Consider the following 57,671-nt stretch of genomic DNA (forward strand, 5'->3'; position numbering starts at 1 on the left):
GGGGGCGTGGTCGTGGTCGGGGCGCCGGGATCGGTGGATGTCATGCTCGTGCCTTCCGGGACGGGGGTGTGGTGGTCACGGGCGCTTCCTCGCCTCGTGCACGAGGAGCCAGATCAGGTACCCGCCGCCGATGACCACCGTGACCGTGCCCACCGGCAGCATCACCGGAAGGACGTGGAGGGCGACGTGGTCGGAGGCCGCGAGCAGCGCAGCCCCCATGAGGGCGGAGGTGGGCACCGGGACGCCCGGCGCGCGGGTGAGGCGGCGGGCGATCTGCGGCGCGGCGAGCGCCACGAAGGAGATCGGTCCGGCCGCGGCCGTGACGACCGCGACGAGTCCGACCGAGAGCAGCATCAGGGTGAGGCGGGCGGACTCGACGCGGACCCCCAGCGCCCGCGCGGCGTCGTCGCCGAGTTCGAGCTGCCGCAGCGGGCGGCACAGCACCAGCGTCACGGCGAGGAGGAGCACGACGAGGAGAGCGCCGGCCCCGGTCTGCTGCCAGGTGATGCCGTTCAGCGATCCGGCCCCCCAGACCGCGGCCACCAGCGCGGCGTCCAGGTCGGCGGTGAGCGTCAGCCAGGTGTTCAGCGAGCCCAGCGTCGCCGAGACCGCGATCCCCACGATGATGAGCCGGAACCCCCGCACCCCGCGGGTGAAGGCGAGGAGGTAGACGGCCGCCGCCGTCGCGACGCCTCCGATCAGCGCCCCGGCCGCGACGTCGAGGTAGGTGCCCCCGAGGACGATGATCACGACGAGCGCGCCCGTGTACGCGCCCGCAGAGAAGCCGAGGATGTCCGGACTGGCCAGTGGATTGCGGGTCAGGGACTGGAACACGGCGCCGCTGGCCCCGAGGGCGGCGCCGAAGGTGATCGCGGCGAGCGCGCGCGGCATCCGCCATTCGACGACGACGGTACGGGTGAAGTCGTCCGCACCGGAGAAGAGCGCGTGTCCGACCTGCGCCAGGCTGAGCGGGTACTCCCCGCTCACGAGCCCCAGCACCCCCAGGACCAGGCAGACGCCCACGAGGACGAGGCACACCACGCCGACGCGGACATCGAGGCGGAGCCGGACGCCCCGGACGTTCCGGTGCAGCATCCGGCGGCCGGGGTCCACCCTGGCAAAGGACGCCGCGGACGGGTCGGGGGACGAGGCGGTCACAGGCCGCTCACCTTCCTCCGGCGGACCAGCACGATCAGCACCGGAGCGCCCACCAGCGCGGTGACGATCCCGACGGGGATCTCCGCCGGGCGCATCACCATCCGGCCGGCGATGTCCGCCACGAGCAGCAGGATCGGGGCCAGGGCGAGCGTGTAGGCGAGGATCCAGCGCTGGTCGGGGCCGGCCATCCAGCGTGCGACGTGCGGCACCATCAGGCCGACGAAGCCGATCGGACCGGCGAGCGCGGTGGCGCCGCCGGCCAGCAGGGTCACGGCGACGACCACGAGCACGCGGGTGCGCAGGACGTTCGCGCCGAGCGCGGCGGCCATGTCCTCACCCAGCGCGATGGCGTTCAGGGGCCGCGCCGTGAGGAGGGCGATCACGAATCCCGCGGCCAGGAAGGGCAGTACCGGCCACACCAGGTCCAGGCTCCGCCCGACGACGGAGCCGGCCCCCCAGTTGCGCATGCTGTCGAAGGCCCGGGGATCGAGGAGTGTCAGGGCACTCGTGAGACCGCTGAGCACCGCCCCGAGGGCGACTCCCGCCAGGACGAGGCGCAGTGGATCCGCGCCGCCCCGGCCGGCGGCGCCGATGACGTAGACCGCGAGCGTCACGACCAGGGCGCCGGCGAACGCGAACCACACGTATCCGGAGATCGACGCGACCCCGAACACCCCGATGCCGACGGCGACGGCGAACGCGGCACCCGAGGCAACGCCCAGGATGCCCGGATCGGCCAGCGGGTTGCGCGTGAGCGCCTGGATCAGCCCGCCCGCGACACCGAGTGAGGAGCCCACCGCGATCGCGATCACGGTGCGGGGCACACGCAGATCGCGGACCACGAAGTGGTCCTCCGCACCGGTGGGGGAGAACACCGCCTGCCGGACCACGGAGAGGGGGATGTCGCGCGATCCGACGGCGACGCTGAGGACGGTCACCACCGCCAGTACGGCGAGGATGACGAGGAGCAGGAGGGTGCGGGAGGCGTTGCTCCCGGCGACCCCGTGCGGGGGCCGCGCGCCGGTCACCTCGACGGAGCGCGGCGGGACGGACATCATCGGTTGGACACTCCAGATCGGGCCGCGTCCGCGGGTGAGGGTGGTCGGCGGCGGCGTGCCCCGACGCTATGGCGGTCACGTCGAGGCGTGGGGACAGGACGTGTCTCGTTCAGGACAGCCCGGCGGCGGTTCCCGGCACGCCGCTCACGGCCGGCCCACCAGATCGCCGGGTGTGCAGCCGACCGTCTTGCGGAAGGCCGCGACGAACGCGCTCGTGGAGCTGTAACCGACGCGCCGCGCGACGACCTTGACGCTCGAACCGTCGGCGAGCTGGCCGAGGGCGGCCCGCATGCGGACGAGCCGTCGCCAGTGGGCGAAGCCCATCGCCACCTCGGCGGCGAAGGCCCGGGTCAGGGTGCGGGAGGTGATGTTCAGGACCACGGCCCACTGCTCCAGGGAACGGTCGTCGGCGGGATCCCGCAGCACCCTCTCGACGAGGGGCGCCAGCCGCGAGTCCCGGGGGAGCGGCACGTCCAGCCGGGCCGACTCGGTGACCTCCAGCATGTCCACGCACACCTGCTGCGCGCGGATGCGCTGCTCGGCGGTCATCCGCGCGTACTTGAGGTGCATGAGCAACTGCCGGACCGCGGGGATGACGCTGACGACGACGGGGCGGTCCCACGCCCTCCGCCAGGAGTCCGGCGCGAAGTACGTCGCGCGCACCTCGGTGTGATCGCGCGTCGAACCCTCGTGCTCCACGCCGGCGGGCACCCACAGACCGAACCCGGGCGTCACCGTCCACTGCCTGCCGTCGGCGTACATCGTCACGACGCCCCTGTCGGACCAGAGCAGTTCGTGCTCCGCGTGCCGGTGCGGCGGCCAGCTGACCGCCCGCTCCGGCTCGTACACGCTCGTCGTGAGGAGGAAGGGGCGGGGGACCCGCCGATCGGTCGCGGAATCGTTTCTTTCCGGAGCGGGCGGAAGTGAGAGCAGCGTCATGGGAACCTCGGCGGGCAAGGAGTTAGGTAAGGGTAACCTAACCTAATCCATTCGGTCCCACGATGCCCGGGTCCTCCCGGTCCGATATCGACGGGCCCCGCGCGGCCCCGGCCCCGGCGGGCACCGGACCGCGCCGGTCCCGGCGCGGCACTTCGCTCCCCTCGGGCCGTGCCTCCGGCACGGCGCTTCGCTTCCGGCGCGAGGCTGTGCTTCCGGAGTCCCGGCGGACGCGACCTCCGAGCCTCCGGGCGGTGGCACGCGGGCGGGACCGGCGCTCCACGCCGTTCCCGGTACGCACGCCGGCGGGACCGGTCCGCGTACCGGGAACGGTGGAGAAGACCGGAGGGGGAGGCGAGATCCTGTTCGCCGACCGGGTCGGCCCCCGCTGCGACCGGGTCACCGGCCGCACATGGGGAGGGGCGGGCAGGACATCCGAGGTGCGGCGCGGCGGGGCCCCGACGAGCTGGTCAACGCCTCAGGCGCAGCCCGCCCCCGGCAGCACCGGACCCGGGACCGGGCCGAACCCGCCGCCGGGATGGGGGCTTCACCCCGGAAGCACCTCCGGCGGGGCTGGAAAAAGGGCCTCGACGATCCTCACTCCTGCTCAGCAGTGCTTCTGCCAAGGCGCCCGGTATGAGCTGTCCAGTTCATACCTCCCTGGCCCCGGTACCTTGAGGCGCACCCACTCGCCGTCCCGTTCGATGCATCCCGCGCTGGAGCGCAGCCAAGGGGAGTAGGCGATACGCAGTCGCACGGTGCCTTGCTCCCGGGTGCGGACGGTCACACTGGCGTTGTCGCTGCCGACCACGGACGCACCGGCGCCGTCGGCCATGGGGCGGGCATCGGTGACCGCGTAGATCCGCCAGTGGGCGTCATGCCACACCGGCTTCAGCCAGTCGGGCTCGCTCCTCACGAGCTCGGCCTCGTCCTTCGCCGCGAAGTCGGGCTCGCCGCTCGGCAGAACGACATATCCCACCGCCCAGTCGTCGAGCCAGGAGCGGTACTTCGCGGGGGAGAAGCGCCCCTCGTAGAAGAGTGCGCCGCGTTCCAGGTCGACCTGACGGTTCCACCCCCGCGCGAGATTCACGTGAGGGCCCAGCACGGTGGTCTCCCGATGGTTGACCGCCGGCACGACCTCCACGCGGGTCCGGTCCGCACCCAGCCGGTTCAACGCCGCCAGCACACCGCGTGTTTCGGTCGCCCAGGTCGGCACCGGGGTCGACATGCTCGTCACACGCACGGTGTGGGACGTGACCCACTGCACGGAGAGCGCGAGTGCGACAGCGAGGGCCGCCTTCTGCAGCTTGCGCCCCTTGTCGGCGAGCAGCGCGGCGAGTAGTACCGGGCCGCCGAACAGTTCGGCGAGTCGGACGACATTGGCTCCCACGGGCGTGGGGATCAGCGCCGACAGGATGACGCCGAGTAAGTAGGTCGCGGCGCTGTAACGGAGCACTCGCCACTCACGGGGAGCGAACGCGGCGAGCAGCGCGCTGAAGAGGATCGGCTTCCACAGATCGCTCGTCGACATGGGCATTACGCCGTTGAAGGGGAAGAGCAGTGTCGTCAGACCCACCACGGCGGTGGGTGGAGCGCACAGGACCAGGGCTTTGCCGAAGTCCCGGTCCAGTAGCCGGCCCGCGCCGCACACGAGAAGGAACAGTCCTGCCACCGGACTTGCCATCGTTGCCAGGAGGCTGAACACACCAGCCGCGACGAGGCGTTTTTCCCCGCCCATCAGCATCAGGCACGAAACCAATGCGAGCGCGACGCCGAGCGCGAAAGTGGACCGGCCCGAGGCGACATTGCCCCAGAGGAACAGCACGGCCAGAAGCGTGGGCCACAGCGGATGGCGAACGCCGCTGCGCACGAAAATACGGCCCACCAGCCAGGAGGCGGCAATACCCGAGGCGACGGTGACGGTTCGTACGCCGACCAGTGCCATCAGTTGCGGGGCCAGAACGCTGTAGTTGCCCACATGGACGCCTCCGTACCAGCCGATGCTGTACGGCGATCCCGGATGTTCGGCGACGAATCGGGTCCAGGAGACCTGTGCGGCGAGATCCCCGCCCCCGGTGGCAAGAAAGGTGGCCCATAAAATGTACGCGGGGAGGGCGAGGACGGTGGCCGAGATGGGAACGCGATGCCGTACCCAAAGGGTGCGTAACCGATCCGGCCCGTCGGGAGGAGAGCTGATCTCGTGTGCCGACGACTTGGTCGTCGGCGAGACAGTGGATGTCACTGGTGATTCCGTTCGGTAATCTCCGAGAGATCGACGCCGCCTCACAGAATCGATCTCGGTTCACGATCTACCCCATGACCCGTTGGGTGAGAACGGGCCGTACAAGGGAAGTCGTCGTTCCCGGAGAACGCGCGGGACTTGTCCTTGTGGCCGGTGGCCTGCCGGAGCGTGACGCGTACGGCGGCCCGCGCACCACCCTGGGCAGCGGTCGCCGCAGGAGCGGCAGTGGAGAGGCCGGCCGGCGCACACGGCTGCGAGGCCGAGTGAAAGAGTGGGCTTGCGTGCTTCCTCTCGGGTTTTCGGTCAGAAGCGAGAACCGTGCCGCGGGAGAGGGCTTCATCCCTCCGCTTTCGGGCGGCTCGCCGGTCGATCTCCTGAATGCAAACATTTCATCCGCGTGAAGGTCAACTGTTCATTGCCGCGATGGTGACATATGGCTAGAATCGCCCGCAATTCCCATTGGTGTCCACCAGGGTCGGTGACCGATTTCATGCGGTTTGTGCACCCTGTTTGTGTAGCCATCTACATATTTTGCACGACTTATGGGCCGGGGCCGAAAGGCACGCGTGCCGGGGATGATTGTGGAGCGACTCTTCATATGGCGTGAATTGTATGGCTGAATGAAAAGATCCTATGCGCCTGTTGGTCCCGATCGTTCATGAGTCCTTGCCGGTTTGCCGGCGTGGCCTCTGCGTTTGTGTGGTGCGGTCCTTTCGGGGCTGCGGCGGGCCGAAAGTCCGGTTCTCGTGTCCGATGGGCGCCGGCTTCCACGACACCGGTGTGGTCGTACGGGTTGTCGGGACGGCCGGTGCGGCTTACGCGCTGGTGCGCGGTAGGCGGTGAGGCGCCGAGTCCCTGGCACTTCGGGACGGCACCGCATGCTTGCCGCAGGCGCGGAGCAGTCGGCAGCCGTGCTGATGGGGGGAGGGGCGCTCGACGGGGCCGGGTGAGAGCGCGGTCGGCGGGCCGTGCCGTGTCCGGGGCGCGCGTGCGCGCCGGAGGGCCGGGAGCCGGTCGACACGGCCGTCGGCGGTTCCCGACGAGTCGGGTCGCGGATGCGTCAGGCCGCCGGCTTCCCGGGCTGTGTGAGATTTCGTGAGACGTGAGAGGGTCTGGGGCGTGAGTGAGACACCGCCGAACCTGCAATACCGCTTCGACGGGCCGGAAGACGCCCCGGTCCTCATCCTCGGTCCCTCACTGGGTACCACATGGCACATGTGGGACCGGCAGGTCCCCGAACTGGCGCTCCAGTGGCGGGTCTTCCGGTACGACCTGCCCGGCCACGGCGGGGCCCCCGCCCACCCGGCGGGTTCCGTCGCCGACCTCGCCACGCGGCTGCTGGCCACCCTCGACGGGCTCGGCGTCCAGCGCTTCGGGTACGCCGGGTGCGCCCTCGGCGGCGCCGTCGGCATCGAACTGGCCCTGCGCCGCCCCGAGCGCGTGGCCTCCCTCGCGCTGATCGCGTCCTCCCCGCGCTTCGGCACCGCCGACGAGTTCCGGCAGCGCGGGGTCGTCGTCCGCACCAACGGACTCGACCCCATCGCCCGCAGCGCGCCCGAGCGGTGGTTCACCGGCGGATTCGCCGCCGCCCAGCCCGCGATCACCGAGTGGGCGGTGCAGATGGTGCGGACCACCGACCCCGGCTGCTACATCTCCGCCTGCGAGGCCCTCGCCGCCTTCGACGTGCGCGGCGAACTCGGCCGCGTCGGCGTCCCGGCCCTCGTCCTGGTCGGCTCCGACGACCAGGTCACCGGCCCCGCCGAGGCCCGCACCCTGGTGGCCGGCATCCCCGACGCCCGTCTCGCGGTCGTGCCCGGCGCCTCCCACCTGGTCCCCGTCGAGCAGCCCGCGGCCGTCACCGACCTCCTGGTGCGCCACTTCACCACCGCCTGGCAGGCCGTCCACGACACCGGGCAGACCGCCGTCCCCGTCCTCCAGGCCGCCGAGCCCACCGCCTCCACCGCTCCGGCCCAGCCCGCCCTGGAGGGCGTCTCGGCGCCCGCCCACCCCCGGGCCCCGGTGGCTGTTCCCGTCCCCGTCCCCTCACCGGCCGTCCACGCCCCGCCGCGCAACGCGCCCATCGCCGAGATCGCCCCGGCGGCCGTTCCCCCGCAGAGCGCGCCGGGGGCGCACGCCCGGCCCGATCCGTACGACGCCGGGCTGAAGGTGCGCCGCGAGGTGCTCGGAGACGCGCACGTCGACCAGGAGCTGTCGCGGACGGACGACTTCTCCGGGGACTTCCAGGAGTTCCTCACCCGCTGCGAATGGGGCGAGATCTGGGACCGCCCCGGACTCGACCGCCGCACCCGGAGCTGCGTCACCCTCACCGCCCTGGTCGCCGGCGGGCACCTGGAGGAGCTGGCCGCGCACACCCGGGCCGCCCTGCGCAACGGACTGACGCCCGCCGAGATCAAGGAGGTGCTGCTCCAGGCGGCCGTCTACTGCGGCCTGCCCGCGGCGAACAGCGCCTTCCGGGTGGCCCAGCGGGTCGTCCAGGAGGAGACCACCCCCGCCGAGTAGGGACCCGGACCCGAGGGGACCCCGATCTGAGCGGACCTCGACCCTGAGCGGACCCCGACCTGCGCGGGACCCGGACGCCCCGAGCGGGACCCGGACCCGGGGAGGACCCGGACACCGAGAGGGCCTCGGACCCGCGGGGGACCGGGGATCCCGAGCGGGCCCTCCCCGAGGCGGAATCAGGCCCCGTCAGGCGGCGTCCCGGGGCGCGCGTCACCGGCGGTCGCGCCCCCGCGCGGCACCCGCGTCCGCGGCGCATCCGTCCTCCGCCGGTCGCCCGGCGCGTGCCCAGCCCGGTCGTACGCGGTCGTGCGCGGGCGCGGCGGCAGGATGGACCCATGAAGCTCATCAAGAAGTCGCACGCCTGCGTCCGCCTGGAGAAGGACGGCCGGACCCTCGTCCTCGACCCGGGCGGGTTCAGCGAGCCGGACGCCGCCGTCGGCGCCGACGCCGTCCTCGTCACCCACGAGCACCCCGACCACTTCGACGAGCCCCGGCTGCGCGCCGCGCTGGAGCACAACCCGGCCGCCGGGATCTGGGCGCCGCGCCCCGTCGCGGAGCGGATCTCGGCGGCGTTCCCGGGCCGGGTCCGCACCGTCGGCCACGGTGACACCTTCACCGCCGCCGGCTTCGACATCGAGGTCCACGGCGAACTGCACGCCGTGATCCACCCCGACATCCCCCGCGTCGCCAACGTCGGCTTCCTCGTCGACGGCGGCACCGTCTTCCACCCCGGCGACGCCCTCACCGTCCCCGGCCGCCCCGTGGAGACCCTGATGCTCCCGGTCATGGCCCCCTGGAACAAGATCTCCGAGGTCATCGACTACGTGCGCGAGGTCCGCCCGCGCCGCGCCTACGACGTCCACGACGCCCTGCTCACCGATCTGGCCCGGCCGATCTACGACCGCCAGATCGGGCAGCTCGGCGGCACCGAGCACCTGCGGCTCGCCCCCGGCGGCTCGGTCCGGCTCTGAGGCGCCGCGCCCGGGACTGGCCGCGCCCGGGACCCGCCGGCGGCGGCCCCGGCGGCGGCCCCGGCGGCGGCCCCGGCGGCGGCGCCCCGGGCGGGACCGCGTTGTCGGTGCCGCCGGGTAGGTTGGGGGACATGCGCATCGCGACCTGGAACGTGAACTCGATCACCGCCCGCCTGCCGAGGCTCCTCGCCTGGCTGGAGAGCAGCGGCACCGATGTGCTGTGCCTCCAGGAGGCCAAGGTCGCCGAGGCGCAGTTCCCCGTCGACGCGCTGCGCGAGCTGGGGTACGAGGCCGCCGTGCACGCCACGGGCCGGTGGAACGGGGTGGCGGTCCTCTCCCGGGTCGGCCTCGCCGACGTGGTCAAGGGCCTGCCAGGCGACCCCGGGTACGAGGGCGTCCAGGAGCCCCGCGCGATCTCCGCGACCTGCGGCCCGGTCCGCGTCTGGTCGGTCTACGTGCCCAACGGCCGCGAGGTCGGCCACGCGCACTACGCCTACAAGCTCCAGTGGTTCGAGGCGCTGCGCGCCGCCGTCGCCGACGACGCGGCGGGCGACCGCCCGTTCGCGGTCCTGGGGGACTACAACGTGGCTCCGACCGACGACGACGTGTACGACCGCGCCGCCTTCGAGGGCTCCACCCATGTCACCCCCGCCGAGCGCGAGGCCCTCGCCTCCCTGCGCGGGACGGGACTCTCCGACGTCGTCCCGCGCCCGCTGAAGTACGACCACCCGTACACGTACTGGGACTACCGCCAGCTCTGCTTCCCCAAGAACCGCGGCATGCGCATCGACCTGGTGTACGGCAACGCGCCGTTCGCGAAGGCGGTCGGCGACTCCTACGTCGACCGCGAGGAGCGCAAGGGCAAGGGCGCCTCCGACCACGCGCCCGTCGTGGTCGACCTGGACGTCTCCGAGTCGTGATGTGCCGTCCGCGCGCCCGGTGGTGCGCGCGGCGGTACGAATGACAGTCTGGAGGTATGAACTTCCCATTCCTGGGCAAGCGGCGCGGGGCCCCTCGGGTCCATGACGCCGAGGGCATCGCCGGACTGCTCGCGGAGTGCGATCTGCTCCGCTCCCAGGCGTCCCGGGAGGGTGTGCGACTCGACGACTCCGTGGGCTCGTTGGAGCGGCTCGACCAGATACTCCCGCGCTGGCGCGGCGACCAGGAGGTCCTGACCTGGCTCGGCAACGACGCGGGCCTCTACGTGGGCACCGTGATCGTGCGCTCCGTGCCGGGCGCCCGCTGGCAGCTGAGGGCCGACGGCCAGCCGGTCGTCCGGCTCGCCTCCGGGCGGGAGTTCGACGTGGTCGCCTCGGGGCACGCCTGGGCGGAAGAGGGCGCTCCCGAACTCTCGCAGCTCTACGCGGAGGTCGCGGAGGCGTGAACCTCTGGCCCAACGAGCGCCTTAAATAGGGCTAATGCCCGAAAAGTGCGTGTCGCCCCCGGTCCCTGTCCCCTCCCGGATAGCGTGCAACCGTTCCCGGGCACCGGCGCACTGATGCTCCGACGCATCGCGCGACGGAGCGGGGCGCGGCCGCAGATCACTGCTCGCGGCGGAGCCGACCCGCACCACGGGCCGCCCGCCGCCGGGGAGAAGGTCAGCCGCGCACGGAACGGGTGGGAGGGGAGGAGCGACGGAACGCGACCGGCCCGGTGGGAGCCGCGGGGAGCCTGCGCGGAGGCCGGACCGGACGGTCGCGGCCCGGGTCACGTCCCCCGGTCCGACCGGGCCGGCCGCGTCCGGCCGCACGCCGGGGGAGCGGCCCCCTCGGCGGCGGAACGGGGAGGCGATGCCGTGCCCGCCCGGACGGATCGGCTCCCTACGGGACGAGGGGCGCGCGGCGGCCCGATGGATGACCGCGCGCGGGCCGCCGCACGGGAACACGGCCCGCGGGCCGCGCCGCTCACCCGCGGTGGGACGGGGAGGTCCGCCGCGTGATCTCCGGTCCCCTTCGAGGGTGTGCGCCGTTCGTCCGGAAGGCGCCCCCCGTCGGGGCCGCGTTCCGGAGCGCCGTCCGCATCCGGCAGCATCGCCGTCCCGTGCCCGACCCGGGGCCCGTCGCGCTCCGTCCGCCGGCGCTGTCCGTCTCGTCCGTGCGCGTCGGCGGTTCCGGTCCGCCCGCACCATCCGTCCGGGCGGCCCCGTCCGCCCCGTCCCGTCCCCCGCGCGGCGGTCGTCGCGCGCCGCGATCCCGTGTGTACCTGACGCGGTCATGTCGATGAATTAAGCTGCCCAGCGCTCTTCCCGCACGTCCCGGCCGGACGGTCCCGGTTCGACGGTGCCGACCCGCCGGTCATCGACTCCGGAGGTATGGATGCGTCGCCCTGTTTTACGGAACGTCACACTCCTGGCGGCCGCGGCCGTCGTGGCCTCGGTGGGCGCGGCGGCGCCGCCCACGGCAGCGCGTACCGGGCCCGCCCCGATCCCCGCCCCCGCTCCGGCGCCCGCCCCCGCCAGGGCGGCCACCCCCGCGAAGACCCCCGTCGCCGTAGGCCACGGCGGGGCCGTGGCCAGCGTGGACGCGGACGCCTCGGCGGCCGGGATCGAGGTGCTCAGGAACGGCGGCAACGCCGTCGACGCCGCCGTCGCCACGGCCGCCGCGCTCGGCGTGACCGAGCCCTACTCCTCCGGCATCGGCGGGGGCGGCTACTTCGTCCACTACGACGCCCGGACCCGCACCGTGCGGACCATCGACGGCCGCGAGACCGCCCCGCTCAGCGCCGATGCCTCCCTGTTCACCGAGAACGGCGCCCCGCTGCCCTTCGACACCGCCGTCACCAGCGGCCTCGCGGTCGGCACCCCCGGGACGCCCGCCACCTGGCAGGCCGCCCTCGACCGGTGGGGCACCCGCTCCCTCGCCTCCGTGCTGAAGCCCGCCGAGCGCCTCGCCCAGCGGGGCTTCACCGTCGACGAGACCTTCCGCTCCCAGACCGCCGCCAACGAGGAGCGGTTCCGCCACTTCCCCGACACCGCGCGGCTGTTCCTGCCGAAGGGCGCACCGCCGGCCGTCGGTTCCACCTTCCGCAACCCCGACCTCGCCCGCACCTACCGGCAACTGGGCCGCGAGGGCGTCGACGCCGTCTACCGGGGCGCCATCGGCAAGGACATCGTCGCCACCGTCAACAAGCCCCCCACCGACCCGCGTTCGGGCTGGACGGCCCGCCCCGGGGATCTGTCCGCCAAGGACCTGAAGGCGTACCGGGCCAAGGTCCAGGCACCCACCCGCACTTCGTACCGGGGCCTGGGCATCTACTCCATCGCCCCTTCCTCCTCCGGCGGCACGACCGTCGGCGAGGCCCTCAACATCCTGGAGCGCACCGACCTCGCCCGGGCCGGTGAGACCCGCTACCTGCACCGCTTCATCGAGGCCAGTCGCGTCGCCTTCGCCGACCGGGGCCGCTGGGTCGGCGACCCGGGCTTCGAGGACGTACCGGTGCGGGAACTGCTGTCGCAGCGCTACGCCGACTCCCGGGGCTGCCTGATCAAGGACGACGCGGTGCTCACCAGCCCGCTCGCCCCGGGCGACCCCCGGCACCCCGCCCCCTGCGCGCGCGGCGGCGCGGCGGCCCCGACGACGTACGAGGGGGAGAACACCACCCACCTCACCGTCGCCGACAGGTGGGGCAACGTCGTCTCCTACACGCTCACCATCGAGCAGACGGGCGGCAGCGGCATCACCGTGCCCGGCCGGGGCTTCCTGCTCAACAACGAGCTGACGGACTTCTCCTTCGCCCCCGCCAGCCCCGCCGTCCACGACCCGAACCTTCCCGGCCCCGGCAAGCGCCCGCGCTCCTCCCTGGCGCCGACCATCGTGCTCAACGCCGACGACAGGCCCGTCCTGGCCGTGGGTTCACCCGGCGGCGCCACCATCATCACCACCGTGCTGCAGACGCTCACCGGTGTCCTCGACCGGGGGCTGCCGCTCGTCGACGCCATCGCCGCGCCCCGGGCCAGCCAGCGCAACGCCGCCCGGACCGAACTTGAACCCGGCCTCTACGACAGCGCGGTGAGGGGACGCCTGGAGGCCATCGGCCACTCCTTCAAGCTCAACCCGGAGATCGGCGCGGCGACCGGCGTGCAGCGCCTCCCCGACGGCCGGTGGCTCGCCGCGGCCGAGAAGGTGCGGCGCGGAGGCGGCTCGGCCATGGTGGTCCGGCCCCAGCGCTGAGGCCCGCGTCCTCCGTCTCCCGTCGCGGGGCGCCCCGTCACGGCACGCGCGTCCGCGCCCGCGCCGTGACGGGGCCGGTCCGAGGCCGGTCGGGACCCCCGGGTCGGATGTCGGACCCCCGTGTCGGTCCTCCGGCTCGGGCCCGCGCGTCGGGACGCGCCGTGGCTCGGCCCAGAGGTCCTGGTTGACGAAACGACTGTTCCCGCCACGAGTCCGGCAGGAGCAGGAGCAGGAGCAGGAGCAGGAGCAGGAGCAGGAGCAGGAGCAGGAGCAGGAGCAGGAGCAGGCCGCTCCACGGGAGGCGGCATGCGGCGAGAACCCCGGCCCGCGGCCCGTGGCGACGGCCGCCGTCCCGCGCGGAGCCCCCACGTCCCCGGCGCCGTGCCCCCCTTCCCCTGCGGCTCCGCTCCGGCGGAACACGCCGGGCCGGAACACCCCGAGGCGCCCGGGATGCCGTGCTCAGCTGTCCTCGGTCCCGGCGGCGCCGGAGGACGACGTGTCCGCGGGCGCGCGCGGCGGCGTGCGGAACGCCAGGCGTCCGTCCTCGACCTCGACCGTGACCCGGCCGCCCTCCCGGACCCGGCCGTCCAGCAGCAGCCGGGAGAGCTGGTTGTCCACCTCGCGCTGGATGGTGCGGCGCAGCGGCCGGGCCCCGTACTCGGGCTGGTAGCCGCGCTCGGCCAGCCAGTCCACGGCGGCGTCGGTGAAGTCCACGGTGACGTCCTGGGCACGGGCCATCCGCCGGGTCTGGTCCAGCAGCAGGCTGGTGATCCGGCGCAGTTGCTCACCGCTGAGCTGGCGGAAGACGACGATCTCGTCGATGCGGTTGAGGAACTCCGGCCGGAAGTGGTCGCGCAGCGGGCGCAGCACCTGCTCCCGGCGCGCCTCCTCGTCGGCGTCGGAGCCACCGGCGCCGAAGCCGATGCCGGCGCCCCGCCGGGTGATCGCCTCGGAGCCGAGGTTGCTGGTCATCACCACGACGGTGTTGGTGAAGTCGACCGTCCGGCCCTGGGAGTCGGTCAGCCGCCCGTCGTCCAGGACCTGGAGCAGGATGTTGAAGACGTCCGGGTGCGCCTTCTCCACCTCGTCGAGCAGCAGCAGCGAGTACGGGTGGCGGCGCACCACCTCGGTGAGCTGCCCGGCCTCCTCGTGCCCGACGTACCCGGGCGGCGCGCCGACCAGCCGGCTGACCGTGTGGCGTTCCTGGTACTCGCTCATGTCGAGGCGGACCATCCGGTCCTCGCTGCCGAACAGGGCCTCGGCCAGCGCGCGGGCCAGCTCGGTCTTGCCGACGCCGGTCGGGCCGAGGAACAGGAAGCTGCCGATGGGCCGTTCGGGGCTGGAGAGCCCGGCCCGGGAGCGCAGCACCGCGTCGGAGACGACGCGTACCGCCTCCTCCTGGCCGACCACCCGTTCGTGCAGATGGGACTCCAGGCCGAGCAGCCGGTCCTTCTCCTCCTGGGTGAGGCTGCTGACGGGGATGCCGGTCTGCCGGGACACCACCTCCGCGATGGCCTCCGTGCCCACCACGAGGCCGAGCCCCTCGTCGGCCTCCCCGTGGCCGCCCGCCTCGGCGATGCGCTGTTTCAGCTCGCCGATCCGGTCGCGCAGCCGGGTGGCCTCCTCGTACTTCTCGTCGGCCACCGCCTGGTCCTTGTCCCGGGCGAGCTGGTCCGCCTCGCGCTCCATGGCGCGCACATCGGTGCCCTTGGTGCGGGACCGGAGCCGTACCCGGGCGCCCGCCTGGTCGATCAGGTCGATGGCCTTGTCGGGGAGCCGCCGGTCGGTGAGGTAGCGGTCGGACATCTCCACGGCCGCGACCAGCGCCTCGTCGGTGTAGCGGACCTGGTGGTGGGCCTCGTAGCGGTCGCGCAGCCCGCGCAGGATCTCGATGGCGTCGGCCGTGCCGGGTTCCGGCACGAGGATCGGCTGGAAGCGCCGGGCGAGCGCGGCGTCCTTCTCGATCCTGCGGTACTCCTCCAGCGTGGTCGCGCCCACGATGTGCAGCTCACCCCGGGCGAGAGCGGGCTTGAGGATGTTCCCGGCGTCCATGGAGCCACCCTCGCCGCCGCCCCCGGCGCCGACGACGGTGTGCAACTCGTCGATGAAGATGATCAGTTGGTCCGAGTGGGCGCGGATCTCACCCACGATGGTGGTGAGCCGCTCCTCGAAGTCGCCCCGGTAGCGGGTGCCGGCCACGACCGAGGCCAGGTCGAGCGCGACCACCCGCCGCCCGGTCAGCACGTCGGGCACGTCGCCGTCGGTGATGCGCTGGGCGAGCCCCTCCACGACGGCGGTCTTGCCGACACCGGCGTCACCGATCAGGACGGGGTTGTTCTTGCCGCGCCGGGAGAGCACCTCGACGGTCTGCTCGATCTCGTCCTCGCGGCCGATCACCGGGTCGATGCGCCCCTGGGTCGCGAGGTCGGTGAGGTCGCGGCCGTACTTGTCGAGCGTCGGCGTGTTCGTCGTCCGGGTCCCCTCCGCCGTCCGCGGGCCCGCGGTGTCCGGTGTCTCCGGGGGCAGCCCGATGGGCGCGAACCGGGCGGCGTTCAGGATGTGCCCGGCGGCCGAGTCGGGGTTGGCGGCCAGGGCGCTCAGCACGTGCTCGGGGCCGATGTGGCCGGTGCCGGAGGCGCGGGCCAGCTCGTGCGCGTCCAGCAGGGCGCGCTTGACGGCCGGGGTCAGCGAGAGGGAGGTCGGCGGCGGCACCTCGCCCGGCGGGTGCGTCACCGGGCCGGTGCGCTCGTCGATCTGCGAGGCCAGCGAGTCGGGGTCGGCCCCGGCACGGCTGAGCAGGCCCCGGGTCGGCTCCGTGGAGAGCGCGGCCCGCAGCAGGTGCTCGGTGTCCAGGTCGCGGCTGCCGTGCTCGGCGGCGTACTGGGCGGCGCCGCGCACCAGCTCCCGGGCCGGCTGGCTGAGCAGCCGGCCGATGTCGATCTGCCGCGGGCGCGGACCGCCGAAGAAACGTGCCAGGAACTCCGCGAACGGGTCGCCCTCCGGTCCCATGTAGCCGCTGGTCATCGTGTACGGACCTCCGCTGCATCGCTGATCGACGTGCCGGGACCGGGTAACCCGGCCGGGGGGCGGTCATGCCCAACATGACACGTTCCGCTCCGCCGGGCATGTCCGGCCGGGGCCGGGGCGGCGACGACGCGGTGCCGGTGCGGAACGGGTGGGCGGACGCCCGGCGATGGCGGGCGGGGGCGCGGCGCCGCGGGGCGGGGGCGCGGGCCGGGCCGGTGGCGGCGGCGCGGGCCGGGCGGCCGGTGGCGGTGACGGCGGCGGTGGGGGAGGGGCGGGGCGCGGACCGGGTCAGAGGCCGTCCCGCGCCGTGAGCACGCGCGGTCCGCGGTCCGTGATGGCCACCGTGTGCTCCGCGTGGGCGGCCCGGGAGCCGTCGTTGGTGCGCAGCGTCCAGCCGTCGGGGGCGGCGTGGTAGTCGTCCCGGCCGCCGCCGGTCACCATGGGCTCGATGGCGAGGACCATCCCGTGCCGCAGCCGCATCCCGCGCCCCGCCCGTCCCTCGTTGGGCACCCCGGGGTCCTCGTGCATCCGCCGTCCGATGCCGTGGCCGCCGAAGCCGTCCGGGATGCCGTACCCCGCCGCGCGGCACACCGCGCCGATGGCGTGCGCGATGTCGCCGATGCGGTTGCCGACGACGGCCGCGCCGATACCGGCGTCCAGGGCCCGCCCGGCGGCGGCGATCAGCGCCGTGTCGGCGGGGCGCGGCGTGCCCACGGTGAAGCTCACCGCCGAGTCCCCGGCCCAGCCGTCCAGGGTCGCCCCGCAGTCGACGGAGACGAGGTCGCCGTCGCGCAGCCGGTAGCCGTCCGGGATGCCGTGCACGATCGCGTCGTTGACCGAGGCGCAGATCACCGCGGGAAAGGGGGCCGGCGCGAAGGAGGGCCGGTAGCCGAGGAACGGCGAGCCGGCGCCCGCCTCCCGCAGCACCTCCCGGGCCACGGCGTCCAGCTCCAGCAGGCTCACGCCCACGTCCGCGGCCCGCCGTACGGCGGTCAGGGCGCGCGCGACGACCTGTCCGGCGGCGTGCATGGCATCGATCGATGTGTCCGTCTTCAGTTCCACCATGCCAATTACTATACCGGTATTCTAATTGGGTCCAGCCGTCCGGAGCCCGCCCCGCCGAAACCGCCCCCGTCGGCCCGCCCCTGCCGGGCCCGTCGCACCGGACCCGTCGCGCGGTCCTGCCCCTGGGCCCGCCGTCCGGCCCGGAGGTCGCGCCGTCCGCTGTCCGCCCCCGTCCCCGCGCCGTCCGCCGGGCGCCCCTCCCCGTCCACGCCCGCGGGGCCCCACTCCCGCCGTGACCCGCGTCATGGCCCGTTCCGGGCGACCGGTATTAGAATGGGGCGCATGGTGCGCACCCCCCTGACCCCCGAAGAGCGCGAGCGCGGCGAGCGCCTGGGGCGGCTGCTGCGCGCGGCACGCGGTGACCGCAGCATGGCGGAGGTCGCGGCGCGGGCCGGCGTCTCCGCCGAGACCCTGCGCAAGATCGAGACCGGGCGCGCCCCCACCCCGGCCTTCTTCACGGTGGTCGCCCTGGCCGCCGCCCTCGGCCTGTCCCTGGACGAGCTGTCCGGGCAGTGCGTGCCCGCCGCCGCCTGACCCGTTCCCGCTCCCCGCGCCCCCCTTCACCCGCCCCCTCCGCGCCCCGTGGTGCGCTCCGGCGGTCGCGCTCGCCCACCGGAGTGCCAAAGGCGTCCGACACTCCGGCCGGACCGCGATGGCCTTGGCAAGTCCGCCCGGGAGGCTTACGTTCGTCCCCCTACGGCCCCATTCGCGGGGTGGAGGCTCTCTGACGTCGTGTCGCACGCCGGGTCGAAGGAGCAGCTCATGGCCAATGTCGTACGTGCCGCCCTGGTCCAGGCGACCTGGACCGGCGACACCGGCTCCATGGTGGCCAAGCACGAGGAGCACGCGCGCGAGGCGGCCCGCCGGGGCGCCCGGGTCATCGGCTTCCAGGAGGTCTTCAACGCCCCCTACTTCTGCCAGGTCCAGGACCCCGCGCACTACCGCTGGGCCGAACCGGTGCCCGGCGGACCCACCATCGGCCGGATGCGCGACCTCGCCCGGGAGACCGGCATGGTGGTCGTCGCCCCGGTCTTCGAGGCCGAGGCGCCCGGCTTCTTCTACAACACCGCGGCCGTCATCGACGCCGACGGCACCGTCCTGGGCACCTACCGCAAGCACCACATCCCCCAGCTGGAGGGCTTCTGGGAGAAGTACTACTTCCGCCCCGGCAACCTCGGCTGGCCCGTCTTCGACACCGCCGCCGGCCGGATCGGCGTCTACATCTGCTACGACCGCCACTTCCCCGAGGGCTGGCGGGCCCTCGGTCTCGCCGGGGCCCAGCTCGTCTACAACCCCTCGGCCACCCACCGGGGCCTCTCCGCGCACCTCTGGCGCCTGGAGCAGCCCGCCGCGGCCGTCGCCAACGAGTACTTCGTCGCGGCCATCAACCGCGTCGGCCGCGAGGAGTACGGCGACAACGACTTCTACGGCTCCTCGTACTTCGTCGACCCGCGCGGCCGCCTCGTCGGCGCCGCCGCGAGCGACGTGGAGGAGGAACTCCTCGTCCGCGACCTGGACTTCGGCCTGATCGACGAGGTCCGCCGGGAGTGGGCCTTCTACCGCGACCGCCGCCCCGACGCCTACGAAGGACTGGTGCGCCCATGACCGGTGACCTGTTCGCCCGGCACCGCGCCGTGCTGCCGGAATGGCTCGCCCTCTACTACGGCGAGCCCCTGGAGATCACCCACGGCGAGGGACGGCACGTCTGGGACTCCGCGGGCAACAAGTACCTCGACTTCTTCGGCGGCATCCTCACCACCATGACCGCCCACGCCCTGCCCGAGGTCACCAAGGCGGTCAGCGAGCAGGCCGGGCGCATCGTGCACTCCTCCACGCTCTACCTGAACCGGCCGATGGTCGAACTCGCCGAGCGCATCGCCCAGTTGTCGGCCATCCCCGACGCCCGGGTCTTCTTCACCACCTCCGGCACCGAGGCCAACGACACGGCCCTGCTGCTCGCCACCGCCCACCGGCGCGGCAACACCGTCCTGGCCATGCGCAACAGCTACCACGGCCGCTCCTTCGCCTCCGTCGGCGTCACCGGCAACCGCGGCTGGTCCCCGACCTCCCTCTCCCCGCTCCAGACCCTCTACGTGCACGGCGGCGTCCGCACCCGCGGCCCCTACGCCCACCTGGACGACCGGGAGTTCATCGACGCCTGCGTCGCGGACCTCACCGACCTGCTCGGCCACACCCGCGACCCCGTCGCGCTGATCGCGGAACCCGTCCAGGGCGTCGGCGGCTTCACCTCCCCGCCCGACGGCCTGTACGCCGCCTTCCGCGCGGTGCTGCGCGAGCGGGGCGTCCTGTGGATCGCGGACGAGGTGCAGACCGGCTGGGGCCGCACCGGCGACCACTTCTGGGGCTGGCAGGCGCACGCCCGCAACGGCCCGCCGGACATCGTGACCTTCGCCAAGGGACTCGGCAACGGCATGTCCGTCGGCGGGGTCATCGCCCGCGCCGAGATCATGAACTGCCTGGACGCCAACAGCATCTCCACCTTCGGCGGCACCCAGATCACCATGGCCGCCGGACTCGCCAACCTGACCCATCTCCTGGAGAACGACCTCCAGGGCAACGCCCGGCGGGTCGGCGGGCTCCTCGTCGAGCGGCTCCGCTCCGCGGCCGCCGGGGTGCCGCACGTGCGGGAGGTGCGCGGACGGGGGCTGATGATCGGCGTCGAGCTGACCCGGCCGGGCACCGACGAGGCCGACCCCGAAGCCGCCTCCGCCGTCCAGGAGGAGGCCCGCATGGGCGGGCTGCTCATCGGCAGGGGCGGCGGCCACGACACCAGCGTCCTGCGCATCGCCCCGCCCCTGTCGCTCACCGTCGCGGAGGCCGAGGAGGGCGCCGCCGTCCTCGAACGCGCCCTGCGCGGCCTGTGACACCCCGCGGCCCGGCCCGCCCCGCCCGTCGGCCGGCCGGCGCCCCACCGTCCGCCGGCCGGCCGGGCGCGGCGCCCCGCCGTCCGCCCCTTTCCGCCGGCTCCCCGGCGGGGGAGGACCGCTGCCGCCGACCGGACCCGGTCCCCGGCGGCGGCCGTCCGCCGCCCGCGCTGCTCCGGCACCCACCGCCCGCACACCGCCCGCCCGACGGCCGCCCCGGCGTGACGCCACCGCCAAGTGCCATGCCCCGGAGGCACGTTCACACCCCGGCGGGACGCCCGCCACAGAAGGGAAGCGCATGAGCGGCCGTACCGTCGTCCGCGGCGGACTCGTCGTCACCGCGGCCGAGGAGACGCACGCCGACGTGCTCGTCGAGGACGGCCGGATCGCCGCCCTCGCCGCCTCCGGCACCGCCGCCGCCGAGGCGTTCACCGCCGAGCGGACCATCGACGCCACCGGCAGATACGTCCTCCCCGGCGGCGTCGACGGCCACACCCACATGGAGATGCCCTTCGGCGGCACCCGCTCCGCCGACACCTTCGAAACCGGCACCCGGGCCGCCGCCTGGGGCGGCACCACCACCGTCGTCGACTTCGCCGTCCAGAGCGTCGGCCGGAGCCTGCGCGAGGGGCTGGACGCCTGGCACGCCAAGGCCGAGGGCAAGTGCGCGATCGACTACGGCTTCCACATGATCGTCTCCGACGTCCGCCCGGGCACGCTCCGGGAGATGGACCGGCTCGTGGAGGAGGGCGTCACCTCCTTCAAGCAGTTCATGGCGTATCCGGGTGTCCTCTACTCGGACGACGGGCAGATCCTGCGCGCCATGCAGCGGGCCGCCGGCAACGGCGGGCTGATCATGATGCACGCCGAGAACGGCATCGCCATCGACGTCCTCGCCGAACAGGCCCTGGCCCGGGGCGAGACCGCGCCCCGGCACCACGGGGAGGTCCGCAAGGCCCTGCTGGAGGCGGAGGCCACCCACCGGGCGATCCAGCTGGCGCGGGTCGCGGGCGCGCCGCTGTACGTCGTCCACGTGTCGGCGCGGGAGGCGGTGGCCGAGCTGGTGGCGGCGCGGGACCTGGGGCTGCCGGTCTTCGGCGAGACCTGCCCGCAGTACCTGTTCCTGTCCACGGACGACCTGGCGCGGCCGGACTTCGAGGGCGCCAAGTACGTGTGCAGCACGCCGCTGCGGCCGAGGGAGCACCAGGCGGCGCTCTGGCGCGGGCTGCGGACGAACGACCTCCAGGTGGTGTCGACGGACCACTGCCCGTTCTGCTTCGCCGGGCAGAAGGAGCTGGGCCGCGGCGACTTCACGAGGATCCCCAACGGCCTTCCGGGGGTGGAGAACCGCATGGACCTCCTGCACCAGGCCGTCGTCGAGGGGCACCTCTCGCGCCGCCGCTGGATCGAGATCGCCTGCGCGACCCCGGCCCGCATGTTCGGCCTCTACCCGAGGAAGGGCACCATCGCCCCGGGTTCCGACGCCGACCTCGTCGTCTACGACCCGCACACCACCCAGGTGCTGTCCGCCGCGACCCACCACATGGACGTGGACTACTCGGCGTACGAGGGCAGGACGGTCACCGGGCAGGTCGAGACGGTCCTCTCGCGGGGCGAGCCGGTCGTCGAACGGCGCGAGTACGTCGGCCGCGCCGGACACGGAGTCTTCCTCCCCCGGTCCACCTGCCAGTATCTGAACTAGGAGCCCACGCCTTGGACTTCGGACTCGTTCTCCAGACCGACCCGCCCGCCTCCCGTGTCGTCGAGCTGATGCGGCGGGCCGAGCGCAACGGGTTCCGCCACGGCTGGACCTTCGACTCCGCCGTGCTCTGGCAGGAGCCGTTCGTCATCCACAGCCGGATCCTCGCCGAAACGGACGGGCTGACGGTCGGCCCCATGGTCACCAACCCGGGGACGAGGACGTGGGAGGTGACGGCCTCCACCTTCGCCACCCTCAACGACATGTTCGGCAACCGGACCGTCTGCGGGATCGGCCGGGGGGACTCCGCGATGCGCGTGGTCGGCCGCAGGCCCATCACCCTGGCCCGGCTGGGCGAGGCCATCGATGTCATCCGCGACCTCGCCGAGGGCCGGGAGGCCGTGGTCGACGGCAGCCCGGTCCGCCTCCCGTGGGTGCGGGACGGGAAGCTGCCGGTGTGGATGGCGGCGTACGGCCCGAAGGCGCTCGCCCTGGCCGGGCGGAAGGCCGACGGCCTCATCCTCCAGCTCGCCGACCCGTTCCTGACGGAGTGGATGGTGAGCGCGGTGCGGCGGGCGGCCCGGGACGCCGGGCGCGACCCCGACACCCTCACGGTCTGCGTCGCCGCCCCCGCGTACGTGACGGACGACGACTCCCCGGAGTCCCTCGCGCACGCCCGCGAGCAGTGCCGCTGGTTCGGCGGCATGGTCGGCAACCACGTGGCCGATCTCGTCGCCCGGTACGGCGAGCACTCCGGCGTGGTCCCCGAGGAGCTGACGGAGTACATCGAGGACCGGCGCGGCTACGACTACTCCCACCACGGCCGTGCCGGCAACCCCGACACCGCCTTCGTCCCCGACGGGATCGTCGACCGCTTCTGCCTCCTCGGCCCGGCCGGGGCCCACGTCGACAAGCTCCGGCACCTGGCGGCCCTGGGCGTCGACCAGTTCGCCGTCTACGCCATGCACGACGCGCGGGAGCGGGTCATCGACGCCTACGGCACGACCGTGATCCCGGCCCTCGGCGGGTGAGCCGCGGCCGGGCGGTCACCGCGAGCGGGTGCGCTCCAGCGTCGCGACGGCCTCCTTGGCGGCCTTGATCGCGCCCCGGTTGATCTCGTCGGTGCCGGGAGCCTTGTGCGACTCGAAGTCGCTCCCGTTGTAGGTGATGACCACCAGCGCGTTGGCGGCCCGGACCACCACGGTGCCCTCCCGGGTCTCCTGGCCGTCCTCGCTGGTGAGGTTCACCACCGAGTAGGCGGAGTCGCCGAGGCCGGGGACGTCGCCGCCGCCGCTGCGGCTGGTGATCCGCTCCTTGTAGGACTTCGCCGCCGACTCGTCCGAGCCCATCACCTCGTAGGAGACGTCGAGCCAGCGGTAGTCGTAGTCCTTGAGGGCGTTCCACGAACAGGTGCGGCGCACCTTGGTGTCGGTGGACGCGATCTCCTTGCCCGCCTTCGGCGCGCCGGGGACCAGCGCGAGGACGCTCTTCTCCGCCAGAGCGGTGCAGGGCGCCGGGGCCGCGGCGTACGTCTTCGTCACCTCCTCCGCGGCCGGCTCCGACGCCGAGGGTCTGGCGCCGTCGGTCGGTGTGCGGTGCTCGGCGGTCGGCGCCGGGTCGGTGCCGGAGGACATGGCCCAGCCTGCCGTGGCCAGCACGGCGACCGGTGCCAGGCGCGCGGCCAGGGCGAGCGGGAAAGGCAGGGGACGCAAGGCGCACTTCTCGTGGAGGACGAAGCGGAGGGGGTCCGCCCGGGGGACGGGACGCCAGTGTCACATGAGGAGCGAGCGAGCGGGAAGGCCGAACTCGCTGCGTGCCCGGCCGGTGACGCACGGGGGTGCGACGATGGCCCTCCGGCGCCGCCCGGTCACCCTCCGGAGCCGTGCGGGTGCCGTCCCGAGCCGTGCCCGGCGGCTCCCGGCCGACGGGTCCCGGCCGACGGGTCCCGACCGGACCCGGGTCGGGGAGCGGCGGTGTCCGCGGTCAGGGGTGCCCCGGTTCCCGTCGGCGCCCTCCGGTGGCAGAACGCCCCCCAGTTGCTTGGCCGAGCCGTGGCGTCCCGGTCGGCGGCCCCGGATCGTGCGTGTCCCCGGCAGCCGCGTGCCGTGGCCGGGGCACCGCGCACCCCGGGCGGCGGGCCCGGCCACCGCGTGCCCGGGCGCGCCGCCCGGCCCGGCCACCCCGCCCCGCTACGGCACGCGGCCCGTCCACTCCGGGGAGCCGAACTTGTCGCGGGCCAGCTCCTCGGCGCGGGCCAGCTCCTCGTCGGTCACCTTGCCCCGGGTCATCCCGTAGCGCCCGGCGAAGGACGCGATCATCCGCTCGATGACCGCCTCGCGCGGCAGCCCCGTCTGGCGGCGCAGCGGGTCCACCCGCTTCTTCGCGCTCCTGGTGCCCTTGTCCGACAGCTTCTCCCGGCCGATGCGGAGCACCTCCAGCATCTTGTCGGCGTCGATGTCGTACGACATGGTCACGTGGTGCAGCACCGCGCCGGGCCGGCCGCCGTGGCCCACGATCCGCTTCTGCGCGGCGCCCGCGATCTTGCCCTGGTCGGTGGCGATGTCGTTCAGCGGCTGGTACCAGGCGCGGATGCCCATCTCCCCGAGCGCGCCCAGCACCCAGTCGTCGAGGTAGGCGTAGCTGTCCTGGAATGAGAGGCCCTGCACGAGCGCCTCGGGCACGGACAGCGAGTACGTGATGGTGTTGCCGGGCTCGACGAACATGGCACCGCCGCCCGAGATGCGTCGCACCACTTCGATGCCGTGCCGGGCGGCCCCCTCGGGGTCCACCTCGTTGCGCAGGGACTGGAAGCTGCCGATGATCACCGCCGGGGCGCCCCACTCCCACACCCGCAGCGTCGGCGGCCTGCGGCCCGCGGCGACCTCGCCGGTGAGCACCTCGTCCAGCGCCATGTGCAGGGCGGGGGACTGCGGACCCTCGTGGATCACCTGCCAGTCGTAGTCCGTCCAGTCCGTGGCGTGCGCCAGCGCGCGGCGCACCGCGATGCCGACGCCCTCCGAGGTCAGCCCGTACATCACGGTGTCCTCGGGCAGCGCCGCGTCGATCCGCGCGGCCAGGCCCGCCGCGTCGGTGTCCGCCGGGGCGCCCTCCAGCGCGCGGTTCACGGCGTCGAGCGCCTCGTCCGGTTCGAGGAAGAAGTCACCGGCCACCCGCACACCGCGCAGGGCGCCGTCCTCCACGTCCAGATCCACGACGACCAGTTTGCCGCCGGGCACCTTGTACTCGCCATGCACAGCTTCGGTTCCTTTCGGTGGGCGCGATGCTCCGTGAGCCTGCCGCCCCGCCATTCTGCACCCCGGCCGGGCGGCATCGCCGGGTTCCCCGGCCGGCCCCCGGCGCCGGTGACCGCCGCGCCGGACGCGCCCCGCCCGCGTACAGCCGCCGCGCCGCCCGGGGCCCGGCCGCGCTCGCCGGAGCGCACGGCGGCCGCCCGCGCGGGGCGGGGACGCCCGGGGCCGGGGCGCACGGGGCCGGGACGTCGGCGCGGTCGGCTGTCCAGCGGTCCGCGTCGGGGCGGCGTCCGGCGACCGCCGCAGGTCAACGTGTGCCCTTCGAGGGAGAGTCGGGCCCGGTACGGGCGGACGGTGGCCGCCGCGGCCGGGGACGGGGTGGCTCGGGAGCGTGACGCACTCGCGCGACAGAGCGGCCGCGGTGGCCGCGGGTACCCGACCAGCGGCCATGACCACGGCGCACGGTGGTGCGGACGCGACGCCCGCACGGGCGACGGACGCCGGGGAGAGCGCGGCCGAGGGTGCGGCGCGGGGAGGCCCGGGGAGGCGCGGAGACTGCCGGACCGGTCCCGAGGAAGAACAACGGCCGGAAGGGGCGAGGAGTTCCCGGAATCCGCCCCGGACGCGGTCCGGGGCCCGGTCCGGGCCGTTCTACAGGTGCGGGCCGTCCGCAATTGGGTTCCGACCCCGATGGCGTCGGTCCCCCCGGCCGGGGGAGGGTGGAGCCGAATCCCCCTTCCGGCCCTCCGTAGGCGTCCGGCGGCCACACCGCCGCCGGGGACGCACGCGACCGGTGTTCCTTGACATCTCGACGGCCACGCATCGCACCGCCCCGCCGGGCGGGTGCCGCGTCGGCGTCGGCACCGGACGCCCGCGGCCGTGTGCGCCCCTCCGCGCCCGCGGCGCCCCTCCCGGCCGGGCCGGAACGGGCCGCGACCGAGAGGAGAGCCGATGGATCGGACCACCGACCACCCCGCCCGCTCGTGCCCCCGTTCCCCGAGGGAGGAGCCATGCCCGGACCGCACGAATCCCACGACGAACGGCTCCGCCGGATCGAGGAGGGCCTCCACCGCGAGGACCCCCGCTTCCACCGGGCGCTCGCGGAGGGCCGCCCGTGCCGACCGCGCCAGTACCGGAAGTGGCCCGCCCGGCTGCTGCTCGCCGCCGCGCTCGCCGCGCTGGCCACCGGTGTCGTCCGGGAGCACGGGCTGCTCATCGCGGCCGGACTCGTCATGGCCGGCATGGCCGGCGAACTCCTCGCCCCCGCCCTCGACACGGCCCGGAGCCGGCCCTCTGCCTTCCGGGCGCCGCCGCGCCGCTGAGAGGGGCGCGGGGACCCGTCGATGACCCTGTCCCAGCTCTATCTGACCCTTCTCATCGGCGGTGCCGTCCTGCTGGCCGGCATCGCCGCCGCCCGTACCGCGCACCGCGTCGGCCTGCCCGGTCTGCTGCTGTTCCTCGCCGTCGGGGTCATCGCCGGCGAGGACGGCCTGGGCCTGGAGTTCGACGACGCCCGGCTGGCCCAGGCCCTCGGCACCGCCGCGCTGGGCGCCATCCTGGTCGAGGGCGGCCTGACCACCCGGTGGAGCGACGTACGGCGGCTGCTGGCCCCGGCGGGGGTGCTCGCCACCTGCGGGGTGGCGCTCTCCGTCGGCGTGACCGCGGCGGGCGCGCACTGGCTGCTGGGCATGGACTGGCACCTGGCCCTGCTGCTCGGCGCGATCGTCTCCTCCACCGACGCCGCCGCCGTCTTCGCGGTGCTGCGCTCGCTGCCGCTGCCCAGGCGGCTGACCGGACTCGTCGAGGCGGAGTCGGGCTTCAACGACGCGCCCACGATCATCCTCGTCCTGGTCTTCTCCACCGCGGGCGCCGATCTGCCCGGCCCCGGGCCGCTCCTGGGCAACCTCGCCTACCAGCTCGCGGCGGGCGCCGTACTGGGCGTGCTGACCGGCTGGCTGGGCGCCGCCGCCCTGCGGCACATCGCGCTGCCCGCGACCGGGCTGTACCCGCTGGCGACCTTCGCCTTCGGGATCATCGCCTTCGCCGCCGCCGGTTCCGTCGACGCGAGTGGCATCATCGCCGCGTACCTGGCCGGGCTCGTGCTCGGCAACGCGAAGCTGCCCCACCGGGCCGCCACCCGCTCCTTCGCGGAGGGCGTCGGCTGGCTCGCCCAGATCGGGCTGTTCGTGATGCTGGGCCTGCTCGTCGACCCGAGCGAACTGCTCTCCGCGGTGCTGCCCGCCCTGGCCGTCGGACTGGTCCTGCTGCTGGTCGCGCGCCCCCTGTCGGTGCTGCTCTGCCTGCTGCCGTTCCGCATGCCGCTGCGGCACCAGGCGTTCATCTCCTGGGCCGGGCTGCGCGGCGCGGTCCCCGTGGTGCTGGCCACCTTCCCCATCGTGGCCGGAGTGGAGGGAGCCGACGGACTGCTCGACATCGTGTTCGTTCTCGTGGTCCTGTTCACCCTGATCCAGGGACCGACGCTGCCCGCCCTCGCCCGGGTCCTCGGCCTGAGCCGCCCCGGCACGCCGCGGGAGCTGGAGGTCGAGACCGCGCCCCTCGACGTCCTGGACGCCGACCTGCTCACCCTCACCGTCCCGGCGGGGTCCCGGCTGCACGGGGTGAGCGTGCGGGAGCTGCGGCTGCCGCGGCCCACGGCGGTGACCCTGGTCGTGCGCGAGGGCGACACCCTCGTCCCCGACCGGGACACCGTGCTGCGCACCGGCGACGAGATGCTGCTGATCACCACACCGGCCGTCCGGGACGCCGCGGAACGCCGGCTGCGCGCCGTCGGGCGCGGCGGACGGCTCGCCCACTGGCTCGGCGAGCACGGCGGCTCCGACGAGGAGGACGGCCCCGGCGCGGGGGGCTCCGGCCCCCGGGACACCGGAGGCGCCGGGGGCGCGGGGGAGCCGAGGGCACCGGTGGAGCTGAGCGCGTCGGTGGGGCCGCGCGCGTCGGGAGCGCGGGCCGGGCCGCCGGCGGTCCGGCCGGCGGGAAGCGGAGGCGACGGCGGCTCCCCGGGGCCGTCAGGGCGGTGCGCGAGGGCCGCTCCGCCGCGCGGCGGGCGGCCCCGGCCTCCGGGCGGGACGGGCCCCGGCACACCTCCCCCGGCGGGGCCTCCCCGGGCAGCGGGCCCTCCGTCGGCGCCTCGCCCGGCGTCACATCGCCCCGCGTCATCCCGTCCGCCGTCGCCCCGTCCGGCGTCATCCCGTCCGCCGTCGCCCCGCCCGGCGGCGCCTCGTCCGGCGTCACCCCGCCCGGCGGACCGGAGCGCGAGTGCGCGGGGCGCGGAGCGGGGGGTGGGACGGACGCCGGAGCGCGCGGAGCGCCCGGCGACGCCTCGGCCACGCGGACCGGATGACAGGAATTCGGGTCCTTTCAGTACCTCTATGGGGCGATACATCCAGTAAGGCACTGTTTGCCGTAAGGTAAAGTCTTTACCAAGCCTAAATGCTTGATGGCAAAGAGGCCGGTCGCGCATGCCCGCGCGGCCGGCCCGCCCATGACCGACGGATTCCGCACCCGGGGAAGGACGCGACGTGATACGACCCGCAGGTCACCACGTCCGTTGCAGCGTCCCCACGGTCGCCCCGCGCCGTTCGTGCGTCCCGGCCGTCCTGGCCGTACGCGTAGACAACGCGGCGCGCGACAGCGTTCCCGATCCGGTCACCGCCCGCCCCGGTGCCTGACCGCACCGTCCCGGGCAGCCACCGGGCGCCCGCCGTCTGAGGCCGCCCCGCGCCATCCCCCGGTCCCGGCCGGGGGACGGCGCGGGACCGGTCGTGGCGACCGCGCCGTCCGGCCGCACCGCGTGCCCGTCACCGAGTGCCGCGCCGCCGTCCCCGAGGGGGACCCCGGCCACCCGAGCCGCTTCACGTCCAGCCCGTCGCCGACCGACCCGGCGCGACCGCCCGCAGTCCCGCGCCCCGTGGCACGGGGCCCGCCGGACGGCGTCCCGGCGCGCCGCCGACAGAACCGGAGGACCGACGCCCGTGCACCACACCACCGCCCTGCTCATCGAACTCGGAGCCGTCATCCTCGCCCTCGGGCTGCTGGGCCGCCTCGCCGGCCGGGTGGGGTTCTCGCCCATCCCCCTCTACCTCCTGGCGGGGCTGGCCTTCGGGCACGGCGGCATCCTGCCGCTCCAGGCGAGCGAGGAGTTCGTCGCCACCGGCGCGGAGATCGGCGTCATCCTGCTGCTGCTCCTGCTGGGCCTGGAGTACAGCGCCTCGGACCTCGTCAGCAACCTCAGGACCCAGTACCCGTCCGGTGCCGTCGACTTCGTCCTCAACGCGGTGCCCGGGGCCGTGGCCGCGCTGCTCCTCGGCTGGGGGCCGGTGGCCGCCGTCGCGCTGGCCGGAGTCACCTGGATCTCCTCCTCCGGGGTCATCGCCAAGGTCCTCGGCGACCTGGGGCGGCTCGGCAACCGCGAGACCCCCGTGATCCTGGGCGTCCTCGTCATCGAGGACCTGGCCATGGCCGTCTACCTGCCGATCCTCACGGCCGTCCTGGCCGGGGCCGGGCTCGCGGGCGGCTCCGTCACCCTGCTGATCGCCCTCGGCACCGTGGGCGCCGTCCTCTATGTCGCCCTCCGCCACGGACGGCTGATCAGCAGGGCCGTCTCCTCCGACAGCGCCGAGATGCTCCTGCTGGTCGTGCTCGGCCTCACCCTGCTGGTCGCCGGCCTCGCCCAGCAGGTCAACGTCTCGGCGGCGGTCGGCGCCTTCCTCGTCGGCATCGCCCTCTCCGGTGACGTGGCCGAGGGCGCCAACAGCCTGCTCACCCCGCTGCGGGACCTGTTCGCCGCCGTCTTCTTCGTCTTCTTCGGCCTGTCCACCGACCCGTCGGCGATCCCGCCGGTGCTGGTGCCCGCGCTGCTGCTGGCCGTCGCCACCACCCTCACCAAGATCGCCACCGGCTGGTACGCCGCGCGCCGCGCCGGGGTCCAGACGGCGGGCCGCTGGCGGGCGGGCGGCACCCTCGTGGCGCGCGGCGAGTTCTCCATCGTCATCGCCGGTCTCGCCGTCGGCGTGGAACCCCGCATCGGACCGCTGGCCACCGCCTACGTACTGATCCTGGTCGTGATCGGCCCGCTCACCGCCCGCTTCACCGAGCCGCTCGCCCGCCGCCTCACGCTCCGTTCCGCCGACCCGGACCCGGTGGCCGTGCCCGTGGCGGAGCCCGCCGACGGCGCGGAGCGGCCGGACTCGGCGCGCGTCTGAGCACAGCGCCCCGGACGCCTGGGCCGGGCGCCGCTGCGGGGCGGGGCGGGGGGCGTCGCGGATCAGTCGCGGTAGGCGTGGACCTGGGTGGCCTTGACCGTCGCCCACACCACGGCCCCGGGCCGCAGGTCCAGTTCGGCGGCGGCGACGGTGGTCAGGTCGGCGGCGAGCGCCAGGTCCCCGGTGAGACCTGCGCGGACCCGGTCGCCGTGGGTCTCCAGACCGGCCACCGCGCAGCGCCAGAGGTTGCGGGCGCTCGACCCGGTGGGCCGCTCCCGGTGCAGGGTCACCGCGCTCGGCGGGAATGCGACGAAGACCGGTCCCGACAGCTCCCCGGCGGTGGTGACCTCGGGTCCGTCGCCGTCGAGGCGCACCGTGTGCCCCGCGGCGCGGCCGTGGTAGAGGTTGAGGCCGACCAGATGGGCGATGTAGTCGGTGCGCGGGTGCCGGGCGATGTGCGCGGGCGTGCCCTCCTGCACGACACGGCCGTCCTCCACCACGACCAGCCGGTCGGCCAGGACCATCGCGTCCAGCGGATCGTGTGTGACGAGGACGGCGACGGCCTCGAAGTCGGCCAGGTGGCGGCGGAGCGCGGCGCGCACGTCGAGCCGGGTCCGGGCGTCCAGCGCGGCGAGCGGCTCGTCCAGCAGCAGCAGCCGGGGCCGGATGGCCAGGGCGCGGGCGAGTGCGACCCGCTGGGCCTGCCCGCCGGAGAGCCCGCGCGGCTTGACGGTCGCGTGCGCGGCCAGGCCCATGCGGTCCAGCCACCCGGCGGCCTGCGCGCGGGCGTCCGCCTTGCGCGCGCCCCGGCAGCGCGGACCGAAGGCCACGTTGTCCAGCGCGGACAGGTGCGGGAAGAGCAGGTAGTCCTGGAAGACCACCCCGACGGGCCGGTCCTCCGGCGGCGCCTGCTCCAGCGACTGCCCGTCCAGCCGCACGCGTCCTCCGTCGAGCGGGACCAGACCGGCGAGGGCGCGCAGCGCGGTGGTCTTCCCGGCCCCGTTCGGCCCCAGCAGCGCGACGACCTCGCCGGGCGCCGCCGTCAGTGTCACGTCCAGCCGGAAGGCGCCGCGCTCCACGACCAGCCGCGCGTCGAGCCCCTCGTCGGCGGGGGAGGCGGAGCCCCCGGGCCCCGCGCCGGCCGCCCCGGAGGTTCCGGCCGCGCCGGTGGCTCGGGCCGCCCCGGTCTCCCCCGCCCCGCCGGTCACGAGGTGCCCATCCAGCGGTCCCGCAGCCCGGCCAGGACCGCGACGGAGACGGCGAGCAGCACCAGGCTGAGGGCGATGGCGGCCTCCGGGTCGTTCTGCAGGGCGAGGTAGACGGCCAGTGGCATGGTCTGGGTGCGGCCGGGGAAGTTCCCGGCGAAGGTGATCGTCGCCCCGAACTCCCCGAGCGCCCGCGCCCAGGCCAGCACCGCACCGGCCGCGATGCCGGGCGCGACCAGCGGCAGGGTGACACGCCGGAAGGCGGTGAAGCGGGAGGCGCCGAGCGTCTGCGCCGCCTCCTCGTACCGGGGGTCGGCGGCGCGCAGCGTGCCCTCGACGCTGATCACCAGGAACGGCATCGCGACGAAGGCCTCGGCGAGGATGACGCCCGCCGTGGTGAACGGCAGCGTGAGCCCGAACCAGGAGTCCAGCCACCGGCCCACGACGCCGTTGCGGCCCAGCGCCATCAGCAGGGCGACACCGCCGACCACCGGCGGCAGCACCAGCGGCAGGGTGACCAGGGCCCGCACCAGGCCGCGGCCGGGGAAGTCGACCCGGGCCAGCAGCCAGGCGACCGGCACCCCCACGACGAGGCTCACGGCGGTCGCGGCGGTGGCGCAGACCAGGGACAGCCGCAGGGCCTGCCACACCTCCGGTCCGGTCAGCAGGCCGGGCATGCTCCGCCAGGGGGCCCGGACCAGCAGGGCGAGCAGCGGCAGCACCAGGAAGGCCAGCCCGGCCAGCGCGGGCAGCAGCAGCGGCAGCGGAACCGTGCCCCGGCCCCCGCGCCGCGCCCGGCCCGCGCGGGGGGCCGCCGGGGCGTCGGCACCGGGGGGCGCGGGCACGGCTCGCCGCGGGGTCACGGCGTGCCGAACCCGGCCCCGGTGAGCACCTTCAGGCCCTCGGGCGACCGCACCAGTTCGATGAACGCCTCGGCGGCGTCACTGTTGGGGGCGTCCTTGAGCAGGGTGATCGGGTAGTCGTTGACGGCCCGTCCGGACTCGGGGAACTCCACGCCCACCACCTTGTCGCCGGCGGCCCGCACGTCGGTGCGGTACACGAGGGCCGCGTCGGCCTCCTTGAGCACCACCTTGTTCAGCGCGGACTTCACGTCCTCCTCGTAGGAGACCGGCTTCAGCTCCAGCCCGGCGGCGTCCAGCGCCTTCTCGGCGGCGGCACCGCAGGGCACGGTGCGGTCGCATAGGACGACCTTGAGGTCCCGCGCCGTGAGGTCCTTGAGCGAGCCGATCCCCTCCGGGTTCCCGGGCAGGGTGGCGATCTCCAGCCGGTTGGTGACGAAGGCGGCCGGTGCGCCGGCGGCGGCCCCGGCGTCGGTGACGACCTTCATCGTCCTCGGGCTGGCGGAGGCGAACACGTCGGCGGGCGCCCCGCTGGTGATTCCGGCGGCGAGCGAGTCGCTGCCGCCGAAGTTGAAGACCACCTTGGTGCCGGGATGCCGGTCCTCGAACGTCTTGCCCAGTGCGGTGAAGCTCTCGGTGAGCGAGGCCGCCGCGAAGACGTTCACCGTGCCGGACAGCCCGTCCCCGTCGACGGTCGCGGTGCCGGACGCCTCGCCGGACTCCCCGGCGAACGAGCAGGCGCTCAGGGTCAGCAGGGCGGCTGCGCCCAGGCCGATCGTGCGAAGCATCCGGCCGGTCCGGCCGGTCCTGCGGGCGGAACGGGTCATCACGGGGCCACTCCCTCTGGGTCCTCGGTGGACGCGCCCCGCTCTCCCGGCGGCCGCACGGGCCGCTTCCCCCGGTCCGGCGAACGCGCTTGCGCCGATCATACTGCCGCAGATGCGAGGGGGAAACGGGTCATCAGGTCGTATGGGCGAGGTGATACCCGGGATGGCATGGCATGTGCGGATCCAGAGGGCGCGCGTCGCGGACGCGCGGGTGCGCGGTCAGGCCCGGTCGATGTGCACGTTGGTCGACTTCACCCGGGCCGTGGCCTCCATGCCCACCTCCAGGGCCAGTTCCTCCACGGCCTCCCGGGTCAGCAGGGAGACCAGGCGGTGGGGCCCGGCCTGGATCTCGACCTGCGCGGCCACGTCACCGAGCTTGATCGCCGTGACGATGCCGGGGAACGCGTTGCGGACCGAGGTGGTGGGCACGTCCTCCTCGGCGCCGTCGCTGCGGGCCAGCTCCACGGAGAAGGCGGCCAGGTCCTTCCCGTCGATGAGCCGCTTGCCGCCCTCGTCGCGGTGGGTCGCCACCCGGCCCGCGTCCGCCCACCGCCGCGCGGTGTCGGGACTCACGCCGAGCAGCCGTGCCGCCTGGCCGATCGTGTATGACTGCATGCGCGCCAAGATAGGCCAGAGCCGGGCCGGGACCGCCCGGGGCGGGCGGGGCCGCCGCACCGGTGGAGGACCGCCGCCGGGGGCGAGGCGCTGCCGGGAGCGGCGGCCGGGGGGAGCGGAACCCAGTGTTCACCGCGATTCCACCGGGAATACCCCGGCCGGGTGGGGATTGTCAGTGGCGCGTGCTCTCATGGAGCCATGATCGAGGACAACGAAACCATCGACGAGTTTCTCGCCCGGCACACCGGTGACGTGGAGGAGGCCGTCCGCAAGGCGGCGGCCCAGGAGATCATGCCGCGCTGGCGCCGTCTGGCGGAACACGAGGTCGACCAGAAGTCCGGCCCGCACGATCTGGTGACGGACGCCGACCGCGACGCCGAGCGGTATCTGACCGGCGTGCTCTCCGCCCTGCTGCCCGGATCGGTCGTCGTCGGCGAGGAGGCCGTGCACGCCGACCCGGCGGTGTACGGGGCGATACGGGGCGAGGCCCCGGTGTGGATCGTCGACCCCGTCGACGGCACCCGGCAGTTCGTCCGGGGCGAGGAGGGCTTCTGCACGCTGATCGCGCTGGCCCACCGGGGCGTGGTGCTCGGCTCCTGGACCTACGCGCCGGTCGGCGACCGCATCGCCACCGCGATCCGCGGCCGGGGCGCGTTCCTGGAGGGCGAGCGGCTCCACGCCGGGCCGCCCGAGCCGGACCGGGAGCTGCGCGTCGCGACCTCCCACCCCGACTTCACCACGGACGAGCAGAAGCGCTCCCTGCTGGGGCTGAACGTGCCGGGAGTGGCCCCGCGCCCCTGCGGCTCGGCCGGGCTGGAGTACCTGGCCGTGGCGTCGGGCCGGTCCGAGGCCACCGCCTTCTCCTGGGAGGCGGCCTGGGACCACGCGGCGGGCCTGCTGCTGGTCGAGGAGGCGGGCGGCGCGCATCTGACCCGCTCCGGGGAGCCCTTCCGCATCACCGGCGGCAATGAACTGCCCTTCACCGCGGCCCGCGACGCCGCCACGGCCCGCAGGGTGGCGGACCTGCTCGCGGGGGAGACGGACTGACCGGCCCCACCGGTCCGGGCCGGGGCGGGCCCCCCGGCGCCCGCCCCGGGGCCGCCGGCTGTCGGAGCCCCGGCCTATCCTGAACCCCAGTAGCCGTCGGCCGACGAAGGGGTCCGAGGTGCCGTCGATGCTCGATGCGGTCGTGGTGGGAGCGGGGCCGAACGGACTGACGGCCGCCGTGGAGCTGGCGCGCCGCGGTTTCTCCGTCGCCGTCTTCGAGGCCCGGGACACGGTGGGCGGCGGCGCCCGCACCGAGGAGCTGACCCTCCCCGGCTTCCGGCACGACCCGTGCTCCGCCGCGCACCCCCTGGGGGTCAACTCGCCCGCCTTCCGCGCCCTGCCCCTGGAGCGGTACGGCCTGGAGTGGCTGCACGCCCCGCTGCCCATGGCCCACCCCTTCCCCGACGGCACCGCCGCCGTGCTGTCCCGTTCGGTCGGGGAGACGGCGGCCTCCTTCGGCCCGCGCGACGCGGGCGCCTACCGGCGGCTGGTCGCCCCCTTCCTGGCCCGCTGGGACACCCTTCTCCGCGACTTCATGTCGCTGCCGTCCACCGCGCTGCCCCGCGACCCGGTCACCCTCGCCCGCTTCGGGCTGGCCGGGCTGCCCCCGTCGACCTGGCTGATGCGCCGCTTCCGGGACGAGCGGGCCCGGACCCTGTTCGCCGGGCTCGTCGCCCATGTCATGGCCCCGCTCGGCGGACCCGCCACCGGCGCCGTCGGCCTGGTCTTCGCCCTCGCCGCTCACGCCCGGGGCTGGCCCGTCGCCCGGGGCGGCTCGCAGTCCATCTCCGACGCGCTCGCCGCGTACCTGACCGACCTCGGCGGCACCCTGCACACCGACTACGAGGTCAAGCGCCTCGATGACCTGCCGCCCGCCCGCGCGTATGTCTTCGACACCTCGCCCACGGCCCTGGCCCGCATCGCCGGACTGGGAGGCCACTACGCCCGCTACCGCTACGGCCCCGGCGCCTTCAAGATCGACTACGCGCTCGACGGCCCGGTCCCGTGGACCGCCGAGGCGCCGCGCACCGCCGGCACCGTGCAGGTCGGCGCCGACAGCGCCGAGATCGGCGCGGCCCTGCGCGCGGCCTCCCGGGAGGGCCGTGCCCCCGATCCGCCGTTCCTCATCACCGTCCAGCCCGGCGTCGCCGACCCCACCCGGGCCCCGGCCGGCAAGCAGGTCTTCTGGGCGTACGGTCACGTGCCCCACGGCTGGACCGGCGACCTCACCGACGCCATCGAGCGCCAACTGGAGCGCTTCGCCCCGGGCTTCCGCGACCGCGTCCTGGCCCGCGCCGTCGCCGGCCCGCCCGAACTCGCCGCCCGCAACGCCAACTACGTCGGCGGCGACATCGCCTCCGGTGCCGCCTCCGGGCTGCAACTGCTGCTGCGGCCCCGGCCGTCCCTCTTCCCGTACGCCACCCCGCACCCGGCGGTGTTCATCTGCTCCTCGGCCACCCCGCCGGGCCCCGGCGTGCACGGGATGCCGGGGCACAACGCGGCCAAGGCCGTCTGGCGCATGCTGAGGCAGCCGTGACGGCGCTCACCCTCGCCCTCGGCGATCTCACCCGCGAGCACGCCGACGCCCTCGTCAACGCCGCCAACTCCGGCCTGCTCGGCGGGGGCGGGGTCGGCGGGGCCATCCACCGGCGCGGCGGCCCGGCGATCCTGGCGGAGTGCCGCGCCCTGCGCGCGGGCCGCTACGCGAAGGGCCTGCCCACCGGCAGGGCGGTGGCCACCACCGCGGGCGACCTGGACGCGCGGTGGGTGATCCACACCGTGGGCCCGGTGTGGTCGGCCACCGAGGACCGCTCCGCGCTGCTCGCCTCCTGCCACCGCGAGTCCCTGCGGGTGGCCGGTGAACTGGGGGCCCGCACCGTCGCGTTCCCGGCGATCTCCACCGGCGTCTACCGGTGGCCGGTGGACGACGCGGCGCGCATCGCCGTCGACACCGTGCGGAACACTCCGACCAGCGTGGACGAGGTGCGGTTCGTGCTCTTCGACGAGCGGGCGTACGAGGCGTTCGCCCGGCGCATCGGCTGACGCGGCACGGCCGGGGCCGCGCGGCTCCTGGGCCCGCGTGGGTGTCAGGGCTCTCCGGAGGCGCCGGTTCCGGAGGCCGGCGGCTCCTCCTCCGGGACCGTGATGGGCGCCGCGGGGGAGGGGTACGGAAATCGGTGAACACTTCGCCCCGAAGTGTTCACCGATTTCTGACACCCATCGGAGACCCGGGTCCCGTTTCCGTGTCCCGCGAAGCCCGGGGGCCTGCTTCCAGGCCCGTCCACGCCCTCCGGTGACCGGACGGATACCCCCCTGTACTTATTGCAATCACTGTGCAATAACATGTTTTCTGCAAAAAAATTCGAGGGTGACAGGGGCGGACAACTGATGGCCGGTCGACGGATACGGATCGTTGCGGCGGTGGTGGCCCTGGGGGCCGCCGCTACCGCCTGCTCGGCGCCCGGCGGTGAGTCGGGGGCCGAGGGCGCCGCCGACTCGGTGGTGCTGGGCGTGGCCGCGGAGCCGGACAGCCTCAGCCCCCTGCTCGGCTACGGCAAGGACGGCAACTCGAAGATCTTCGACGGCCTCCTCGAACTCGGCGCCGACCTCACGCTCCGCCCGGCCCTCGCCGCGGACCTCCCGCAGGTCAGCCCCGACGGCCGCACCTACACGTACACGCTGCGCGACGGCGTCACCTTCAGCGACGGCAAGCCGTTCACCGCCGCGGACGTGGTCTTCACCTACGAGACGATCCTCGACGAGAAGACCAACAACCCCAACCGCAGCGAACTGGCGGCCGTCGACAGCGTCCGCGCCGACGGCGAGGGCAAGGTCGTCTTCCGGCTCAAGTACCCCTACGCCGCCTTCGCCGCCCGGACCGTGCTGCCCATCGTGCCCCGGCACGTGGCCGCCGGGCAGGACCCCAACACGGGCTCCTTCAACACCGACCCGGTCGGCACCGGCCCCTACGTCCTCGCCGACTGGCGCAAGGGCGAGAAGGTCGTCTTCAAGGCCAACCCCCGCTACTGGGGCACGAAGCCCGAGGTCGAGCGGGTCACCATGGCCATCGTCACCGACGACGACGTCCGCGCCACCCGCCTGCGCTCCGGGGACCTGGACGGAGCCGTCCTGCCCCCCGCCCTGGCCGCCACCTTCAAGGGCGACCGGGACCGGAAGACCTACCGCGCCAAGTCCTACGACTACCGCGCCGTCAGCCTCCCCACCGCCAACAAGGTCACCGGCGATCCCACCGTCCGCCGCGCCCTCGACCTCGCCGTGGACCGCGAGACCATGGTCGACAAGATCCTGAACGGTGCCGGGCGGCCCGCCTACGGCCCGCTGCCCAGCAACGACACATGGTTCGCCAAGGGCACCGAGCGCGCCCGTGACACCGACGGGGCCGCGCGCCTCCTCGACCGGGCGGGCTGGAAGGCCGGCGCCGACGGAATCCGTGCCAAGGGCGGGGTTCGCGCCGCCTTCACCCTCTACCACCCGGCGGGCGACAAGGTCCGCAGGGACCACGCCCTGGCCTACGCCTCCGACGCCAAGCGGATCGGCGTCGACATCACGGTGAAGAGCGCCACCTGGGCCGTGATCGAACCGGAGATGGGCCGGCAGGCGGTCCTGGCGGGCTTCGGCAGCATCGGCGACCCGGACTTCGGCCTGTACACGCTGCTGCACTCCACCCTCGCGGGCGACGGCTACAACAACATGCCCCGCTACACCAACCCCGCCGTCGACCGGGCCCTCGACGACGGCCGCCGCACCCGCGACACCACCGCGCGCAAGGCCGCGTACGACACGGTCCAGCGCGAACTGGCCAAGGACCCCGGCTACACCTTCCTCACCCACCTGGAGCACGTCTACGTCCTCGCCGACCGCTGGAAGGACCTGACCACCCAGGTCGAGCCCCATGAGCACGGCTTCTCCAGCGGCCCGTGGTGGAACGTCGAGGACTGGAAGCCCCAGGGGTGACGGAGACGTCCACGGCGCCGCGCCCGGCGGGGACGGTACCCCGCCGCGGCATGGCCCGCCTCGCCGCGCGCCGCCTGCTGTACGCCGTACCGCTGCTGCTGGTGGTCACGTTCGCGGTCTTCGCGCTGGCCGCCGCCTCCCCTTTCGACCCGGTCCGCGCCTACGCCGGGACCGCCGGGCTCTCCGCCGACCGGGAGACCCTGGACCGGCTGGCCGAGAACCTGGGCGCCGACCGGCCCTTCACGGCCCGCTGGTGGGAGTGGCTGACCTCGGCGCTCTCCGGGGACCTCGGCCACTCCACGGTGTTCCGCCAGCCGGTGGCCGACGTGATCGCCGAACGCATGGTCTGGTCCGTCCTGCTCTGCGCGGCCGCCTTCGCCTTCGCCGTCCTCCTCGGCACCCTGCTCGGCGTCCTGGCCGCCCGCCGCCCCGGGTCCCTCACCGACCGCGCCGTCACCTCGGCCGCGTACACGCTCTCCGCGGCGCCCGTCTTCTGGATCGCGCTCCTCGCCGTCTGGCTGTTCGCGCTGCGGCTCGGCCTGCTGCCCGCCGGCGGGCTGACCGACACCGCCAGCGAGGCGGTGCGCCCCGGCGAGGTCGCCCGCCACCTGATCCTGCCCGCCGGGGTCCTGGCCCTCTCACAACTGCCCTGGTTCGCCCTGTACGTGCGCCAGGGGGTGGCCGACGCGCTCGCCGAGGACCCGGTGCGCGGCGCCCGCGCCCGCGGCCTCACCGAACGCACCGTGCTCCTGCGCCACGCCCTGCGCTCCGGCCTGCTCCCGGTCCTCACCCTGATCGGCTCCCGGGTACCCGAACTCATCACCGGCGCACTCCTGGTGGAGACCGTGTTCAGCTGGCCCGGCATCGCCGCCGCCACCGTCTCCGCGGCGACCTCCGTCGACTTCCAACTGCTCGCCGCGCTGACCGCGTTCGCCACCGTCGCCGTCCTCCTCGGCAACCTCCTCGCCGACCTCCTCTACGGCCTGACCGATCCGCGGGTGAGCTTCCATGACATGTGACGCGTCCTCGGGGCCCACGGCACCCGCCCCGCCGGCGGCGTCCCCGGCCGCGACGCCGGCCCCCGTCTGGCGGCCCGCCGGACCGCGTCGCCGCTCCTGGCGCACGCTCCGCGTCCGCACCTCCGTCGTGGTCATCGCCGCGGTGGTCCTCGCCGTCCTGGTGGTCCCGCCGCTGGTCCAGCTCGACCAGCAGGCCGTCGACCTGGGCCTCAAGCTGCGGCCCCCGGGCTGGGCCCATCCGTTCGGCACCGACGAACTGGGCCGCGACCTGCTGCTGCGGTGCGTCCACGGGCTGCGGGTCTCCCTCTTCGTGGGGGTGGCCGCCGCCCTGGTCGCCGCCGTGCTGGGCACCGCCGTCGGCGCGCTCGCCGGCACCCTCGGCGGCTGGGTCGACCGGGCCCTGATGCGGACCGTCGACGCCATCGCCTCGGTCCCGCACCTCCTCCTCGGCGTCTTCGTGGTCGCCCTCTGGCGGCCCGGAGTGTTCCCCGTCCTCATCTCCATCGCGGCCACCCACTGGCTCTCCACCGCCCGCATCGTCCGCGCCGAGGTCCTCTCGCTGCGCTCCCGCCCGTACATCGACGCGGCGATCTCCGGGGGCGCCTCCCGGTGGCGGGTGGCCGTACGGCACCTCGTGCCCGCCGTGCTCCCGCAGGCGGGGCTCGCCGCCGTGCTCTCCGTCCCGCACGCCATGTGGCACGAGTCGGCCCTGTCCTTCCTCGGCCTCGGCCTGCCCACCCACATGGCGAGCCTCGGCAACCTCATCGAGGACGCCCGCGGCTCGCTGCTGGCCGGGCAGTGGTGGCCGACCCTCTTCCCCGGCCTGTTCCTGGTGATCCCGACCCTAGCCGTGGCCGGGCTGGCCGGTGTCTGGCGCGAGCGGATCAATCCCCGCCGCCGATCGGAGCTGATGCTGTGAGCGAGACCCACGCAGGAACGGGCACGGACACCACCGGCACCGGCACGGAGGCGGGCAACGGCACCGGCATCCGCCCCGGCCCCGGCACCCGGCCCCCGCGCGCGCCCCGCGCGGACGCGGGTGCCGCGGACACCGACGGCACGGACGACGGCGCCGCCCCCGTCCTCGCCGTCAGCGGACTGCACGTCCGCTTCCGCATGCCGCGCGGCCGTGCCGTCGCCGCTGTCACCGACGTCTCCTTCGACGTGCGGCCGGGCGAGTGCCTGGCCCTGGTCGGCGAGAGCGGCTGCGGAAAGTCCGTCCTGGTCTCGGCCCTGCTGGGGCTGCTCCCCGCCAACGCCGAGACCGCCGGTCACGCCCGTCTGGCGCCGCGTCCGGGACCGTCCGACACCGCGCCGCTCCCCGGCGGGACCGCGTCCCCCGACGGCCGCGCGCCCTCCGGCGGGGCTCCGGACGGCCTGGACCTGCTCACCGCGGGCGAACAGGTGCTGGCCCGCCGGGTGCGCGGCCGACTGGCCGGACTGATCCCGCAGAGCCCCGCCGCCCACCTCACCCCCGTCCGCACGGTCCGCTCCCAACTGGAGGAGACCGTCGCCGAACTCACCGGCACCCGGGGCCGCACGGCGCTCCGGGGCGCCGCGGAACGCGCCGCCGAACGCGCCGCCTTCCCCGCCGACCACCTGGACCGCTACCCGCACGAACTCTCCGGCGGCCTCGCCCAGCGCGCCGCCACCGCCCTGGCCCTGGCCGGGGACGCGCCGCTGCTGCTGGCCGACGAGCCGACCACCGGCCTCGACCGCGAGCTGGTCGACCGCACGGTGGACGAACTCCGCCGCCATGTCGACGCCGACGGCTCCGGACGGGCCCTGCTGATGATCACCCACGACCTGGCCGCCGCCGAACGCGTCGCGGACCGGGTGGCCGTCATGTACGCCGGGCGCGTCGTCGAACTCACCGACGCCCACACCTTCTTCGGCGACCCCGGCCCCAGCCACCCCTACAGCCGCGGCCTCCTGGACGCCCTCCCCGACCGGGCCTTCACCCCGATCCCCGGCCTGCCGCCCTCACTCGACGCCCTCCCGTCCGGCTGTGCCTTCGCCCCGCGCTGCGCCCACGCCGACGGGGCCTGCGCCGTGCTGCCCTCGGCCGCCTCGGGTGTCGCCTGCCACCATCCCCGCAAGGTCACCCATGCGTCTTGAACTCCGCTCCGTCACCGCCGGTTACGACAGCGCCGCCCCCGCCGTCCGGGACGCCTCGCTGGCCCTGGACCCCGGCGAGGCGGTCGGCCTGCTCGGTCCCAGCGGCTGCGGCAAGTCCACCCTGGCCAGGGTCGCCGCCCTGCTGCACCGCCCCGAGGCGGGAACCGTCCTCTTCGACGGCACCCCCGTCACCGGATGGCGGCACCGGGCGCCGCGCGCGCTGCGCACCGCCGTCGGCGTCGTGTTCCAGCAGCCCCGCCTGTCCGCCGATCCCCGCCTCACCCTGGCCGACCTGATCGCCGAGCCCCTCCGCGCCACCGGCCGGCGCGACGGCATCCCGGACCGCCTGGGCGACCTGGTCCCCCTGGTCGGGCTCACCCCCGACCTCCTGCCGCGCCGCCCGCACGAGGTCAGCGACGGCCAGCTCCAGCGCGCCTGTCTGGCCCGCGCCCTGGTGCTGGGCCCCCGTCTGCTGATCTGCGACGAGATGACCGCGATGCTCGACGCGTCCACGACGGCCGCCCTGGTCGGCGCCGTGGAGTCCTACCGCGCCACCAGCGGGGCCACCCTGCTCGCGGTCGGCCACGACCCGGTGCTCCTGCACCGCTGGTGCGACCGGGTCGTGCCCTGGACGGGGGTCACCGCCCCGGCCCGCTGAACGGCCGGACCCCGTCACGGCCATCGCCACGGGAGGCCGTGCCGGGCGCGCCGCTTCCGGCGCGCGGGCGCCGCCTCACCCGGCGGAGTCCCCCGCCGGACGCGGGCGGACGGGCAGGGCGGTGTGGCCGTTGGAGATGAGGCTCGGCATCCTGGCCAGCCCGTCGGGACCGGCGGCGAGCCGGATGCCGGGGAAGCGCCGGAACAGCATCCGCAGCGCGGTGGTGACCTCCAGGCGGGCGAGCGGGGCGCCGAGGCAGAAGTGGACGCCGTGCCCGAAGGCCAGATGGTCCTTGTGGAGCCGGGTGGCGTCGAAGGTGTCCGCGTCCTCGTGCCAGCGGGGATGGCGGTTGGCGGCTGCGTAGGAGGCGAGGATCGCCTCACCGGCCCGGATGGTCCGGCCGTCGGGGAGGGGGATGTCGGCGCGGGCGTAGCGCAGCGGGAGGTGCTTGATCGCCGGCTGGTGGCGCAGGGTCTCCTCGACGACGTCGTCCCAGGTGCAGCGGCCCGCGCGGACGTGGGCGAGCTGCCCGGGGTCGGTCAGCAGAGTGGTGACGGCCTGGTCGATGACGTTGGCCGTGGTCTCGTACCCCGCGCTGATCATCAGCAGCAGGGTGTCGCGCATCTCGGCGTGGCTCAACGGGGCGCCGTCGCCCTCGTCGTCGCGCGTGGCGATCAGCAGGGACGTCATGTCGTCGCCCGGCTCGGCGCTCCTGGCCTCGATCAGGGAGTCCAGCAGGCCGTAGAGGGCGGCGGTGTTGGCGGCCTGCTCCTCGACGCCCAGGTGGGTGGCGAACACGTTGTCCACCACGGTGCGGAACCGGTCGCGCCGGTCGTCGGGGACGCCCATGAGCTTGCAGACGACCGCGATGGGCAGCGGATACGCGAGGCGTTCCCGCAGGTCGACGACGTCCCCGGGCGGGACGGTGGCGAGGTCGTCGAGGAGGCCGTCCACCAGGGCCTCGATGTCCGCCGTGAGGGCGGTGATGCGGCGGGCCGAGAAGGCGGGGGCGATCATCCGGCGCAGCCGTCCGTGGTCCCTGCCGTACGCGGTGAACATGCTCTCCACCGCGATCCACAGGGCCAGCGGCCAGGTGCGGACGGCCTCGGCGTGGTCCGGCCAGTGGGCACGGCCGTCCTTGGAGACGTCCGCGCTGGTCAGCAACTGCTTGAGGAGATCGGGGTCGGTGACGGACCAGACGCGCAGCCCCAGGATGTCCACCTGGGCCGCCGCACCGCGCCCGCGTAACGCCCGGTGCTCGGCGTCCGGGTCGGACGCGGTGGGGTCGAGGACGATGAGCCGGTCTTCGGACACGGGGTCTCCTTCGGGTGACGGGATGAAGGACGGGGGAGGGGGAGGGGGAGCGGTGATGGGGGCGAGGAAGCGGTGACGGGGGAGGGGCGCCGGGTGGGAGCGCTCGCGGCAGTCCTCCGTGGAACCCTCCCCGCGGACCTCGGAGGGGGACGGGGCGTACGGCTTCCCCGGGCGTCCGGTCGCCGGGCGTCCGGCGGGGCCCGCCCACGGCGCCCGCCGGGGAGGCCACCGGGGAGGCACCGGGAGACCTCGTGCCCCTTCCGCCGGGGGAGGCCGTCCGCGCGCCCCGCGACCCGGGAGCCGCACGCGCCGTGCCCGGTGTCGCGGGACCGAGGGGCGGCGGCGTCGGCGTGCGCGTGGCGGTGGCAGCCGGAGACGCTGAAGTCCCGTTCGTGGGACGGGCGTACTCCGTCGTGGGGACGTCGTGCTCACGGTCGTGACTCCAGACGGGCGAGGCGCGCGGCGGGCCGGACCAGGGCCCGAAGGCAGGATGCCCCGCCCACGCACCCCGCACACGGCTCGGCGGCGCCGCGCTCCCGCACCGGGGACCACGGGGCACCAGCGCGTCAGCCGCCAGGAGAGGCCGAGCGTCCCGCCGGTCCCGGGAACTCCCGGTGAACGTCGGCGATCGAGGCGGGAGGGAGCACGTCGCGCGGAGCGGGCGGCACGCCCCCCTCCGCGCGCCCCGGCCCGACACCGGCTCACCCACGAGGCGTTGCTGAGCCCTGCCCGCCCCGACCCCCGGCGACGGCACCCCCGGTCGCCAAGTGGCACCGCCCCCGCCGCCAAGTCGCACCGCCACCCCCGCCGTTGCGCTCCGTCCGCCCGGATCGACCACGAACCGACAAGGTCACACGGGGTAATTGATTCGTTTCTGTGCGGGTCCTAGGGTGACCCTTGCCCGGCAGTCGCCGGTCCACCCGGCCGTCGCGCTCCGCCGAAGCCGCCGCCCCGAGACGCTCCCCGGCACCCCGGGCCGCCGGCACCCCCACAGCACCGTGCGGTGCGCCGCCCCCCACGTCCTACGGAAGGCCACGGTCATGCCGCACCCGACCGCGTCACCCGCCCCTCTCCCGGCCCCCCGCCCCCTCGTCAGCCGCCGCAGGATCCTGGAGGGCGGCGCCGCCCTCCTCGGCGCGTTCGCCCTGGCCGCGCCACCGGCCGCCGCGGGGGTGCCGGGAGCCCGCCCGGCGCCCGACGGCCCCCCGGAATGGAACGACTTCGGCGTCTTCCGGCTCGGCACCGAACCCCCGCACGCCACGCTGATGCCCTACGCCGACGAGGCCCAGGCACTCGCCGCCGACCGCACCCGCTCCCCGTACCGGCTGAGCCTCGACGGCACCTGGCGTTTCGCCCACGCCGACCGCCCGGAGGACCGGGACCCCGAATTCCACCGCCCCGACACCGACGACAGCGGCTGGGACACCCTCCCCGTCCCCTCGGTGTGGCAGCTCCACGGTCACGACGACCCCGTCTACCTGAACCACACCTACCCCTACTGGGGGCCCAACGGCCGCGGCGAGGACCCCCGGCCCCCCGCCGCGCCGACCCGCCACAACCCCGTCGGCCAGTACCGGCGCACCTTCACGCTGCCCCCCGAGTGGGCCGGCCGCCGGGTGTTCCTGCACTTCGAGGGCGTCAAGTCCGCCCACTACGCGTGGGTCAACGGCGAACTCGCCGGATACGACGAGGACTCGTACACCCCCTCCGAGTACGACATCACCGACCAGCTCCGGCCCGGCACCAACCACCTCGCCGTCGAGGTCTACCGCTACGCCGACGGGGACTGGCTGGAGGACCAGGACATGATCCGGCTGAGCGGCATCTTCCGCTCGGTCTACCTCTACTCCACCCCGCCCGTGCGCCTGCGCGACTTCAGGCTGGAAACGCCGCTCGACGGCTCCGGCACCGGTGCCGGACTGCGGGTCACCGCGAGCGTGCGCGCCCAGGACGGCACCGCCGCCGGCCGGTACGCCGTCGAGACCCAGCTGTTCGACGCGGACGGCCACCCCGTCTGGCCCCGCCCGCTGCGCCAGGAGGCGGACCTCGCCACCGCCCGCCCCGGCGGGGACGTCACCACGACCGCCGCCAGGTCCGTGCCCGCCCCCCGGCTGTGGTCCGCCGAGGACCCCTATCTGTACACCGCCGTCCTCACCCTGCGGGACCCGTCCGGCACGGTGACCGAGACCCTGTCGCACCGCGTCGGCCTGCGCGAATTCGCCCTCAGGGAAGGCCTGATGAGGATCAACGGCCGGCCCGTCTCCTTCCGCGGCACCAACCGCCACGAGATGCACCCGGCCCGCGGCACCGCGCTCACCCGCGAGGACATGGCCGAGGACATCCGGCTCATCAAGCGGATGAACATGAACAGCGTCCGCACCTCCCACTACCCGAACAACCCGCACTGGCTCGAACTGGCCGACCTCCACGGCCTGTACGTCGTCGACGAGACCAACCTGGAGACGCACGGCATCCGCGCCGAGTACCCCGGCGACCACCCCGACTGGACCGCCGCCTGCGTCGCCCGCGCCCAGAACATGGTCCACCGCGACAAGAACCACGCCTGCGTCGTCATCTGGTCCCTCGGCAACGAGGCGGGCGGCGGCAGCACCTTCACCGCCATGCACGACTGGATCCGCTCCTACGACACCACCCGCGTCATCCAGTACGAGGGCGACGACCGGCCGGGCGTCAGCGACATCCGCTCCGAGATGTACGACAGCCCGCGACGCGTCGCGCAGCGGGCCGGGGACACCGCCGACACCCGCCCCTACGTCATGATCGAGTACGCCCACTCGATGGGGAACTCCACCGGGAACCTCACCGCGTACTGGGACCTCGTCCGCGCCCACGACGTCCTCCAGGGCGGCTGGATCTGGGACTTCGCCGACCAGGCGCTCCACACGCCCGTCCCCGCCCGCACCCTGCTCACCGAGACCGGCCCGGCCGCCCTGCGCGGCGAGATCCTCGCCCCGCGGGGCAGCCTCGACCGTGCCCGGGGCCTCTCCGGCGGCACCGTCTTCGCCCGCCACGACGGCCTCGACCTCACCGGATCGCTCACCCTGGAGGCCTGGATCACCCCCCGCTTCACCGGCTACCACCAGCCCGTCCTGGCCAAGGGCGACACCCAGTACGCGCTCAAACAGAACGGCCGCAGGCTGGAGTTCTTCATCCACTCCGGCGGAGCCTGGATCACCGCGGGCTGGGAGCTGCCCGACGACTGGACCGGCCGCGAACACCATGTCGCAGGGGTCTTCGACGCCGACGCCGGGACCCTGACCCTCCACGTCGACGGCGCGGTCCGCGCCACCCGCGCCACCGACCGGCGCCCCGACAGCACCACCGCCCCCCTCTCGCTCGCCACCGACGCCGACCAGCAGACCCGGGAGTTCAGCGGCACCATCCGCCGCGCCCGCGTCTACGCCCGCGCCCTCACCGCCGCCGAACTCGCCTCCCGGCGGCGCGGCCCCGGGGACGACGGCGTCCGGTTCTGGTTCGACGCCGCCACCGCCGGGACCACGACCCGGCGCCCCGAAGGGCGCACCTTCCTCGCCTACGGCGGGGACTGGGGCGACAACCCCAACGACGGCGCCTTCTCCGGCGACGGCGTCCTCACCGCCGACCGCGGCCACACCGGCAAGGCCGCCGAGGTCAAACGGGTCTACCAGGCGATCAATGCCCTCCCCGCACCCGGCCTGGGCCCCGGCGGGATCACCCTCGTCAACGAGCACCTCTTCACCGACCTCCGCGCCTTCGACGGCCGCTGGACCCTCGTCGCCGACGGCACGGCCCTGCACGGCGGCACCCTCACCCGCGACCAGCTCGCCGTCGCGCCGCTGTCCCGTCGGACCCTCACCCTTCCCCTGGCCCTGCCCGCCGAACCGGCGCCGGGTACCGAGTACTTCCTCGAACTCTCCTTCACCACCAGGGAGTCCACCCCCTGGGCCGACGCCGGGTTCGAGGTCGCCCGGGAGCAGCTCCCGCTCCGCGTCCCCGTCCCCGCCGTCACCCCCGTACCGCTGCGCGAGGTGCCCGCCCTGCGCCACGAGGACGGCGCCCGCGAGGTCACCGTGCGCGGCGACGGCTTCACCGTCACCCTCGACAAGCGCACCGGCACCCTCACCTCCTACGAGGCGCACGGCACGCCCCTGATCACCGCCGGTCCCGTGCCCAACTTCTGGCGGGCGCCCACCGACAACGACCGGGGCAACGGTCAGCACGTCCGCAACCGGACCTGGCGCGACGCCGGCGCCCGGCGCACCGTCACGGGCGTGACCGTCGGCGCCCTCGGCGACCGGGCCGTACGGATCGAGGTCACCGGCATCCTGCCGACCACCATCCCCTCCGCCTGCACCACCACGTACACGGTGTTCGGCAACGCCGAGATCAGGATCGACCACACCCTGCGCCCCGGTGCCCCGACGCTGCCCTACCTCCCCGAGGTCGGCACCCTGCTCCTCCTGCCGGGGCGCCTGGACCGCGTCCACTACTACGGCCGGGGTCCCGAGGAGAACCACTGGGACCGGCGCACCGGCACCGACGTCGGCCTCCACTCCGGCACCGTCGACGACCTGGGCACCCCCTACCTCCGCCCCCAGGAGAACGGCAACAGGACCGACGTCCGCTGGATCGCCCTCACCGACGGGCGGGGCAGCGGGCTGCTCGCCAGCGGGGAACCCCTGCTGGAGGCCAACGCCTCCCGCTTCACCCCGGAGGACCTGTCGGCCGGGGCGCGACACGACTACCAACTCACCCCGCGCGAAGAGGTCGTCCTGCGCCTGAACCACCGCCAGATGGGCGTCGGCGGCGACGACAGCTGGGGCGCGCACACCCACGACGAGTTCAAACTCCTCGCCGACCGCGACTACTCCTACACCTACCGGCTGCGCCCGGTCACCGACGTGGCGGGGGCGACGGCGGCCTCCCGGCGGCCCACGGCGACGGAGTGACGGCGGGCGGGGTCGGACGGCGGGGAGAGGCGGCCGGGGTGGGGCGTGGGGCGTGGGGCGTGGGGGGCGTCCGGGGTGGGCCGGTGTGTGCGGGGCGGTGGGCCCGGTGACCGGGGGGCGCTGACCGGGGTCCGGACCGGACCCGTCGGTCGGGTGCCCGGGTGGATGCCCTCCTGCCGCCGAGGCCCCGGTCTTCCGCCGCGCGCACCGGACTGTTGCCGGCCGTCCCGGGTTCCCGCGAGCCTGCCCCGGCTTCCCTCAGCCGGCTCCGGCTCGCTCCGGGTCCGTACCGGGGGCCGTGGGTGCGTGTCGGATTCCCGCCAGCCCCGCCCCGGCGCGTACCGCATGCTGGACCCATGCGGACGGAAGGGCACCTGGCCATGCGAGCGGCAGCACACGCCGGAGGAGGCACCGGAGAGCGGACGGAAGGACGGACTGCGGGCGGCCGGGGCGGATCGGGCGGCTCGGACGGGACCCGGCACCGGGCCGGAACGGAGCGGGACCGGGGCGGAACGGACCCTGCCGTCGGTGACGGCGCGGACGGTGCGTGGAACACGGCGGCTGGCGGTGTCACGGACGGCGCGGCGGGCAACGGGACGGACGGGGCGGCGGACAGCGGGGCGGAGGACGCGGTGAACGGCGCGGCGGACGTCGGGACGGGCCGCGCGGCGGGAACCACCGTCCCGTGTGCCGCTGCGGAGGGGCCCGCCCCCCGCAGCGGCACACGAGGACCGGCCCGGCGCGGCGCAGACGGGCATCCGGCCCCGCACCGCCCCGAGAAGGAAGGCACGGCCCCGCACGGCACCGAAAGGGGCCCGGCCCCGCACGACCCCACGCCGGGCATGCCCCCCGCCCCCGTCATGGCGGGGGCCGGGGGCGACGGGGAGAACCCTCCCGGCATGCACACCGACGCCGAACGCTGCCTGCGCGCAGTCCGCTCCAAGGACTCCCGCTTCGACGGCTGGTTCTACACGGCCGTCGTCACCACCGGCATCTACTGCCGCCCCAGTTGCCCCGTGGTCCCGCCCAAGCCCGGGAACATGACCTTCTACCCCAGCGCCGCCGCCTGCCAGCGGGCCGGATTCCGGGCCTGCAAGCGCTGCCGCCCCGACGCCTCCCCCGGTTCCCCGGAATGGAACCGGCGTGCCGACCTCACCGCCCGCGCCATGCGCCTGATCGGGGACGGCGTCGTGGACCGCGACGGCGTCCCCGGACTCGCCGCCCGGCTCGGCTACAGCACCCGGCAGATCGAACGCCACCTGCTCGCGGAACTCGGCGCGGGCCCCCTCGCCCTGGCCCGGGCCCAGCGTGCCCGGACCGCGCGGCTGCTGATCGAGACCACCCCGCTGCCCATGGCGGACATCGCCTTCGCGGCGGGCTTCTCCTCCGTGCGCGCCTTCAACGACACCGTCCGCGAGGTCTACGCGCTCTCCCCGAGCCGGCTGCGGGCCCGGCACACCCCCGGCGGCGGCCAGGCCGCACCCGGCGGCGCGCTCTCGCTGCGGCTGCCGTTCCGCGCGCCGCTCAACCCCGACAACCTCTTCGGCCACCTCGTCGCCACCGCCGTGCCTGGCGTCGAGGAGTGGCGGGACGGCGCCTACCGCCGCACCCTGCGGCTCCCGTACGGGCACGGCATCGCGGCCCTCGCCCCGCGCCCGGACCACATCGCCTGCCGCCTCACCCTCAGCGACCCGCGCGACCTGGCCGTCGCCATCAGCCGGTGCCGCCGGATGCTCGACCTGGACGCCGACCCGGCCGCCGTCGACGGCCAGTTGCGCGCCGACCCGCTGCTGGCCCCGCTGGTCGACGGCGCCCCGGGGCGCCGTGTGCCGCGCACCGCCGACGAGGCCGAGTTCGCCGTGCGGGCCGTGCTCGGACAGCAGGTCTCCACCGCCGCCGCCCGTACCCACGCGGCCCGCCTCGTCATCGCCCACGGCGACGCGGTCGACGATCCCGAGGGCGGACTGACCCATCTCTTCCCCACGGCGGAGGCGCTGGCCGGCGTGGACCCGGAGACCCTGGCGATGCCCCGCACCCGGCGCACCACCCTGACGACCCTGGTCTCCCGGCTGGCCGACGGTTCGCTCGCCCTGGGCGCCGGGAGCGAATGGGCCGGAACCCGCGCGGCACTCCTCGCCCTGCCCGGCTTCGGCCCCTGGACCGCCGACATCATCGCGATGCGCGCCCTCGGGGACCCGGACGCCTTCCTCCCCACCGACCTCGGAGTCCGCCGGGCCGCCGCGGGGCTGGGGCTGCCCTCCACCCCCGCCGCGCTCACCGCCCGCGCCGCGGCCTGGCGGCCCTGGCGGGCGTACGCGGTCCAGTACCTGTGGGCCACCGACGACCATCCGATCAACTTCCTCCCGGAGTAGGGCCGCTCGTTTGGATCATGCCGGGCTTGCGGGGTCCAGCCTGATCCAGACGAAAGACCCCAGCCCCGTCCGGGTCCCGCGCCCCGGAACCCCCACCCCTGGGACGCTCCGCGGGGCCCCGGATCGGCGGTCCCCGCGAGCGGTCCCCATCGGCAGCACCCGCCACGAGAAGCGCCAGCGAAGAGAAGCCCCGCACCACGAGAAGCCCCCCACCAAGAGAAGCCCCGCACCACGAGCGGCACCCGCCACAAGCACCACCCGTCCCGAGGAACACCATGTCCCCCGTGAAGCAGCACACCGTGATCGACAGCCAGTACGGCGCCCTCACCCTCGTCGCCGAGGGAGGCGTCCTCTGCGGCGTCTACATGACCGACCAGCGCCACCGTCCGCCGCAGGAGAGCTTCGGCGACCGCGACGGACGGCCCTTCGGCGCGGCAGAGGAGCAGTTGGCGGCGTACTTCGCCGGGGAACTGACGGACTTCACCCTGGAACTGCGCCTCAACGGCACCCCGTTCCAGCGGACCGTCTGGGACCGGCTCCGCCGCATCCCCTACGGCGAGACCCGCACCTACGGCGCGCTCGCCGCCGAACTCGGCAACCCGTCCGCCTCCCGGGCGGTGGGCCTCGCCAACGGACGCAACCCCGTCTCCATCATCGTCCCCTGCCACCGTGTCGTCGGCGCCAACGGCGATCTGACGGGCTACGGAGGCGGCCTGCACCGCAAGCGGCGGCTGCTCGACTTCGAGCGGGGAACGGCGGTGCCGGAGCTGTTCTGACCTCCGCCGCCCGTTGCCGCGTCCCCTGCCGCCCGTTGCCGCGTCGCCTGTCCTCGCTCCCGCCGGTGCCGGGGCGAGGGTGGCCGGGGCGCGGGTGCCGGGCACCGCGCGGCGGCCGTCAGTCCAGCACGGCCAGGGCGAGCCGGACCGCGTCGCCCAGCCGCTCGGCGTCCGGCGCGGCACGGGCGATCACCCGTACCCCCTGCTTCAGCACCAGCAGGAAGTGGGCGATCTCGTGCGGGTCCTTGCCGGGGGCCAGCTCCCCCTGGGCACGGGCCCGCAGCAGCGCCGAGACCAGCGCCGTCTCCACCACCCGCCAGCTCGCCTCCACCTGGCGGGCCACCTCGGGGTCGCGCGGGGCCAGCTCCACCGCCGCGTTCACCACCAGGCAGCCCCGGCGCCCGGAGTCGGTGAGGGCGTCGGTGACCCAGCTCTCCACGAAGGCGCGGACGGCCGGCAGCGCGGGGCCCGGCTGGGCGAGCGCGGTGACGAACCCGGCCTCGCTGCCCCGCAGGTAACGCCGTATGGCCGCCAGGTACAGATCGTGCTTGCTGCCGAAGGTGGCGTAGAGGCTCGCGCGGCCGATGCCGAGGTGGTCGACCAGATCGGCCAGCGAGGTCGCCTCGTAGCCCCGTTCCCAGAACAGCTCCATGGCGCGCCGGAGTACCAGGTCGGGATCGAATTCCTTGGTTCTGGCCATGTACCGAGGCTAGCAATCACCAGACCGATCGATCCAGTATGAAAAGCGGACTACGCGTATGGGGTCAAATCCGCAGGTCGGGCCGCTGATGGGGATGCGCCGCCTTTTCCTTCGGGTGATTCACGGAGGCCGGGGCCCGTTATGTGGACCGATCATTCAAGAAAGTGCTAGCTTCGAAGTGTCACCACCGGCCGGGCAAAGGTTGCCGTCCGTTCTCATAGTGGAACGTATGGTCAACTAATGCTCCTCCGTTCGCGGGCGTCAGACCCGCCGCGGCCGGTCCCCGTACCGCTGAAGGAGTTCGTCATGGGTGCCCGCTTCACCGACAGGGTCGTTCTCATTACCGGCGCGGGCGGTGTGCTCGGCCGGGCCGCGGCACTGTCCTTCGCCCGGGAGGGCGCGACCGTCGTCGCGGCCGGCCCGAACCGGGACAGCGTCGAGGAGACGCTGCGCCTCGTCGAGGCCGAGGGCGGCAAGGGGTCCGCCGTCGCCGTCGACGTCACCCGTTCCGACAGCGTCAGGGCGATGGTGGACCACACGGTCGCCCTGCACGGCGGCCTCCACGTCGCCTTCAACAACGCGGGCGTCCTCGACGGCCGGGCACCGGTCGGCGAACACGACGAGGACGTCTGGAACCGGGTCCTCGCCGTCAACCTGACCGGCGTCTTCCTCTCCCTGAAGCACGAGACCGCCCACATGGCGGCCCACGGCGGCGGCGTCATCGTCAACACCGCCTCCAACCTGGGCGCGCACTGGCGCCGCCCCGGCATGAGCGCCTACGCGACCTCCAAGGCCGGCGTCAGCTTCCTCAGCCGCACCGCCGCACTGGAGTACATCGGACAGGGCGTGCGGATCAACACCGTCAGCCCCGGCCCCATCGACACCCCGATGTCCCTGCTGCCCGGCGAGTCACGCGAGCAGCGCGCCGCCCGCATGGCGCGCGACGTGCCGCTGGGCCGGGTCGCCGACCCCCAGGAGATCGCGAACGCGGTGCTCTGGCTGGCTTCCGACGAATCCAGCTACGTCGTCGGGCACGACCACGTCATCGACGGGGGCGTCACCGCCTGACGATCTGTAGGAGCTTCCCCGTACGGCGGGCGGCGGGGCCGCTCAGCGGTCGACGCGGACACCGTTCTCCAGCTCGGCCGCCCCGGACCCCTCCGCCAGCACGTCCAGTGCGGCCAGCACCCGTCCGTGCAGCGGGGGGAGCAGATGGTCACCCAGCCGCTCGCGGGGGACCAGCCGCCAGGACAGCAGCTCCTCCTCCTGCAACCGGATCGCCCCGAGCCGCTCCGCGGACAGGACACCGCCGTCGTACAGGAACGCCGCGATCGGCGGCCGCCGGGCACCCGGCACCCAGTCCACCGCCAGCAGCCGTCCGGGCACCACGTCCAGCCCGATCTCCTCGGCGGTCTCGCGCCGGGCCCCCTGGCGGGGCGACTCGCCCGCGTCGGACTCGACGGTGCCGCCGGGCAGCGCCCATCCCTCGCGGTAGTTGGGCTCGACGATCAGCACCCGGCCCTCCTCGTCGCGGAGCAGCGAGGCCGCCCCGGCCAGGATGCGGGGCAGGCCGGCGATGTACGTGGCGTAGTCGGCAGAGGTCATTCCGTCAGCGTATCCGGCCGGTGGCCCGCCGGACCGGCCGTTCCCCGTCTCGTCGGACCGGCCGTTCCGAGCCCGGCGGGAGCGTGACGGGCGTGGCGCGCGCGGCTATGGTCGCAGCGGCGCGCCCGCCGGGACGGGCACGCCGCCGGAGCGAGGGAGAGCAGCGTGGCCGACGCCGCAGCGGACGTGCCCCGGCGCGTGCTCATCGCCGCCGACAAGTTCAAGGGAACCCTGACCGCCGCCGAGGTCGCGCGCCACGTGGCCGCCGGGCTGCGCCGTGCCGTCCCGGACGTCGTGGTCGAGGCCCTGCCGGTGGCCGACGGCGGGGACGGCACCGTGGCCGCCGCGCTGGCCGCCGGTTTCTCGCGCCACGAGACGCGGGTCACCGGGCCCCTCGGGGACGGGGTGACGGCGGTCCTCGCGCTGCGCGGTACCACCGCGGTGGTGGAGATGGCCGAGGCCAGCGGGTTGCGACGGCTGCCTCCCGGGGTCCTGGCCCCCCTCACCGCCTCCACGTACGGCTCCGGCGAACTGCTGCGGGCCGCGCTGGACGCGGGGGCCCGCACCATCGTGTTCGGGGTCGGCGGCAGCGCCACCACGGACGGCGGCGCCGGGATGCTGACCGCGCTGGGTGCCCGCTTCCAGCGCCGCGACGGGCAACCGGTGGGGCCGGGCGGCGGCGCCCTCGCCGAGGCCGCCTCGGCAGACCTGTCGGGCCTGGACCCGAGACTCGCGCGGACCGGACTGGTCCTCGCCGCCGACGTCGACAACCCGCTGACCGGGCCCTCGGGCGCCGCCGCCGTCTACGGCCCCCAGAAGGGGGCCTCGCCCCGCGACATCGAGACGCTGGACGCCGCCCTCACCCACTTCGTGAGGGTGCTGGAGGGGGCCGTCGGGGTGCGTGCCGCACACTGCGCCGCCGCGCCGGGGGCCGGGGCCGCGGGCGGCATCGGCTTCGCCGCGCTGCTGCTGGGGGCGCGCTTCCGGCCCGGGATCGAGGTCCTGCTCGACGCCCTGGGCTTCGCCGCGGCACTGGAACGAGCCGATCTGGTGATCACCGGGGAGGGATCGCTCGACGAGCAGACCCTGCGCGGCAAGGCACCGGCTGGGGTCGCGGCGGCGGCACGGGCCGCAGGCAGGGAGGTCGTCGCCGTGTGCGGGCGGCTGGCCCTGTCACCGGAGGTGCTGGAGCGGGCCGGTATCCGGCGGGCCTATCCGCTGACCGACGTGGAACCGGACCCGGCGGTGTGCGTGGCCCGTGCGGGCCCGGTCCTGGAGCGCGTTGCGGAGCGCGTCGCCCGCGACTTCCTCGTGTAGGCCCCGGCCGGGGCGTTTCCCCTCGCCCTGCGGCGCGGGTGCTCTCCTCGCCCGGGGTCGCGCCGCCCGGTCGGCCGTCGTGCCGCCGCCCTGCCCGGCCCACCGTCTGCCGCCCACCGTCTCGCGGCTCGCTGTGCCCCGGGCTCGCGCCGCCGCGAAGGACGGCGGCGTGCGGCGGAGGGGGCGGGCGGGGTGTGCTGGGGCGGGGTGCGGCGACGGGTGCACGGCCCGCGGAGCCCCGGTAGCGGTGGGACCGGTATCGGTGGGCGGTACCGGTGGTACCGGTAGGACTGGTTGTACCGGCGCGGCAGACGAAAGGGCGGCCCCGAACGGCGAACGGCAGACGAAAGGGCCCCGGACCCTTCCCGGGTCCGGGGCCCTTCCCAGCGGTCGCGCTACGGCAGCTGTGCCGCGCGTGCCTCCCGCCGGTTGTCACGGAAGTTGTTGACCCGGCGTGCCGTGGCGAACAGCGGGATCACCGCGCCCATGACGAGCTGGAGCGCGCACCCCGTCTGGAGCAGCAACTGCCCGCTCGGCGCGTCGAACGCCCAGGCGGCCAGCAGCCCCATGGACAGGACGATCCAGGAGAGCATCGCCACCGCGAGGCGGCCCCGCGGCTTCGGGTACTCCACCCGGCTCACCATCAGCCATGCCGTACCGATGATGGCCAGGAGCGTCGCCACGAACGGCAGCTCCAGCAGCACGATCGAGACCACCGTCAGCGCCCCGAACGGCGACGGCATGCCCTGGAAGGTCCCGTCCTTCACGGTGACGCACGAGAATCTCGCCAGCCTGAGCACCACCGCCAGCAGCACCACGATCGCCCCGACCGCCGCCACCCGCTGGTACGCGTCGTGCGCCACCATGCCGTAGACGAGGACGAAGTACGCCGGCGCCAGCCCGAAGCTGATCAGGTCGGACAGGTTGTCCAGCTCCGCGCCCATCGGTGAACTGCGCAGCTTGCGCGCCACGAGCCCGTCGAACAGGTCGAAGATCGCAGCGCACAGCATCAGGATGACCGCCGTGGCCGCGCTGTGCCGGGCCATGCCCGACTCCTCGCTGCCCATGAGGTGCGGGATCAGGATGCCGGTGGTGGTGAAGTACACCGCCATGAAGCCGCACGTGGCGTTGCCGAGGGTGAGCGTGTCCGCTATCGACAGGCGCAGCGAGAGCGGCATCTCCTCCTCGTCGTCCGCCTCGTCGGCCTCGGGCACCCATCCGGTCTGGGTCTGTGGATCAATCACGGTCAATTCGAGTCACCCCAGCCACGGTCTTCTGCCCCACCTCGACCGCGATGTCCACGCCCTCGGGCAGATAGAGGTCGACGCGGGAACCGAAGCGGATGAGACCGACGCGCTCGCCCTGCTCGACCTTGGTGCCCGACGGGAGGTAGGGCACGATGCGGCGGGCCACGGCGCCGGCGATCTGGATCATCTCGATGTCGCCCAGCTCGGTGTCGAAGTGCCACACGACCCGCTCGTTGTTCTCGCTCTCCTTGTTGAAAGCAGGAACGAAGCCGCCCGGGACGTGCTCGACCGATGTGATGGTGCCGGCCAGCGGCGCCCGGTTCACATGGACGTTGAGCGGGCTCATGAAGATCGCGACCCGGGTCCGTCCGTCCTTCCACGGCATGATGCTCTGCACCACACCGTCGGCGGGCGAGATGACCCGGCCCTGTGTGATCTCGCGCTCGGGGTCGCGGAAGAACCACAGCATCCCCGCCGCCAGCGCGGTGGCGGGAACGGCAACGGCCTTGGCCGCGCCCGAACGGCGGGCGCGGGCCAGGCTGAGGGCTGCGGTGGCGACGGTCGGCAGGAGCCACGGCGAGGCTCCGCGCGCGAGGCGTACGCTGGCGCGGCTGTCGCGGGGTGCAGAGGTTTGGCTGTGGGGCATGGATGACCTTCGTAGCGGATGATGCCGCGCTCTGACGGGGGACGGCGGCTTTCCGGCGATCGTAGCGGCTATCGGTCGCAACTGGGTAAGCCAGGAAGCCGAGTCGACGGCCGAACAGTGCCTACGGGGTGTGACCTTCTTCTCCAAGAAAACACCCCGTATCCGGACATCTAACCCTGGAATCGATACTCTTCGAGCAGCCGACGGCCGATGATCAT

The 57,671-nt window shown here is 74.6% G+C and carries 45 protein-coding genes and 1 pseudogene (2 of these 46 running past the window's edge); 27 read left to right on the top strand and 19 right to left on the bottom strand.

The window, feature by feature from the left end:
- The 5 genes from GTY84_RS30905 to GTY84_RS30925 form a co-directional block, all read right to left on the bottom strand.
- Positions 1–44 carry the 5' portion of an ABC transporter ATP-binding protein gene (locus tag GTY84_RS30905; protein ID WP_161229706.1) on the bottom strand. It extends 889 nt beyond the left edge of the window, so 44 of the gene's 933 nt are visible here — the first part of the coding sequence; it begins with the start codon at positions 42–44; its stop codon lies off the left edge, out of view.
- A 31-nt stretch (positions 45–75) separates the two neighbouring features.
- The gene (locus tag GTY84_RS30910; RefSeq protein WP_345943582.1) at positions 76–1,158 is read right to left on the bottom strand and encodes an iron chelate uptake ABC transporter family permease subunit; all 1,083 of its coding nucleotides are present in this window, start codon (positions 1,156–1,158) and stop codon (positions 76–78) included.
- The gene (locus GTY84_RS30915) at positions 1,155–2,216 is read right to left on the bottom strand and encodes an iron chelate uptake ABC transporter family permease subunit (RefSeq protein WP_237532819.1); all 1,062 of its coding nucleotides are present in this window, start codon (positions 2,214–2,216) and stop codon (positions 1,155–1,157) included. The genes GTY84_RS30910 and GTY84_RS30915 overlap by 4 nt, the downstream gene beginning before the upstream one ends.
- A gap of 144 nt (positions 2,217–2,360) precedes the next feature.
- Positions 2,361–3,065, bottom strand: a complete 705-nt coding sequence (locus tag GTY84_RS30920; protein ID WP_161229707.1) for a helix-turn-helix transcriptional regulator — start codon at positions 3,063–3,065, stop codon at positions 2,361–2,363.
- 694 nt (positions 3,066–3,759) lie between these two features.
- Entirely contained in the window at positions 3,760–5,394 is a 1,635-nt protein-coding gene (locus GTY84_RS30925) for a hypothetical protein (RefSeq protein WP_237532828.1), read from the bottom strand.
- A gap of 1,119 nt (positions 5,395–6,513) precedes the next feature.
- On the opposite strand from GTY84_RS30925, the gene GTY84_RS30930 reads away from it, so the two are divergent.
- The 5 genes from GTY84_RS30930 to ggt all read left to right on the top strand — a co-directional run bounded on the left by GTY84_RS30930 (position 6,514) and on the right by ggt (position 13,054).
- A complete protein-coding gene (locus GTY84_RS30930; protein ID WP_161229708.1) occupies positions 6,514–7,914 on the top strand; it encodes an alpha/beta fold hydrolase in 1,401 nt (466 codons plus the stop codon).
- Between the two features lie 335 nt (positions 7,915–8,249).
- Positions 8,250–8,885 carry an MBL fold metallo-hydrolase gene (locus tag GTY84_RS30935; RefSeq protein ID WP_161229709.1) on the top strand — a complete coding sequence of 212 codons (636 nt, stop codon included), beginning with the start codon at positions 8,250–8,252 and terminating at the stop codon, positions 8,883–8,885.
- Positions 8,886–9,016: 131 nt separating this feature from the next.
- On the top strand, positions 9,017–9,805 hold the full coding sequence (locus GTY84_RS30940; RefSeq protein ID WP_161229710.1) for an exodeoxyribonuclease III: 789 nt from the start codon (positions 9,017–9,019) through the stop codon (positions 9,803–9,805).
- Between the two features lie 56 nt (positions 9,806–9,861).
- Entirely contained in the window at positions 9,862–10,269 is a 408-nt protein-coding gene (locus GTY84_RS30945) for a DUF6278 family protein (RefSeq protein WP_161229711.1), read from the top strand.
- A 931-nt stretch (positions 10,270–11,200) separates the two neighbouring features.
- Entirely contained in the window at positions 11,201–13,054 is a 1,854-nt protein-coding gene (gene ggt / locus GTY84_RS30950) for a gamma-glutamyltransferase (protein ID WP_161229712.1), read from the top strand.
- A gap of 459 nt (positions 13,055–13,513) precedes the next feature.
- Here ggt and GTY84_RS30955 read toward each other — a convergent pair whose 3' ends face one another.
- Both GTY84_RS30955 and map read right to left on the bottom strand, forming a co-directional pair.
- Positions 13,514–16,078, bottom strand: coding sequence for an ATP-dependent Clp protease ATP-binding subunit (locus tag GTY84_RS30955; protein WP_161229713.1), 2,565 nt, complete (start codon positions 16,076–16,078; stop codon positions 13,514–13,516).
- Positions 16,079–16,369: 291 nt separating this feature from the next.
- The gene (gene map / locus GTY84_RS30960; RefSeq protein ID WP_161229714.1) at positions 16,370–17,146 is read right to left on the bottom strand and encodes a type I methionyl aminopeptidase; all 777 of its coding nucleotides are present in this window, start codon (positions 17,144–17,146) and stop codon (positions 16,370–16,372) included.
- Positions 17,147–17,428: 282 nt separating this feature from the next.
- Between map and GTY84_RS30965 the strand changes: the two genes are divergently transcribed.
- The 5 genes from GTY84_RS30965 to GTY84_RS30985 all read left to right on the top strand — a co-directional run bounded on the left by GTY84_RS30965 (position 17,429) and on the right by GTY84_RS30985 (position 22,761).
- Complete coding sequence (locus GTY84_RS30965; protein ID WP_161229715.1) at positions 17,429–17,680, top strand: helix-turn-helix transcriptional regulator; 252 nt, start codon at positions 17,429–17,431, stop codon at positions 17,678–17,680.
- A gap of 51 nt (positions 17,681–17,731) precedes the next feature.
- Positions 17,732–18,751 carry a nitrilase-related carbon-nitrogen hydrolase gene (locus GTY84_RS30970; RefSeq protein WP_345943583.1) on the top strand — a complete coding sequence of 340 codons (1,020 nt, stop codon included), beginning with the start codon at positions 17,732–17,734 and terminating at the stop codon, positions 18,749–18,751.
- Positions 18,748–20,031 carry an aspartate aminotransferase family protein gene (locus GTY84_RS30975; protein WP_161229717.1) on the top strand — a complete coding sequence of 428 codons (1,284 nt, stop codon included), beginning with the start codon at positions 18,748–18,750 and terminating at the stop codon, positions 20,029–20,031. The genes GTY84_RS30970 and GTY84_RS30975 overlap by 4 nt, the downstream gene beginning before the upstream one ends.
- Before the next feature lie 298 nt (positions 20,032–20,329).
- The gene (gene hydA, locus GTY84_RS30980) at positions 20,330–21,733 is read left to right on the top strand and encodes a dihydropyrimidinase (RefSeq protein ID WP_161229718.1); all 1,404 of its coding nucleotides are present in this window, start codon (positions 20,330–20,332) and stop codon (positions 21,731–21,733) included.
- 11 nt (positions 21,734–21,744) lie between these two features.
- Positions 21,745–22,761 (top strand): TIGR03842 family LLM class F420-dependent oxidoreductase, encoded by a 1,017-nt coding sequence (locus tag GTY84_RS30985; protein WP_161229719.1) that lies wholly within the window; start codon positions 21,745–21,747, stop codon positions 22,759–22,761.
- A gap of 15 nt (positions 22,762–22,776) precedes the next feature.
- Here the strand turns inward: GTY84_RS30985 and GTY84_RS30990 are convergent, their stop codons facing one another.
- Together GTY84_RS30990 and GTY84_RS30995 are read right to left on the bottom strand one after the other, a co-directional pair.
- Complete coding sequence (locus tag GTY84_RS30990; protein ID WP_161229720.1) at positions 22,777–23,442, bottom strand: hypothetical protein; 666 nt, start codon at positions 23,440–23,442, stop codon at positions 22,777–22,779.
- 477 nt (positions 23,443–23,919) lie between these two features.
- A complete protein-coding gene (locus GTY84_RS30995; protein WP_161229721.1) occupies positions 23,920–24,984 on the bottom strand; it encodes a biotin/lipoate A/B protein ligase family protein in 1,065 nt (354 codons plus the stop codon).
- 1,007 nt (positions 24,985–25,991) lie between these two features.
- Between GTY84_RS30995 and GTY84_RS31000 the strand changes: the two genes are divergently transcribed.
- From GTY84_RS31000 to GTY84_RS31015, 4 genes and pseudogenes are all read left to right on the top strand, one after another.
- Positions 25,992–26,303 carry a DUF3040 domain-containing protein gene (locus tag GTY84_RS31000; protein ID WP_161229722.1) on the top strand — a complete coding sequence of 104 codons (312 nt, stop codon included), beginning with the start codon at positions 25,992–25,994 and terminating at the stop codon, positions 26,301–26,303.
- 21 nt (positions 26,304–26,324) lie between these two features.
- Positions 26,325–27,812: pseudogene (locus GTY84_RS31005) on the top strand (potassium/proton antiporter); the annotation flags it as partial.
- A 708-nt stretch (positions 27,813–28,520) separates the two neighbouring features.
- Positions 28,521–28,670 carry a hypothetical protein gene (locus GTY84_RS31010; protein WP_161229723.1) on the top strand — a complete coding sequence of 50 codons (150 nt, stop codon included), beginning with the start codon at positions 28,521–28,523 and terminating at the stop codon, positions 28,668–28,670.
- Between the two features lie 303 nt (positions 28,671–28,973).
- Positions 28,974–30,203 (top strand): cation:proton antiporter, encoded by a 1,230-nt coding sequence (locus GTY84_RS31015; protein WP_161229724.1) that lies wholly within the window; start codon positions 28,974–28,976, stop codon positions 30,201–30,203.
- Positions 30,204–30,265: 62 nt separating this feature from the next.
- On the opposite strand, the gene GTY84_RS31020 is transcribed toward GTY84_RS31015, so the two are convergent.
- From GTY84_RS31020 to GTY84_RS31035, 4 genes are all read right to left on the bottom strand, one after another.
- Positions 30,266–31,411 carry an ABC transporter ATP-binding protein gene (locus tag GTY84_RS31020; RefSeq protein WP_161229725.1) on the bottom strand — a complete coding sequence of 382 codons (1,146 nt, stop codon included), beginning with the start codon at positions 31,409–31,411 and terminating at the stop codon, positions 30,266–30,268.
- Positions 31,408–32,172, bottom strand: coding sequence for a molybdate ABC transporter permease subunit (gene modB, locus GTY84_RS31025; protein ID WP_202552480.1), 765 nt, complete (start codon positions 32,170–32,172; stop codon positions 31,408–31,410). The genes GTY84_RS31020 and modB overlap by 4 nt, the downstream gene beginning before the upstream one ends.
- A gap of 95 nt (positions 32,173–32,267) precedes the next feature.
- The gene (gene modA / locus GTY84_RS31030) at positions 32,268–33,095 is read right to left on the bottom strand and encodes a molybdate ABC transporter substrate-binding protein (RefSeq protein WP_161229726.1); all 828 of its coding nucleotides are present in this window, start codon (positions 33,093–33,095) and stop codon (positions 32,268–32,270) included.
- A gap of 219 nt (positions 33,096–33,314) precedes the next feature.
- Entirely contained in the window at positions 33,315–33,710 is a 396-nt protein-coding gene (locus tag GTY84_RS31035) for a helix-turn-helix transcriptional regulator (protein ID WP_161229727.1), read from the bottom strand.
- 198 nt (positions 33,711–33,908) lie between these two features.
- Here GTY84_RS31035 and GTY84_RS31040 point away from each other — a divergent pair, with 198 nt between their 5' ends.
- The 8 genes from GTY84_RS31040 to GTY84_RS31075 all read left to right on the top strand — a co-directional run bounded on the left by GTY84_RS31040 (position 33,909) and on the right by GTY84_RS31075 (position 42,527).
- The gene (locus tag GTY84_RS31040; protein WP_161229728.1) at positions 33,909–34,757 is read left to right on the top strand and encodes an inositol monophosphatase family protein; all 849 of its coding nucleotides are present in this window, start codon (positions 33,909–33,911) and stop codon (positions 34,755–34,757) included.
- Between the two features lie 127 nt (positions 34,758–34,884).
- The gene (locus GTY84_RS31045; protein WP_161229729.1) at positions 34,885–36,294 is read left to right on the top strand and encodes an NAD(P)/FAD-dependent oxidoreductase; all 1,410 of its coding nucleotides are present in this window, start codon (positions 34,885–34,887) and stop codon (positions 36,292–36,294) included.
- Positions 36,291–36,800 carry an O-acetyl-ADP-ribose deacetylase gene (locus GTY84_RS31050; protein WP_161229730.1) on the top strand — a complete coding sequence of 170 codons (510 nt, stop codon included), beginning with the start codon at positions 36,291–36,293 and terminating at the stop codon, positions 36,798–36,800. The genes GTY84_RS31045 and GTY84_RS31050 overlap by 4 nt, the downstream gene beginning before the upstream one ends.
- 345 nt (positions 36,801–37,145) lie before the next feature.
- Entirely contained in the window at positions 37,146–38,732 is a 1,587-nt protein-coding gene (locus tag GTY84_RS31055) for an ABC transporter substrate-binding protein (protein WP_161229731.1), read from the top strand.
- A 50-nt stretch (positions 38,733–38,782) separates the two neighbouring features.
- A complete protein-coding gene (locus GTY84_RS31060) occupies positions 38,783–39,751 on the top strand; it encodes an ABC transporter permease (RefSeq protein WP_161229732.1) in 969 nt (322 codons plus the stop codon).
- The gene (locus GTY84_RS31065; protein ID WP_161229733.1) at positions 39,741–40,670 is read left to right on the top strand and encodes an ABC transporter permease; all 930 of its coding nucleotides are present in this window, start codon (positions 39,741–39,743) and stop codon (positions 40,668–40,670) included. The genes GTY84_RS31060 and GTY84_RS31065 overlap by 11 nt, the downstream gene beginning before the upstream one ends.
- Before the next feature lie 197 nt (positions 40,671–40,867).
- Complete coding sequence (locus GTY84_RS31070; protein WP_161229822.1) at positions 40,868–41,869, top strand: ABC transporter ATP-binding protein; 1,002 nt, start codon at positions 40,868–40,870, stop codon at positions 41,867–41,869.
- Positions 41,859–42,527, top strand: a complete 669-nt coding sequence (locus tag GTY84_RS31075; protein WP_161229734.1) for an ATP-binding cassette domain-containing protein — start codon at positions 41,859–41,861, stop codon at positions 42,525–42,527. The genes GTY84_RS31070 and GTY84_RS31075 overlap by 11 nt, the downstream gene beginning before the upstream one ends.
- A gap of 75 nt (positions 42,528–42,602) precedes the next feature.
- On the opposite strand, the gene GTY84_RS31080 is transcribed toward GTY84_RS31075, so the two are convergent.
- Positions 42,603–43,841 carry a cytochrome P450 gene (locus GTY84_RS31080; RefSeq protein WP_161229735.1) on the bottom strand — a complete coding sequence of 413 codons (1,239 nt, stop codon included), beginning with the start codon at positions 43,839–43,841 and terminating at the stop codon, positions 42,603–42,605.
- Between the two features lie 1,040 nt (positions 43,842–44,881).
- Between GTY84_RS31080 and GTY84_RS31085 the strand changes: the two genes are divergently transcribed.
- The 3 genes from GTY84_RS31085 (at position 44,882) to GTY84_RS31095 (ending at position 51,938) form a co-directional block, all read left to right on the top strand.
- A complete protein-coding gene (locus GTY84_RS31085; protein WP_161229736.1) occupies positions 44,882–48,790 on the top strand; it encodes a glycoside hydrolase family 2 TIM barrel-domain containing protein in 3,909 nt (1,302 codons plus the stop codon).
- 899 nt (positions 48,791–49,689) lie between these two features.
- Complete coding sequence (locus tag GTY84_RS31090) at positions 49,690–51,162, top strand: AlkA N-terminal domain-containing protein (protein WP_161229737.1); 1,473 nt, start codon at positions 49,690–49,692, stop codon at positions 51,160–51,162.
- A 284-nt stretch (positions 51,163–51,446) separates the two neighbouring features.
- Positions 51,447–51,938: a methylated-DNA--[protein]-cysteine S-methyltransferase gene (locus GTY84_RS31095; protein ID WP_161229738.1), complete on the top strand. Its 492-nt coding sequence runs from the start codon at positions 51,447–51,449 to the stop codon at positions 51,936–51,938.
- Positions 51,939–52,056: 118 nt separating this feature from the next.
- Here the strand turns inward: GTY84_RS31095 and GTY84_RS31100 are convergent, their stop codons facing one another.
- Positions 52,057–52,638: a TetR/AcrR family transcriptional regulator gene (locus GTY84_RS31100; protein WP_161229739.1), complete on the bottom strand. Its 582-nt coding sequence runs from the start codon at positions 52,636–52,638 to the stop codon at positions 52,057–52,059.
- 306 nt (positions 52,639–52,944) lie between these two features.
- Between GTY84_RS31100 and GTY84_RS31105 the strand changes: the two genes are divergently transcribed.
- Complete coding sequence (locus tag GTY84_RS31105; protein ID WP_161229740.1) at positions 52,945–53,706, top strand: SDR family oxidoreductase; 762 nt, start codon at positions 52,945–52,947, stop codon at positions 53,704–53,706.
- A gap of 42 nt (positions 53,707–53,748) precedes the next feature.
- On the opposite strand, the gene GTY84_RS31110 is transcribed toward GTY84_RS31105, so the two are convergent.
- Positions 53,749–54,243 (bottom strand): NUDIX hydrolase, encoded by a 495-nt coding sequence (locus GTY84_RS31110; protein WP_161229741.1) that lies wholly within the window; start codon positions 54,241–54,243, stop codon positions 53,749–53,751.
- A 165-nt stretch (positions 54,244–54,408) separates the two neighbouring features.
- On the opposite strand from GTY84_RS31110, the gene GTY84_RS31115 reads away from it, so the two are divergent.
- The gene (locus GTY84_RS31115; protein ID WP_345943584.1) at positions 54,409–55,560 is read left to right on the top strand and encodes a glycerate kinase; all 1,152 of its coding nucleotides are present in this window, start codon (positions 54,409–54,411) and stop codon (positions 55,558–55,560) included.
- A gap of 395 nt (positions 55,561–55,955) precedes the next feature.
- Here the strand turns inward: GTY84_RS31115 and pssA are convergent, their stop codons facing one another.
- From pssA to GTY84_RS31130, 3 genes are all read right to left on the bottom strand, one after another.
- Complete coding sequence (gene pssA / locus GTY84_RS31120; protein ID WP_161229824.1) at positions 55,956–56,774, bottom strand: CDP-diacylglycerol--serine O-phosphatidyltransferase; 819 nt, start codon at positions 56,772–56,774, stop codon at positions 55,956–55,958.
- A gap of 22 nt (positions 56,775–56,796) precedes the next feature.
- Entirely contained in the window at positions 56,797–57,453 is a 657-nt protein-coding gene (locus tag GTY84_RS31125) for a phosphatidylserine decarboxylase (protein WP_161229742.1), read from the bottom strand.
- A 170-nt stretch (positions 57,454–57,623) separates the two neighbouring features.
- Positions 57,624–57,671 carry the end of an acyl-CoA dehydrogenase family protein gene (locus GTY84_RS31130; protein ID WP_161229743.1) on the bottom strand. Its footprint extends 1,158 nt past the window's final position, so 48 of the gene's 1,206 nt are visible here — the last part of the coding sequence; its start codon lies beyond the right edge, outside the window — the gene reads right to left on this strand; it ends in the stop codon at positions 57,624–57,626.

Origin of the sequence: Streptomyces sp. SID8352 (assembly GCF_009862265.1) — a bacterium.
In the GTDB taxonomy this organism is placed as follows: Bacteria; Actinomycetota; Actinomycetes; order Streptomycetales; family Streptomycetaceae; genus Streptomyces.

What these genes read in the sequence shown, in the direction of transcription:
- hydA (WP_161229718.1), top strand. Translation starts at nt 20,330, where the DNA reads ATGAGCGGCCGTACCGTCGTCCGCGGCGGACTCGTCGTCACCGCGGCC.
- GTY84_RS31100 (WP_161229739.1), bottom strand. Translation starts at nt 52,638, where the DNA reads ATGGCCAGAACCAAGGAATTCGATCCCGACCTGGTACTCCGGCGCGCC.
- GTY84_RS30965 (WP_161229715.1), top strand. Translation starts at nt 17,429, where the DNA reads ATGGTGCGCACCCCCCTGACCCCCGAAGAGCGCGAGCGCGGCGAGCGC.
- GTY84_RS31065 (WP_161229733.1), top strand. Translation starts at nt 39,741, where the DNA reads ATGACATGTGACGCGTCCTCGGGGCCCACGGCACCCGCCCCGCCGGCG.
- GTY84_RS30940 (WP_161229710.1), top strand. Translation starts at nt 9,017, where the DNA reads ATGCGCATCGCGACCTGGAACGTGAACTCGATCACCGCCCGCCTGCCG.
- GTY84_RS30945 (WP_161229711.1), top strand. Translation starts at nt 9,862, where the DNA reads ATGAACTTCCCATTCCTGGGCAAGCGGCGCGGGGCCCCTCGGGTCCAT.
- map (WP_161229714.1), bottom strand. Translation starts at nt 17,146, where the DNA reads ATGGTGGAACTGAAGACGGACACATCGATCGATGCCATGCACGCCGCC.
- GTY84_RS30915 (WP_237532819.1), bottom strand. Translation starts at nt 2,216, where the DNA reads ATGATGTCCGTCCCGCCGCGCTCCGTCGAGGTGACCGGCGCGCGGCCC.
- GTY84_RS31070 (WP_161229822.1), top strand. Translation starts at nt 40,868, where the DNA reads ATGCCGCGCGGCCGTGCCGTCGCCGCTGTCACCGACGTCTCCTTCGAC.
- GTY84_RS30955 (WP_161229713.1), bottom strand. Translation starts at nt 16,078, where the DNA reads ATGACCAGCGGCTACATGGGACCGGAGGGCGACCCGTTCGCGGAGTTC.
- ggt (WP_161229712.1), top strand. Translation starts at nt 11,201, where the DNA reads ATGCGTCGCCCTGTTTTACGGAACGTCACACTCCTGGCGGCCGCGGCC.
- GTY84_RS31085 (WP_161229736.1), top strand. Translation starts at nt 44,882, where the DNA reads ATGCCGCACCCGACCGCGTCACCCGCCCCTCTCCCGGCCCCCCGCCCC.
- GTY84_RS31035 (WP_161229727.1), bottom strand. Translation starts at nt 33,710, where the DNA reads ATGCAGTCATACACGATCGGCCAGGCGGCACGGCTGCTCGGCGTGAGT.
- GTY84_RS31040 (WP_161229728.1), top strand. Translation starts at nt 33,909, where the DNA reads ATGATCGAGGACAACGAAACCATCGACGAGTTTCTCGCCCGGCACACC.
- GTY84_RS31055 (WP_161229731.1), top strand. Translation starts at nt 37,146, where the DNA reads ATGGCCGGTCGACGGATACGGATCGTTGCGGCGGTGGTGGCCCTGGGG.
- GTY84_RS30975 (WP_161229717.1), top strand. Translation starts at nt 18,748, where the DNA reads ATGACCGGTGACCTGTTCGCCCGGCACCGCGCCGTGCTGCCGGAATGG.
- GTY84_RS31045 (WP_161229729.1), top strand. Translation starts at nt 34,885, where the DNA reads ATGCTCGATGCGGTCGTGGTGGGAGCGGGGCCGAACGGACTGACGGCC.
- GTY84_RS31090 (WP_161229737.1), top strand. Translation starts at nt 49,690, where the DNA reads ATGCACACCGACGCCGAACGCTGCCTGCGCGCAGTCCGCTCCAAGGAC.
- GTY84_RS31105 (WP_161229740.1), top strand. Translation starts at nt 52,945, where the DNA reads ATGGGTGCCCGCTTCACCGACAGGGTCGTTCTCATTACCGGCGCGGGC.
- GTY84_RS30935 (WP_161229709.1), top strand. Translation starts at nt 8,250, where the DNA reads ATGAAGCTCATCAAGAAGTCGCACGCCTGCGTCCGCCTGGAGAAGGAC.
- GTY84_RS31060 (WP_161229732.1), top strand. Translation starts at nt 38,783, where the DNA reads ATGGCCCGCCTCGCCGCGCGCCGCCTGCTGTACGCCGTACCGCTGCTG.
- GTY84_RS31110 (WP_161229741.1), bottom strand. Translation starts at nt 54,243, where the DNA reads ATGACCTCTGCCGACTACGCCACGTACATCGCCGGCCTGCCCCGCATC.
- GTY84_RS31000 (WP_161229722.1), top strand. Translation starts at nt 25,992, where the DNA reads ATGCCCGGACCGCACGAATCCCACGACGAACGGCTCCGCCGGATCGAG.
- GTY84_RS31075 (WP_161229734.1), top strand. Translation starts at nt 41,859, where the DNA reads ATGCGTCTTGAACTCCGCTCCGTCACCGCCGGTTACGACAGCGCCGCC.
- GTY84_RS31125 (WP_161229742.1), bottom strand. Translation starts at nt 57,453, where the DNA reads ATGCCCCACAGCCAAACCTCTGCACCCCGCGACAGCCGCGCCAGCGTA.
- modA (WP_161229726.1), bottom strand. Translation starts at nt 33,095, where the DNA reads ATGACCCGTTCCGCCCGCAGGACCGGCCGGACCGGCCGGATGCTTCGC.